This is a genomic window from Litorimonas cladophorae, from assembly GCF_014652455.1.
In the GTDB taxonomy this organism is placed as follows: domain Bacteria; phylum Pseudomonadota; class Alphaproteobacteria; order Caulobacterales; family Maricaulaceae; genus Litorimonas; species Litorimonas cladophorae.
The window spans coordinates 1-57,671 of sequence record NZ_BMYV01000004.1; the positions used below are offsets into that span (position 1 = coordinate 1).

The window sequence follows — 57,671 nt, forward strand, 5'->3', positions numbered from 1 at the left end:
TCGTACCAATCGCCATGGAAGAGAAGCTCCGCTTCGCGATCCGCGAAGGTGGCCGTACAGTTGGCGCCGGCGTTGTTGCAAAGATTATCGAATAGGCTGAAATATAACATATTGAACGGGCGCTCTGTGCTGAGGGTCCGTTCAAATATCCGGATCGAACGGAAACGGGCATAGCTCAGTTGGTAGAGCACTGGATTCCAAATCCAGGTGTCGGGGGTTCGAGTCCTCCTGCCCGTGCCAGTCGACATCCAGTTCTAGGCCTTGTAAATGGGCCGCGGACACACAAAATAACGCGTTGCTGCTAAATTTTGGTGGTGCGCGTTTTGGCCGTTAAAATCTAGAAATAGATTAGGTCGCAGAAATTTAGGAATGTAATGCCTAAGAGTAAGAACAAGCGGAAGAATGCGGGCAAAAAGCCCGCGGCAGCACCTGTTGTTGCAACGTCTCCGGCTGGATCTGAGTCAGTTGCGCCTAAAGTTGGTCCTATCAAATATGTGGGTCAGGTACGTCAGGAAGCTCGCCGGGTTGTTTGGCCGGGTTGGCCAGAGGTCTGGAAGACAACAATCCTTGTGATGCTACTCTTTGTCTTGATGGGTGTCTTTTTCTTCATTGTCGATTGGGCCTTGGCTAACATCGTTCAACTTGTTCTCGGTCTCGGAGATTAACGCATGGCAGCCAAATGGTATATCGTTCAGGCTTACTCGAATTTTGAGAAGCGCGTGAAGGAGACTTTAGAGCGTGATGCGGCTGAAAAAGGTCTGGATCACCTCTTCGAGGAGATACTCGTGCCAACCGAAACCGTTGTTGAGGTCCGTAAGGGCCGAAAAATGGAATCCGAACGCAAGTTTTTCCCAGGTTACGTGTTGGTGAAGGTCGATCTGACGGATGAAGCCTATCATTTGGTGAAAAATACACCAAAGGTCACGGGCTTTCTTGGCTCAACCACGAAGCCTATGCCTGTTTCTGAGAAAGAAGTTGAGCGCATCGTGGGTCAGATCCAAGAGGGTGTTGATAGTCCGCGCCCAATGATCAGCTTCGATATTGGCGAGATCGTCAAAGTCGTCGATGGCCCTTTCCAGAGCTTCAATGGTACTGTTGAAAGTGTCGATGAAGAGAGCGCGCGCTTGAAGGTTCTAATTAACATTTTTGGTCAGGGCACGCCTGTCGAACTGAATTACACGCAAGTTGAAAAGTCGTAATTAGCCGGATTTCCTGAAAGGAAAATTGGCATCAAAGGCAACGGTCTTGGTTGTTTTTGTAAAAGAATATAGAATTTCTCCTTCGGGAGATTGAGAGCCGAAACGACGAAGATTGTCGTTTCGGGTGTTGATATTCTCCTTCGGGGAAAATCAGCGATGTGGGAGACGCCGCTAAGTCCAGCGGTTGTCGGACCACAAACCACGAAGGTAGAGGCAATTTCGCAGCTACCGCCGACACTTTAAGGAGTGGATTATGGCAAAGAAGATCAGTGGCTATATTAAGCTGACGATCCCAGCGGGTTCCGCGAACCCGTCTCCGCCGCTTGGGCCTGCATTGGGTCAACGAGGCGTGAATATTATGGAATTCGCAAAGGCGTTTAACGCAAAGACTGACGATTTGGAAAAAGGCGTTCCCACGCCAACCGTCATTACAGTCTTTTCCGACAAGTCTTTCACATTCATCACGAAATCGGCGCCTGCGTCTTATTACCTGAAAAAAGCTGCGGGCAAAAAGCAGGGTTCCAATAACCCTGGTTCCGAAGTTGGTGGCACGGTCACAATGGACCAGTGTCGCGAAATCGCTGAAGCAAAAATGGCTGATTTGTCCGCAAATGACGTCGAAGCTGGCGCACTCATCATCGCGGGCTCTGCTCGTTCGATGGGCTTTGAAGTGACGGGAGCTTAGACATGGCTGGTAAACGTTATAAGGCCGCCGCAGCTGCTGTTGACATCAATGTTGACATGACTGTCGCTGACGCCGTTGCTGTTATTAAGAAAAACGCCACAGCGAAATTTGACGAAACAATCGAAATCGCAATGAACTTGGGTGTTGATCCACGTCATGCTGACCAAATGGTCCGTGGTGTTTGTAATCTTCCAAACGGCACTGGCCGTTCTGTTCGTGTTGCTGTTTTTGCAAAAGACGCAAAGGCTGATGAAGCCCGCGCAGCTGGTGCAGATATTGTTGGTGCAGAAGATTTGGTCGAAATGATCCAAAATGGTGAAATGAATTTTGATCGCGTTATCGCATCACCTGACATGATGCCACTTGTTGGTCGTGTTGCCCGCGTCTTGGGTCCAAAAGGCATGATGCCAAACCCAAAAGTCGGAACAGTTACGCCGAATATCGCGAAAGCTGTTGAAGATGCCAAAGGCGGCGCTGTTGAATTCCGTGTTGAAAAAGCTGGCGTGATTCACGCAGGCGTTGGCAAAGCGTCCTTTACGGAAGCTAAGCTTGCTGAAAACGTTACGGCATTCCTCGGTGCCATCCAGAAGGCGCGTCCAACAGGTGCCAAGGGCACATTCGTGAAGAAGATCTGTTTGACGTCCACTATGGGCCCATCCGTTCGTATCAACACATCAGAAGTCCCGTCCTAGTTTTAGGCTACGGTATTTGATTTTAAGAATTTGGCGCAGGTTTTTGATCTGCGCCGACTACCGTCATCTGATTGATCTTCGATTGGTTTGATGACGGTCTGTCCAAGACCACCGGTGCGGATCAAAAGATCCACTTAATTTCCTGTGTAGACGGAGTGAGACCGAATTTCATGCGAGGCAACACTCCCTTTCGGAGAGGGGTTGTCTTCAAAGGATTTGGTTCGAGTTCTGGGACAGACACCTGCTTGCGGATTGTCTGGCAACAGATAGCCGCAGGTATTCTCAAGGGTTCCCGCATGGTGTGGGAGCTCACAACAAGGAGACCGCAAATGGACCGTTCTCAAAAAGAGATTGCTGTTAAAGAACTCACAGAGATCTTCGACGGCGCCGGATCCGTGGTGATGGCCGATTATTCGGGCATGACTGTTGCGGAAATGACGGAATTGCGTGCCAAGCTTCGTGAGCGTGGCGCAACGATCCGTGTTGTGAAAAACCGTTTGGCGAAAATCGCTATGAAAGGGAAACCTTTCGAAGCGGCTGCTGAGAAATTCACCGGACCTGTGGCAATTGCCTGGGCCGAGGACATGATCAGCGCGCCGAAAGTGACAGTTGAATATTCCAAAGACTCGACAGTGTTCGATATCATTGGTGGATTCATGGGTGAAGAAATCTTTGACGTCTCTGGCGTTGATGCTTTGTCCAAACTGCCATCCCGCGAGGAGCTTATCTCCATGTCGGCCCAACTTCTGTTGGCACCGGTTACGAGCATTGCTTCCGCCCTCACGTCGCAAGCTGGCAATATCGCTGGCAACATTGCAACGATCGAGGAAAAGGCTGCGGCTTAATTTCACAATTTCATTCTCGCAAACTCGACCTAAATCGCTCTCAAATTCGAGGGCAAAAACCTAAAGGAACTACATCATGGCTGATGTGAAAAAACTCGCAGAAGAACTCGTCAAGCTGACGATTTTGGAAGCAAAAGAACTAAACGACATCCTCAAAGATGAGTACGGCATCGAGCCAGCAGCTGCTGCTGTTGTTGCTGGTCCGGCTGCTGGCGGCGAAGCTGCTGCTGCAAAGACTGACTTTGACGTTGTCATGACATCTTTCGGCGGAAACAAAATCTCCGTCATTAAAGAAGTCCGTGCAATCACAGGTCTTGGCTTGAAAGAAGCTAAAGAGCTTGTCGAAGGCGCACCGAAAGCCGTCAAAGAAGGCGTGCCAGAGGCAGAAGCTAATGACATCAAAGAGAAACTTGAAGCAGCTGGCGCAACTGTCGAGCTCAAGTAGTCTTTTTGACGGGCCAGTCTTCTGGTCCCCAAAAACAAAGGGCGGCACGGGTTTTCCTGTGTCGCCCATTGCCGCATTTATTTGAGGCACGCATTTTCTGAGTTGGATTTGACATCCAATGATGTGGTTAAAATTCAGAAGAGACGACCTGCTGGGGCAGGCTAACCCCCACGAAATTTAGGGCTGACTTTTACGGGCGTGCACACCCGGATCAGATACGCCCACCAACGCAAAGGTTGCTTTGATGTCGCTTACATTCACTGGCAAGAAACGTATTCGCAAGAGCTTCGGCCGAATTCCCGAAGTTGTACGGATGCCGAACCTCATTGAGGTTCAGAAATCCTCATACAATCAATTCCTACAAAAGAGTATTCCGCACGAAGATCGTGGATCCGACGAAGGTATGAACGGTGTTTTTAACTCCGTCTTCCCCGTTCGTGATTTTTCTGATCGCGCAGTTTTGGAATATGTCTCTTTTGTTTTCGAAAAACCGAAATTTGACGAAGAAGAATGTCAACAACGTGACATTACCTACGCCGCCCCGTTGAAAGTCAAAATGCGTCTTGTCGTATTTGATGTCGACGATGATACAGGTGCGCGCTCTGTCAAAGACATTAAAGAGCAAGACGTTTATATGGGCGATATCCCGCTCATGACCGCAAAAGGTACGTTCATCGTGAACGGCACAGAGCGTGTGATCGTCTCGCAAATGCATCGTTCACCAGGTGTGTTCTTCTCCCATGATAAGGGTAAAGGCCATTCTTCTGGCAAGTTCCTGTTCTCCGCGCGCATCATTCCATATCGCGGTAGCTGGCTCGACTTTGAATTTGACGCCAAAGATATTCTTTATGCGCGGATTGACCGCCGCCGGAAATTGCCTGCGACGACAGTGCTCTATGCGCTTGGCATGACACGCGAAGAAATCCTCGAGCAGTATTACGAGAGCATCTCTTTCAAGCGTGACAAGAAGAAAGATGGCTGGACACGTCCATTCAATGCTGACGAATATCGTGGTGCGAAACTTTTGCGTGACTTGGTTGATGCCAAGACTGGCGAAGTTGTGGCACCTGCGGGTCGTAAATTGACGAAACGTGGCGCCAAGAAATTGGCTGATGATGGTGTGAAATCTGTTCTTATCTCCAATGAAGAAATGTCCGAGCGTTTTGTGGCTGGCGATATCGTCAACACCGAAACGGGCCAAATCTATTCTGAAGCGGGTGACGAGCTGTCCTTGGAAATCATGGACCAGATCAACGAAGCTGGCATCACTGAGCTATCCGTTCTGAACATCGATCACGTCAATGTCGGTCCATATATCCGGAACACATTGGCCGCCGATAAAAACGACAGCCGCGAAGGCGCATTGGTCGACATCTATCGCGTAATGCGTCCGGGTGAGCCGCCAACAGCTGAAGCTGCTGAAGATCTCTTCAATTCGCTCTTCTTTGATGGCGAGCGTTATGACCTCTCCGCCGTTGGCCGCGTGAAGATGAACCTTCGCATGGACATGCAAGACGTCGGTGATGAAATCCGCGTTCTTCGTAAAGAAGACATCTTGGCCGTTGTTGAGACGTTGACGAAATTGAAAGATGGCATTGGCTCCATCGACGATATCGATAACCTGGGTAACCGTCGTGTGCGGTCTGTTGGTGAGCTGATGCAAAACCAATATCGCATCGGTCTGCTGCGTATGGAACGTGCGATCAAAGAGCGTATGCAATCTGTCGATATCGAAACAGTTATGCCGCATGATTTGATCAATGCGAAACCAGCCGCTGCGGTTGTCCGCGAATTCTTCGGCTCCTCGCAGCTGTCGCAATTTATGGACCAAACGAACCCGCTTTCAGAGATTACGCATAAGCGTCGCCTCTCAGCGCTTGGACCTGGTGGTTTGACACGTGAACGCGCAGGCTTTGAAGTCCGCGATGTTCACCCAACCCATTATGGTCGTATCTGTCCGATTGAAACGCCAGAGGGACCAAACATTGGTCTAATTAACTCACTCGCCACACATGCGCGGGTGAACAAATATGGTTTCATCGAAAGCCCATATCGCAAAATCAACAAGGGTAAGTTGACCAGCGAAGTCGTCTATCTCTCCGCTATGGAAGAAGCGCGCTATTCCGTGGCTCAGGCGAACGCCAAAGTCACAGACAAGAACGAACTCGCAGAAGATTTCGTGACCTGTCGTGTAAATGGCGATGTGACACCGATTGCTCGCGAAGACGTGGACTTCATCGACGTTTCGCCGAAACAGCTTGTTTCTGTCGCTGCGGCGCTCATCCCGTTCCTCGAGAATGATGATGCGAACCGTGCGTTGATGGGATCAAACATGATGCGCCAAGCGGTGCCTCTCTTGAAGGCCGAAGCGCCTCTCGTGGGTACTGGCATGGAAAGCGTTGTGGCTCTGGATTCAGGTGCGACAGTCGCGGCGAAACGCAAGGGTGTTGTCGAACAAGTCGACGCCAAACGTATCGTTGTCCGTGCGACGGAAGAAACGGATTTGTCCGTTTCAGGTGTCGACATCTACAACTTGCTGAAATTCCAACGTTCGAACCAGTCGACCTGTATCAACCAGCGTCCACTCGTCAAAGTTGGCGATATCGTGAATGCTGGCGACATTATTGCTGATGGCCCGTCAACGGATCTTGGCGAATTGGCTTTGGGTAAAAACGTGCTCGTCGCGTTTATGCCGTGGAATGGCTATAACTTCGAAGACTCGATCTTGATCTCCGAGCGCATCGTGCGCGACGATGTCTATACATCGCTTCACATCGAAGAATTCTCCATCATGGCCCGCGATACGAAGCTTGGACCTGAAGAGATCACGCGCGACATTCCAAATGTTGGCGAAGAAACGCTCCGTAACCTGGACGAAGCCGGCATTGTTGCCGTTGGTGCCGAAGTTCATGCGGGCGATATTCTCGTCGGTAAAGTCACGCCAAAAGGCGAAAGCCCGATGACACCGGAAGAGAAACTCCTCCGGGCTATCTTTGGCGAGAAGGCCTCTGACGTGCGCGATACATCCCTCAAGCTCTCACCGGGCGCGTCGGGTACTGTTGTCGAAGTCCGTGTCTTCAACCGTCATGGTGTCGATAAAGATGAGCGCGCGATGCAAATCGAACGCGAAGAAATCGAAAGCCTCGGTAAAGACCGCGATGACGAGCTGAAAATCCTTGAGCGTTCGATCTATAACTCGGTTCAAAAGACACTCTTGGGCAAGAACGCTGTTTCTGGTCCACGTGGTTTCAAAAAAGGCCCCGTTACCGAAGAAACGCTGAACGATGTTCCGCGTTCTGATTGGTGGCGTATTGGTGTTGACGACGAGGAGGCCATTGGCCAACTTGAAGCCTTGAAAGAGCAATATGACTCCTCGAAACAGCGTCTTGACGCGCGCTTCGAAGATAAAGTCGACAAGCTCCAACGTGGTGATGAATTGCCACCGGGCGTCATGAAGATGGTCAAAGTCTTCGTAGCGGTTAAGCGTAAGCTTCAGCCGGGCGATAAGATGGCGGGTCGTCATGGTAACAAGGGTGTTATCTCCAAGATTAACCCTGTCGAAGACATGCCGTTCCTCGAAACTGGCCAAGCCGTTGATATCGTGTTGAACCCATTGGGTGTTCCATCGCGAATGAACGTCGGACAGATTCTCGAAACCCATATGGGTTGGGCTTGTGCAGGTATCGGTAAACTCATCGATGATGCGCTTGAGACTTATAAAATCGATCATGACATGGCGGCACTGCGCGAAGCGGTTCAGCATGGCTATGGCGAGGATGAAGTTCTGCCGCGTAAAAACGAAGAAATCATCGAACTTGCGGGCAATGTCACCGGCGGTGTGCCGATTGCGACACCTGTCTTTGACGGCGCACGTGAGCCAGATATTGTGAAACTTCTAGAGCGCGCGGGCCTAAATGGTTCGGGTCAGATGGTATTGCACGACGGTCGTACGGGTGAGAAATTCACGCGTCCTGTAACGGTCGGCTATAAGTATCTGCTCAAGCTTCACCATTTGGTTGATGACAAAATCCATGCCCGTTCAATCGGACCGTACTCCCTCGTTACCCAGCAACCGCTCGGTGGTAAGGCGCAGTTCGGTGGACAGCGCTTTGGTGAGATGGAAGTCTGGGCGCTTGAAGCTTATGGCGCGGCTTACACCTTGCAGGAAATGTTGACTGTCAAATCTGATGACGTGGCCGGCCGGACGAAAGTCTATGAGTCAATCGTCCGCGGTGATGACGGGTTTGAGGCTGGTATCCCAGAATCATTCAACGTTCTCGTCAAAGAGATCCGCTCGCTCGGCCTCAACGTCGAACTGACGAATGGATGATTGGTCTGATGATGCAGCGGTCATCGCTGCGCTCGATGAGCGCGGTGTTGATCGTTCTGCACCAATGGACGTAGAGTTTTACGGGTATGCCAAGGATATAGATCATGGAAGACGCATCTGCCAACATTTGGCTAATGCTAGTTTTCCCGGAGTTAAACTTGAAGGTGATGAGGGAACTCTGAGCTTTTTTGTAAAAACCCCGATGATTGTAGATTTGGAAAATGTTGTGTTGGTTCAAAAATCTTTGAACGAACACCTCGCGGCCTTCGAGGCCAAATGCGATGGTTGGGGTGTCATGACAGGACCCAAACCTAGCGTGGTAAAGCGGCTTTCAAGTCTCTTTGCGAAGAAAGGAAAATGACATGAACCAAGAGGTCATGAACATCTTTAACCCTGCGCAAGAAGGTCCAACCTTTGACCGCATTAAAATCTCTCTCGCCAGCCCGGAGAAAATCCTGAGCTGGTCCTTTGGCGAAATCAAAAAGCCAGAGACCATTAACTATCGCACGTTTAAGCCTGAAAAAGACGGCCTATTCTGCGCGCGTATCTTTGGCCCCGTCAAAGATTACGAATGTCTCTGCGGCAAATACAAACGCATGAAGTATAAAGGCGTTGTCTGCGAGAAATGCGGCGTCGAAGTCACTGTCACACGCGTCCGTCGTGAGCGCATGGGCCATATCGAGCTGGCTGCACCAGTTGCACATATCTGGTTCTTGAAGTCTTTGCCGTCTCGTATTTCGACAATGCTCAATATGACATTGAAAGAAGTTGAGCGCGTTCTCTACTTTGAATCATATATCGTCACAGAGCCTGGCTTGACCTCTCTTGGTGAGCGTCAAATCCTGTCCGAAGAAGAATATGTCGATGCACAAGCCGAATTCGGCGAAGACAGCTTTACGGCTGGCATCGGTGCTGAGGCGGTTCGCGACATGTTGCAAAACCTCGACCTCGAAGCAGAGATCGAGCGCACACGTTTCGACATGACAGAGACAGGCTCCGAGCTGAAATTGAAGAAGCTTTCCAAGCGTCTGAAATTGCTGGAAGCCTTCGTCACATCTGGCAACCGTCCAGAGTGGATGGTTCTCACCATCGTGCCTGTGATCCCGCCAGAGCTTCGCCCACTTGTCCCTCTGGATGGTGGCCGTTTTGCGACATCCGATCTGAACGATCTTTATCGCCGTGTGATCAACCGTAACAACCGTTTGAAGCGCCTGATCGAGCTTCGTGCCCCGGACATCATCATCCGTAACGAGAAGCGTATGCTTCAAGAATCCGTTGATGCCTTGTTTGATAACGGGCGTCGTGGTCGCGTCATCACGGGTGCGAATAAGCGTCCATTGAAGTCCATGTCCGACATGCTCAAAGGTAAGCAAGGTCGCTTCCGTCAAAACTTGCTCGGTAAGCGCGTTGATTATTCTGGTCGTTCCGTGATCGTGGTTGGTCCAGAGCTGAAACTCCACGAATGTGGTCTACCAAAGAAAATGGCGCTCGAGCTGTTTAAGCCATTCATCTATGCGCGTCTTGACGCCAAAGGCCTGTCTGGAACTGTTAAACAGTCTAAGAAATTGGTCGAAAAAGAGCGTCCAGAAGTTTGGGATATCCTCGACGAAGTTATTCGTGAACATCCAGTACTGCTTAACCGCGCGCCAACGCTCCATAGACTTGGTATCCAAGCTTTCGAACCTAAGCTGACAGAAGGTAAGGCGATCCGCCTTCACCCGCTCGTTTGTGCGGCGTTTAATGCTGACTTTGATGGCGACCAAATGGCCGTTCACGTGCCGTTGTCTATCGAAGCGCAACTCGAAGCGCGTGTCTTGATGATGTCGACGAACAACATTCTATCGCCTGCCAACGGCAAGCCGATTATTGTTCCATCGCAAGATATCGTCTTGGGTCTGTATTACATGTCCCTGATGCGTGACGGCGAAAAAGGTGAGGGCATGATGTTCGCATCTATGGCCGAACTTGAAATGGCCCTCGACGGCGGACACGTTGCTTTGCATGCCAAAGTCAAAGGTCGTTTCCCTGTGACGCAGCCTGATGGCACAACAACATATGAAGTTGCTGAAACATCTCCGGGTCGTTTGAAGCTGGCTGAATTCCTACCAAAGCATCACCTGATCCCTTACTCCGTCGTGAACAAAATTCTGACGAAGAAAGAAATCGGCAAGTTGATCGACATCGTCTATCGCCATGCTGGTCAGAAGGCGACTGTGATCTTTGCTGATAAGATGATGGGCCTCGGTTTCAAAGAAGCGGCGAAAGCCGGTATCTCCTTCGGTAAAGATGACATGATCATCCCCGACGCGAAATACACATTGGTTGCAGAAACATCTGCGGCTGTTTCGGCCTTTGAACAGCAATATGCTGACGGTCTCATCACAAAAGGCGAGAAGTACAACAAGGTTGTCGACGCTTGGTCCAAATGTACGGACAAAGTGGCGGACGCCATGATGGACGAAGCTGCGAAACCGCGTAAGACGATCAACTCGGTCTTCATGATGGCGGATTCTGGCGCTCGTGGTTCGAAAAACCAGATGAAACAGCTTGCGGGTATGCGCGGTCTTATGGCCAAACCATCCGGCGAGATTATCGAAACTCCGATTACGGCCAACTTTAAAGAAGGCCTGACCGTGATGGATTACTTTAACAGTACCCATGGTGCGCGGAAGGGTCTGGCTGATACCGCTCTTAAAACCGCTAACTCAGGTTACCTTACACGTCGTCTTGTTGACGTTGCGCAGGATTGTATCGTTACAGAGCAAGATTGTGGCACTGAAAACGGTATCGAACTGAAGCCAGTTGTCGACGGCGGTGACGTTGTTGTCTCCCTTGGCGAACGTTGCTTGGGCCGGACAACATCTGAGGATCTGCATGATCCGCGGACGGGTGAGCTGATGTATCCTGCCAACACATATGTTGACGAAGATATCGCGGCGGCCTTTGACGAATGTGGCGCACAAAACCTGCGTACACGTTCACCCCTGACTTGTGACACTGTCACTGGGATTTGTGCGACATGTTATGGTCGTGATCTGGCCCGTGGTACCAAAGTCAATATGGGTGAAGCTGTCGGTGTTATCGCGGCGCAATCCATTGGTGAACCTGGTACGCAGCTGACGATGCGGACGTTCCATATTGGTGGTACGGCTTCGGTTTCCGATAAATCGGTTATTGAATCCTCCAACGAAGGTACAATCCAGTACAATGATGACGACGTTATCAAGACAGCCACGAACTTCATTGCCAAAGCGCGTAAGATGGAGTTCCAGATTGTCGATAAAGACGGCAAAGAGCTGGAAACCTATAAGGTTGATTACGGTACACGCTTGACGCTGAAAAATGGCGCCAAAGTGGGCCGCGGTGATCGTCTGGCCGAATGGGATCCATATGCCACGCCAATCATCACGGAATTGGGCGGCACAGTACGCTTGCTCGATATCGTTGACGGTGTGTCCGCCAAAGAAGAAACCGATGAAGAGACTGGTATCTCCTCTAAGGTGATCGTTGACTGGCGTGCGTCTTCTAAATCCGGTGATATCCAGCCTGTTGCGGTTATCGAAGGTGAAGATGGTGAGCCGCTCAAACTGCCAAACGGCAACATTGCGCGCTATATGCTCGCAGTGGGCGCGATCCTCTCCGTCGAAGACGGTGCGAAGGTCAAGCCTGGTGCCATTTTGGCGCGTATTGCCAAAGGCGGCGCGACACAGCGTGACATTACCGGTGGTTTGCCGCGGGTTGCTGAATTGTTCGAAGCCCGTCGTCCGAAAGATGATGCGGTGATCGCCGATATCGACGGTAAGATCGAATTTACGCGTGACTATAAGAACAAGCGTAAAATCCAGATCACGCCAGAGAATGAAGATTTGGAGCCATCCTCCTTCCTCATCGCCAAAGGCAAGCATATGCTCGTCTCTGATGGTGATTTCGTGAAGAAGGGCGACTACCTCATCGATGGCAACCCAGCGCCGCATGATATTCTTGCGATTATGGGTGTCGAAGCTCTGGCTGAATACCTCGTGGACGAAGTCCAAGGCGTGTATCGTCTGCAAGGCGTGCCGATCAACGATAAGCATATCGAAGTGATCGTCCGTCAAATGTTGCAGAAGGTCGAAGTCTCCGATGTCGGTGACACAACGCTTCTTCGTAATGAGCAAATGGACAAAGTTGAGTTCAACAAAGTCAATGCGGCTCTCTTGGCCAAAGATAAGAATGCAACACCAGCTGTTGGCGTACCTGTCTTGCTCGGTATCACAAAAGCCTCGCTCCAGACGCGCTCCTTCATCTCTGCGGCGTCCTTCCAAGAAACCACACGCGTCCTTACGGAAGCCTCGGTTCTGGGCAAGGAAGACATGCTCGAAGGTCTGAAAGAGAACGTCATCGTGGGTCGTTTGATCCCAGCGGGTACAGGCTCGAACCTGCGGAAATATCAGAAGCTCGCAAACGATCGCGATCAGAAGTTCCTCGAAGATCGTGCCGCTGCGGCGCCGGCAATCGAAGAATTCCCGGCCGATATCGCCGACGATTAAAACACTGTTTCATCTGCCTTCGGGCAGAGCTGAACACAAAAAAGCCGCCTCTTGCAATTTGCAGGAGGCGGTTTTTTTATTGGGCATTACCATTTGACTGTCCCCACCCGGAAAACAAATTCGGGTAGGGCGCTTACGAGGGTGCGCGAGCCTCTATCATCGCAGCGTCATTGTTGGCAGCGCGTTCGCTAGCGCGGCGGGCGTCCGCCTCTGTCGCCGCCTTTGCCTCGTTTCTGCCCGCTCTCTTGGCCGCCTTGTTTGGCGCGGCCTCTCGGCGCTTCAAAGGCAATCAGCATTTCGCCGCGGGTCAGTTGACCGTCGCCATTTTTATCCAATCGAACAAATTCACGATCTAATTGGCTTGTAAATTCGGCCTTGGAAATCACGCCGTTGAAGTCCCTATCAAAGCTCATAAAATTTGGCATCGCATCTGTGGAACCCAGGGTCTCAACACTCCAGCGCGAGAATTGAATGGCGCTTGGGTTTTGAGTGAATGAGGCCCATTCGGCGTCAGCCCCCTTGGCAACTTCATTCGGTGTAACGACCTTATCGCGGTCCTCATCCATCTGACTGAATAGGGCCGCAACAGGATGCATGAAAGTCCCCGATGTTTTGATCGCTCGGTCTTGTCCGCCGCGCTCTTGACGATCAGGCGGTGGACCTCTGCGGTCTGATTTTGTGGCACAGGCCGATAGAGACATCACAGCGACCAAAGCGAGGGCCAATGTGATGCGGGGCGTCGGGTGTTGAAAAGATGTCATCGTCAAATCCTAAAGGGGCGACACAGGCATTGCGTCCCACACGTCGAAAATGCTGGCGCCTCACGTTGATTTCTCTGCAAGTCAATTGAGTAGAAAGGCCCAGGCAAACGGAAAATCCCGCTATGGTCGCGCCATAAATTGCTATCCTCAAGCCCTCAAATGACAAAATGGATACCGAACAATATGTAATGAAAGGGTGAGCCATCGTCCATGAAACGTCCATGATGAGATGTGAATGCGTGGATATTCCTTATCCGCTAAGAGCGTGTTGGACGTCCTTGAACATTTCCGCAACGGGCGCTCTTTTGGACATCTCTAGCCGTCCAAGGGCGGTTCTGAGATCTAATTCCATGTGAATCACACCTCCATTTGACGAAGACGGGACTGCGCCCATCGTTGTGAATAATGATCTGGCGCTCTTATTCTCGAACAGAACATCCAGATGGACGGTCTCATACCCTGAGGTCAGCGCATCGTGGAACAGACAGGACATCATCGCGCGCGCGACACCCAGGCCCTGATAGTCATCCAATACCGCCAAGGCGAAATCTCCCGTCGTCTCTGGGGCTGGGTCCGTCCGGATGATGTGGGCCGCAGCGATAGGCGGGTATGAGGGCAGGCTTGCATCCACTGCGCCCCAAGCCAAATGGTCGTCCGTGTCAAAATTTGTAAGTCTCTGCAGAACAGACGGTGGGGCTTGCTTGAAGCCCGAGAAAAATCGCAAATATCTTGATCGATCGGAAAGATCTTTGATGCCAGCCTCAATGAGTGGCGCATCTTCTGAAGTCAGTCGCCGCAAACAAAGTTTGCGACCATCCTTCATAACTGTGTGGATTGCCTCCATTTGGGGAGCATAGGACGAGGGCGCGCAAAACTTCCAGTCATTTTTGAAGGCCCTTATCCTTAAGATAAGACCGTTCTCATCGATTGATTTTCCAAGACCTCACGCACCCCCTTCGGCGACTGCGCGTTAAAGCAGAAACCTGATGGAAAAAATCTTTCAGCTACGTAGCATTCGGAAATTCAAGTTCAAACCGGGTTCCTGTCTGATCCGATGAAACCGCGACAGTCCCCTCATGGGCTTTGGCAATTTCCTTCACGATGAATAGACCTAACCCTAACCCTTGCAAAGACTCGCTTTCCTGTGGCCGCTTAAACGGTTCAAAAAGCCCCGACATAAGGTCACTAGAAATAGGTGTTCCGTGGTTGGTAACGCTCATGACAAATTTATTATCAATTTGTTCGGCCTTTACCCGAATGGGCGTGTCTTGTGATCCATGTGTCACAGCGTTGGCCAGCAAGTTTGATAAGGCCTGATCAATACGCGCGGCATCACATCGGACTTGCGCGTTGCAATCATAATCTAACTCAATTTTCCTTCCGGGATGACCCAGACTGATTTCGTCAATGACTTGCTGAAATCCCTCTTCCAAACTTGGCGAGTTTTGGGGTTCTATCGATATGCCGCCGCCCAGACGCGCACTCGCGAAATCCATTGTTTGATCAATTAACGTCGACATCCGTTGCACGCTATTTTCTATCGCTGCATACATTTTAGCGGTTTTTGGCGTGTGAGGTTCACGCCCCGCTATCCGTGCGGCCGCCCCGATTGAAGCCAGCGGATTTCTCAAATCGTGGCTCAAAATCGCAACAAATTGTTCTCTTAGTTGCCCCTCTTCTTCTTTTGTTTGCAGCGCCCGGGCTGTTGTTTTGGCTTCTGTAATATCGCGCGCGCTACAGACAAATATATCGCCTTCTGGGACCGCGACCCATGACAACCACTTGTACTCCCCGTTCTTACAGCGATAGCGGTTTTCAAAATGCAAAGCCGCCAGACCATCTTTCAGGGATGCAAATACTGAATTTGTCTTCTCTATATCATCGGGATGAATGAATTCAGAGAAGACCATATTTTTAATTTCGGCATCTTTCCACCCTAGCAAAGTTTGCCAAGCGGGATTTGTCTCAAAAAACACGCCTTCTTGATTCACCAAACCCAGTAAATCGGGCGAGAGACGCCAAGTTCTACTCTGTGAATTTTCAGTAAGTGGCATATCAATATCGCTAAAGGCTTTTAAAACACATATATTATGGCTGCGGCTATTAATAGGGGGACGCCAAGCGTTTCCAAATCCAATGTATTTCAAAAGCCTGCTTGATCGCCTCAGCGACGTCGACGCCACTGAGAGAGGCATTCTAGCCTTATTTCCGATTTGTGAGAGGACTTCTTTGCTCGCGTGAGGTGTATCACCTAACCAACGCTATGCCCGGCCCAGCTCACGCCCCGAAGGCAACATGAAACCCAGTCATCGGTTCGCCTGCGATGTATTCGTGAACTTTAATCCCGCCTTTCATCCGTCGCAATCCCCCATCAAACTGTACCTTCAAGAAATCTAATCCTCGCTTTCGATTTTACCCCTATTTTTAAATGGTTCCGATGACATGGACAGGCAATCGATCGTGGTTTGTTGGTCATTGGACGGTGGGGTTGAGCATTCAGGGTACGAACCTGAACTGTGCCGGGCCTTTTGAAGCGAGCGCACGACATTGCGTGTCCGGGTCTGGAAGGCAGGCTCCGACGTGTAACTATGACCAGCCGTTACCGTTTCATCAAAAACTGCTGCCGCGTGGCCAAGCAATTAAGCAAAAGCTTAAATGCGGGGTATTTGCGTAAAACAACTTTTCTATTTTGGTATTCCATCGCGGATATCGACCACGCGGACAGTCCTAATCGCAGGATGTTATCGCCTTTGCTGGTTCTCTTTGAAAAAATGAGGGCAGTGGGACGAAGCGGCTGCGCCCCTCTCTTTCGTTCCCAATCATATGGACTTGCCATGACACGCCCCTCTCATTTTCTAAATAATACATCTCTCAAAGGGAACGCCACGCCCCAAACCCAATCCCTGCAAGACCAATTACTGGAAACGCGTTTGCGCATTGAACAGGCGAAGCTCGCGAAATTGGAATCCGATATCCCAGACCCCACACCCAAATATACGCGGTATGAAGACATGCCACCGCCCACACCGGAGGACGAGGCGCGGTTTGAAGCCCAGTTTAGAGAGCTGATCGCAGCATTAGATAGTGAAGAGATAGAGCAACGATTAAATCGATTTAGGACACCCGAGAATATTGCCCTTAGGCAGCAGCTGAAAGAGCTGGGCGTCCTCTAATTTTTCACATGATTTAGAATTTGCCTTTGCATTCGGAAAGACTCAGGAACACAGTCCCAACAGATAGTGTTGATAAAATTCAGGAGTTCCGTAATGAAACACAATGTTAAGCCCAGCCTCGCCCTTACCGCTGCGCTTCTTCTCTCGGCCAGTGTTGTTACGGGTTGCGCGACCACGCCATTGACGATGGCCGATGTGCCAGCGGTGCATGATCGGACGCTGACGCTGGATACGCATATCGACATTCCGCTGACCTATATCAAAGAGATCGACCCGTCAGGCCCGACCGCCTTGCAGGTTGATTTACCGAAGCTGGACGCGGGACAACTCGATAGTGGTTTCTGGATTGTCTACACACCGCAAGGTGAATTGACGACGGCGGGCATCGCCGCGGCGCAAGCGATTTCGGAAACCCGTTTGGATGCGATCTGTAAGCTGACACAAAATTTCCCCGAGAGTTTTGGTCTCGCCAAAACGGCCGATGATGTCCGCCGCATCACCGATGAGGGCCGTCATGCCGTTTTGATCGGGATGGAAAACGCCTATCCCTTGGGCCTGACGGGATATGAGGAAGAGCTGAAAATCTATACGGAAATTGGCGTCCGCTATGTTGGACTAACCCATTTTGGGCATAATCAGTTCGGTGATAGTTCCAACCCACATCCGACCCGCGACAACGGTCCGAAATGGGGCGGTCTCTCGCCTGATGGACGCAAGCTGGTCGATATTCTCAACAAAAACGGGATTATGGTCGATGTCTCCCATGCGGGGAAAGCGACGATGATGCAGGCCGCTGATCTCTCCCGCGCGCCGATCATTGCCTCACATTCTGGCGTGAAAGCCGTTGCTGACACGGCGCGGAATTTGGATGATGAGCAGCTGCGTAAAATCGCGGAGGTCAACGGTGTCGCGCAAATGGTGGCATTGGGGTCCTATGTGAAACTGCCAACAGCCAAACAGGCAGCAGCACGCGAAGCCTTAGACAAAGAATTTGGGGATCGCAGCGGGTGGTGGCCCTCAAAGCAGGCACGATATGACGAGCGTCGCAAAAAGATCGCCGCTATGGCACCAGAGGCGACCGTGGCGGATTTTGTCGACCACATTGACCATGCGGTAAAGGTCGCGGGTATTGACCATGTCGGCATCGCGTCGGATTTCGATGGCGGCGGCGGCATTGACGGCTGGAAGGATGCGTCAGAAACTCAAAACGTCACAGCCGAGTTGGTTAAACGCGGATATTCCGAAGCTGATATTGCCAAAATCTGGGGCGGAAACTTGCTCCGCGTGATGGAAGCGGTTGAGGTCGTCGCCGAACAATAAGGCGCGCCCTCTCAGTTGAGCCCATAAAAAAGGCGCCTCAGATGAGGCGCCTTTTCTCGTTCTATTGGGTGCTGACTAGCACTTGTAATACATGTCGAATTCAACCGGATGCGGATGCATCGCGAGGCGGTGAACTTCTTCCATCTTCAACTCGATATACGCGTCGATTTGATCATCATCAAAGACGTTGCCCGCCTTTAAGAAATCACGGTCGCCGTCGAGGGACTCAAGTGCTTCGCGCAATGAACCACAGACCTGCGGGATGTTTGCCGCTTCAGCTGGGGACAGTTCGTACAAGTCCATGTCCATTGGATCGCCAGGGTGGATCTTGTTCTTGATACCGTCGAGGCCAGCCATAAGCAGGGCCGTATATGTGAGGTATGGGTTGCCCGCTGGGTCCGGATAACGGACTTCTAGGCGCTTGCCATTTGGTGAGGCTGTCCATGGAATACGGATGGAAGCAGACCGGTTACGGCTGGAATAGGCCAGCATAACAGGGGCTTCGAAACCTGGGACCAAACGCTTGTAAGAGTTAGTCGACGCATTGGAGAAGGCGTTGATGGCTTTGGAATGTTTGATGATGCCACCGATATAGTGGAGACACTGCTCGGACAGACCCGCATATTGGTCACCTGCGAAGAGCGGCTTTTTGTCTTTCCAGATCGACATATGAACGTGCATGCCTGTGCCATTGTCCTCAAACATAGGCTTGGGCATGAATGTCGCTGTCTTGCCATAGGCATGGGCCACATTGTGCACGATGTATTTATAAAGCTGCATGTTGTCGCCCATCTGAAGAAGGGTGTCGAACTGCATACCTAGCTCATGCTGAGCAGGGGCAACTTCATGGTGATGCTTTTCTGGGCGAAGGCCGAGCTCATCCATGATGGAGAGCATTTCGCCGCGCATGTCTTGGGACGCATCGACGGGTGGGACAGGGAAGTAACCGCCCTTTGTGCCAGGACGATGGCCCATATTGCCGCCAGCATATTCCGTGCCGTTGTTTTGCGGCATTTCGGCTGAGTCGATATAATAGCCCGTCTTATTTTGGGCTGTGTCAAAGCGCACATCGTCAAAGACGAAAAATTCGGCTTCGGGACCGAAATAGACGTCATCACCGACGTTAGCCGAACGCATATAGGCTTCAGCCGCTTTCGCTGTGCCACGTGGGTCACGGTTATAGGCTTCAGCTGTATCTGGCTCGAGGATGTCGCAGAACACGGCGAGCGTATCTTGCTGGAAGAAGGGGTCCATCTTGGCCGTAGCTGCATCTGGGAGCAGGACCATGTCAGACTCGTTAATGTCTTTCCAACCTGCGATGGACGACCCATCAAACATAGTGCCGTCCTGGAACAGGTCTTCATCGACCAGGTCAGAATGGAAGGTCACATGCTGCATTTTACCCTTTGTGTCGGTGAAACGCAGATCGACGAATTTGATGTCTTCGTCCTTAATTTTTTTGAGAAGCTGAGTAGTAGCGTCTGACATATCGATTTTCCCTATGTGCAGTGTTGGTCAGATGTTTTCGATTAAAGTGCCGTGTCGCCAGTTTCGCCCGTACGGATACGGATGGCTTGTTCGATTGTAGACACAAAGATTTTGCCGTCGCCGATTTTTCCGGTCTTGGCAGCTGTTTGGATGGCTTCGAGTGCAGCTTCGACTTGCTCGTCTGCGACGACGAGTTCGAGCTTTAACTTTGGTAGGAAGTCGACAACATATTCAGCGCCACGGTAAAGCTCTGTGTGACCTTTCTGGCGTCCAAAGCCTTTGGCTTCGACGACCGTCATGCCTTGCAGGCCGACGCCTTGAAGGGCTTCTTTTACTTCATCCAATTTGAATGGCTTAATAATGGCTTCAATCTTTTTCATGGCAAACTCCGCTTTGTTGCATGGCGCGATGTAAAATTTAGATGCCTATGCCACTCCAGAGAGTCGAGAGAGACAGAGGTGAGTCTAAGGCGAACTCTTAAAAAGCTGTGAATATGCACATATTTTGGTCATCGGCTTTGACTTGCGATGCAAAACTAGGCAATTTTTCTTCGGGGTTTCCTGAAAGGATATCGCGGCCTCATTTGATTTAACGTTGAAGAACCGTCCTAACAGGTTAAACACCGCAAATGCTGTCGCAGATTTTCATACAGCATGTGTTCGCGTCTGCAGTTCATATGTGAAAAAATGCAATCGCTATAGGAGAGACATTTTGTCAAATTCGCGTCGTCTATGACGCGCCAACCCGTCAAAAACCGGCTGTTCGCGACTGCAGTTCACCCGGCGGAGATCACCATGAAAAAGCTTACCCCGCGACCGCCGAAAAAGGCCTTTATAACCGATGAGCAAGCGCTCCGGTTTCACTCTGAACCGACCCCAGGAAAACTCGCGCTTCAACCGACAAAACCTATGGCGACGCAGCGGGACCTTTCACTGGCTTACAGTCCAGGCGTCGCGGTTCCAGTCGAGGCGATCGCCAAAGACCCGGATACGGTTTATGACTACACATCCAAAGGGAATATGGTTGCCGTTATCTCAAACGGCACCGCTATTTTGGGCCTTGGAAACTTGGGGGCGATGGCCTCTAAGCCCGTCATGGAGGGCAAAGCTGTGCTGTTCAAACGCTTCGCTGATATTGATAGTTTCGATATAGAGGTCGAAGAGGAAGATGCAGAGGCTTTTATCGAATGCGTGAAGCGTTTCGGGAATACGTTTGGCGGGATCAATCTCGAAGATATTGGGTCCCCAGAATGTTTCATCATTGAGTCGCAATTGCGCGACCTGCTGGACATACCCGTTTTTCATGATGACCAACATGGCACAGCGATTATCGCGACGGCTGGATTGATTAACGCTTGCCATCTTACAGGACGGAAGTTTGAAGACATTAAACTTGTCTTGTCGGGCGCCGGTGCTGCGGGACTATCCGTTCTAAATCTCGTCAAACATCTTGGCGTCAAAGATGAAAACGCGATCGTGCTTGATAGTAGAGGCGTCATCTACAAAGGCCGCAAAGAGTATATGGACCAATGGAAAGCGCCCCACGCTGTCGATACAGAAATGCGCACATTGGAAGAGGCTATGGTTGACGCAGATGTCTTTTTTGGACTGTCCGCAGCTGGGATCGTTTCACAGGACATGGTGAAATCTATGGCGCCCAATCCCATCATTTTTGCAATGGCCAATCCAGACCCAGAAATATTGCCAGAAGACATTAAAGCAGTTCGGGACGATGCGATCATCGCGACAGGCCGATCCGACTATCCAAATCAGGTCAATAATGTTCTTGGTTTCCCTTATATTTTCCGAGGCGCACTCGATGTTCGAGCTCGAAATGTGAATGAGGAAATGAAGCTGGCTTGTGCCCACGCTTTGGCGGATTTGGCGCGCCAAGACGTCCCTGAGGAGGTTGCCGCAGCGTATCACGGCAATCGGCCGAAATATGGTCCGGAATATATTATTCCCGCGCCTTTCGACCCCCGCCTAATTTCGGAAATCCCGCCTTATGTTGCTCAGGCGGCGATGGATACGGGGGTCGCCCGCAAGCCTATCGAGGACATGGTCGCCTATAAGAAATCCCTAGCACGCAGACAAGATCCAACGGCGGCCATACTTCAAGGCATTACGGCCGCTGTCCAAGAGGAACCAAAGACAATCGTTTTTGCCGAAGGCGAAGAACCTGCCGTTATTCGTGCAGCGCAAAGCTTCCAACAGCGCGGTCTAGGCAAGGCTATTCTGATTGGCCGGGAGAAGCCAATCTATGACAACATGAAATTGTTGGGGGTTGAAAATCCGGAAAGCCTTACCGTTTTGAATGCGCGCCTCTTTGATAGAAACGCAGAATTTACGGAATATCTGTATTCAAAATTGCAACGCAGAGGGTTCCTGCGCCGCGACGCACAGCGTTTGGTGAACAATGACCGGAACGTCTTTTCGGCCTTGCTGCTCCAACACGGATTGGCTGATGGCATGGTTTCGGGTGTCACGCGATCATATGATGTCGTTCTCCGCGACGTTCGCCTTGTTCTAGATCATCGTCCAGAAGAGCGGACGATGGGCGTGTCTGTCGTGGTGAATAAGGGGAAAACGTTGTTCATTGCAGACACCAATGTGACCGAGCTTCCCGATGCATGGGACCTCGCAAATATTGCGGAGTCGACGGCGAACTTTGCGCGTGAATTTGGTTTTGAGCCACGTGTGGCTTTCTTGTCTTATTCAACCTTCGGAAACCCAATTGGGGAGCGGATGCAAAAAGTGCGGGAGGCGGTCGAGATCCTGGATGAGCGCGACGTTGATTTTGAATATGAGGGTGATATCGCCGCCGATGTCGCGCTGGATCCGCTACACATGCTAACTTACCCATTCTCCCGTCTGACCGACTCTGCGAATGTTTTAGTTATGCCCGCAATTCATAGTGCGTCCATCGCAACAAAGTTATTGAATTCCGTGGGCGGTGCGACCGTTTTGGGGCCCTTCTTGACGGGTCTAGAGAAACCTGTGCAAATTTGTGCTTTGGGCGCTACGGCCTCTGAAATTGTACGTATGGCGACACTTGCCGCCTTCGCCCCGTCACATCGAGATATTGGCTAGGTTGCACTGAGTAGAATGGCGTCGCCCTCCAAAACAAATGTTCTAGAGGGTTCGGTCACCCTGCATATTTTGCGTATGCTGGGGCCATTCTCGATTGCCGTCATCGCCCTAATTTCGACAGGAATAATTGATACTATCTACCTCGGGCGGCTAAAAGATGCCGCTCGTCCCGATCTTGCGATTATGGCGCTGGCGGCGCTGGGGTTCGCGTTCCCAATTAGCTTCATCGCCAACAGCGCAAATATCGGTCTTGGGGCAGGAACCATGAGTGCTGTCTCACGTGCCTTGGGGCAGGGCGACGAGCCCAAAGCGCGCCGACATGCAGCCGCCGCGATCTTTATGGGGTTGGCGGTTATGTCAATCTTAGTGACCTTGATGCTCTTGGTCGCGCCGTTTCTACTGCCGTTCGCTGGCGCGAGCGAGGAGGTCGCGAAAATGGCTTTCTCCTACCTCATTATCGTTATGCCTGGCCTCGTTCTCGTAAGTGTTGCGTCGATGAGCAACAATATTTTGCGGGCTGGTGGTGAGGCGATTCTGCCCTCCTCAATCATGATCCTAGGGGCGCTCATCAATATTGGATTAAACCCTTTCTTGATTTTCGGCTGGGGTCCGTTTCCCCGCATGGAATTGGAGGGAGCGGCCCTTTCGACTTTGATTGGTAATGCGGTTGGCGCTGGATATGGTTTCTATTTAGTCCTGATGCACCGCAAAGCCGTCGATTTCGCTGGTATGACCTTGAGTTCTCTAAAGCATGCATGGTCAATCATCGGGCAAGTGGGCGTGACTGCCGCTGGAACAAATATCATCGTCCCTGTTTCCACATTTTTCGCTGTTTCGATAATCGGGAATGTTTTGGGCGAGGTGGATGTGGCAGCCTTTACCGTTGCCAGCCGTGCCGAACTTATTTCTGTCGGGCTACTTTATGCCCTATCCGCGTGTATCGGCGCCGTGACCGGCCGAAATGGTGGTGCAGGTCGAACAGATCGTGTGCGGGAAGCCTTTAAAGTCAGTTATCTAATTTGTGTGATCTGGGGTACGGTAATGGCGATCTTCTTGGCCCTTTTCGCGCGACAGATCGCTGGCGTATTCACATCGGATGAGTTGCTGATCGCTAAGATCATTCCCTATTTTTATATCGTTCCCGTGAGCGTATTTGCATATGGTTTTGTTTTCGTATCGGCTGCTGGGTTGAATGCATTGGGCCGTCCACTCTACGGGCTGCTTTATACCGTCACGCGATCAGCCATCTTATACTTAGGCTTCATCGCGGCGGGTGTATATCTGGCAGGATTATTAGGCGCGTTCATCGGTGTTGCCGCCGCAAATCTGATCTCGGGTTTCATTGCGATATATTGGACCATGAAGAAAGCACCTATGACCGCCAAAGAGAGTTGACGAGGGGCATTTCTGGCGCTAACTCGCGCGCTCATACCTGTGCGGGTGTGGCGGAATTGGTAGACGCGCTAGATTTAGGTTCTAGTATCTTAGGATGTGAAGGTTCAAGTCCTTTCACCCGCACCACTTTTATCTCGACATCGGGCGTGTAAACCCTTGTAATTGTTCAGTTTTCCTGTGGGAGTCTGTAGCTTATTTTGCTGTTTTACGCGTCCTGCAGTACAAACTGTAGCACAATGTGCGGTACAAAGGAGGACTTTGGTGTGAAAACCATAAGCCGCCCGAACCAGTATCTCCAACAACGTTGAGAGGTTTAGTACTATATTCTCCGCGTCCCAACGATTCTCACCGAGAAAAGAGGACGCCGAAGTAATTTCTGGTCACTTGAGATTAACAGCGTCAGCACGGCGAGCATGCGTTAGGTTAGCAAAGGGTAGTGGCGGGGTGTTCGTCGATTTCATCTTGCTCAGACCATAGCATTCGGGTCGGAAATTTCCGCTTGAAATCAATGAGAAAGTTCTAGGGTTGGGGGATTTTGAAGTTCGCGGAAAATGGGCGAGTGTGGCAGGGCTTGGGTGAAAGGCGTAGATGGCAAGACAAACGGGGGCGGTGCCATCACCATGCTAACGCATTGTCTGCCCTTTGGTTTTGAAACTCACCACCAATCCGCATGGGGTTAACGATATGGCGTACCCCCAGAGGGCTTTAAGAACTGGAGTGTCACATATTGACGAAATTGTCGAAACCTTCATTAGCCCTGTATGAGCTGAATGCCACGCTATCGTTATTATCGGACCCTTGCATGTTCGGGTTTTCTTTCTTGACAGTTTTATGACAGTTCATGTAACAATAGTGACACATTGAGGTTAGGCTCTCGATGCGTAAGCCAACGGCGCGCGTTTGCAGTCTTTATATACGTTGGTGATGTTCAATTGGAGCTCACCATGAAAACTGTTTTTATTACCACGTTCATTTCGGTCGCATTTGTGACTGGCTCAGCATACGCGTCCGAGGTTTTTTCCGACACCTCTATCACGTCAGGCCTTTCTGGTGTGGATGTTAAAGCTGAGCGAAACTTACGTCTTTGCCTTAATGCAGATACAGAAATTGCGTCTAGCAGCTCCATTCGTGCCTGCACTAAAGCCTATCAAGCTTCGATCCCATCCTATGACTTACGGTCTGAAATTTTAACGCGCCGTGGATTACTACAATTCTCAAACGGCAAGTTTGATAAGGCGGCCCGTGATTTCACGAAAGCCTCTAGTTTGTCGCCTGACAATAATCTTGCAAATTTGGGGACTGGATTCGCCGCGTTGATGAAGAATGATATTTTGAGCGCCAAGTTTAAATTCCAGAATTGCGACGACCAAGGAGAGCTTGCCCCGCTTGCAGCTTATGGCTTGGCTTTAGCTTTTGAGCAGAACGGCGAAACAAGTGCTGCCGCGCAAGCTTACCAGCGGGCGCTCAAATTGAAACCTGGCTGGACTGCGGCGCAGGAGAATTTAGCCAATTTGAATTCAACAATCTAAACCCCAATGCTTAATCGAAAAATATGAAGCGTTCCGCTCTACGGGGCGCTTTTTGACTTTTCGGGGACTGTTATATTTTTGTCATTGAAATTTCAAAAAAATGAAATGCTAGCGTTATGAGTCTGTCACAAAAAATCGCCATAGCCCCCTCGAATGCGGTCGAGGTTAGATCAGGATTCATCCCGATGTCTGCGCCAGAAATTTTAATGGTGAGGCTCATATGTCTATTTCCTTTCGCGGCTTATTGCTTGCGACAGCTACAAGTTTTGCTTTGGTCGCGTGCGGCGGCGGGAGCACCGCGTCGCCCGGCAGTACAGGTCCGGTAACAGTTAATCCTCCGGGTGGCGGGACAACGACGCCGCAGGCAGACTTTGATTTAGTGCCAAATGATAATTGCCCAACGGGGACGACGTTAGAAACAATCACGAATGCGACAGGGACAGTAGAAGCCTGTACGATAACCGGAACGGTCACAGAGAACCTCACATTGACAGCCGAAAACGGGTATGCTCTCGATGGCGCAGTTTTCGTTGGTGAAGACGGCGGTGCGAATGTTGCTTTGACTATACCCGCTGGTGTTACGGTCTTTGGTAAAGCGGGTGAAGACTACCTCGTCGTATCGCGCGGTTCTCGACTGAATGCACTCGGAACGGCCTCAGAACCGATTGTCATGACATCTATCGAGGACGTTCAAGGCACCGTGAACGCTGACACGGATCGCGGACTTTGGGGCGGCCTGGTCATCAATGGTTTTGCTCCGATCAACGACTGTATTGATGCGACGGCGACTGGCGGAACGGCAGGCTGCGAAAAATCAGGCGAGGGTTCTTCAGGCCTATTCGGTGGCGATAGCGCGACAGATAACTCCGGCACACTTCAATTCATGCAGGTTAAATATGCTGGAAACCTTATCAATGATGAAGACGAACTAAACGGTATAGCTTTTCAAGGTGTTGGGTCCGGGACAACATGTGACCATATTCAAGTTCATAATAATGCAGATGACGGTGTCGAATTCTTTGGAGGCACTGTTCAGTGTAATTATCTCGTTCTTACAGGTATTGGAGATGATAGTCTCGACTGGACGGATGGTTGGCAAGGCGGCGCACAATATGTGCTCGTTCGTCAAGCTTCTGATGCCGGTGATCGCGGCATTGAGGGCGATAACCGGAGTTCCAATAATGAGCTAACCCCACGCTCCAACCCAACTGTCGCCAATTTCACCTTTCTTGGTGGTGCTTCGGGCGACACAGGTATTGTGAACCGAGCAGGCACGGATGGTCGCATTGTCAATGGTATCATAACTGGCTTTCAAGACGCCGGCGTGGATATTGATGATGGATCCATCGCTCGTGCTGAAAACGGATCCCTAACTTACGCCTCTCTTTTCCTCGACAATGCTGATAACATCGAGAGCGGTGATAGCGACGAGACCTTTGATACAGAGGCTTACGTCGGAAGCTCTCCAAATGTGACACAAGGAAACAACTCTCTCTCAAATGAATTCTTCCCTGGCGCAGCCGAGCTGGGCGTTACCGCTGAGGACCTGTCTGATGACATGAATTTTGACAATGTCACTTACATTGGCGCGTTTGGACCAACGGAAACACCCGATAGTAACTGGGCGTCCGGTTGGACATTTGGTGTCACCGAAAGTCCGACAGATTGTCCAGTGGGGACAATCTCTACAGGTGACGTCGTTGGGGGCAAGGGTATCTGTTCATTGACGGGTACACTCACCACGAACGTTCGCCTAAATAGCAATTTTGTCTACCAACTCGAAGGTGCAGTTTTTGTCGGTGAAGACGTGGGTGGTGACGCAACGGCTCCAAATGCCGATGCGGCAACAGCTATCCTAACGATAGATGCGGGCACTACGATCTTTGGTGCCGCAGGCGAAGATTATCTCGTTATTTCACGAGGGTCGCAAATTCGCTCAAACGGCACAGCCTCTGCACCCGTCAACATGACATCTCGGAATGAAGTGTTTGGAACAGCAAATTTGGCGACTGACCGCGCACTTTGGGGCGGCTTAATTATTAATGGTCGCGCACCGATCAATGACTGTATAGATGCCACCGCGACCGGCGGAACAGCAGAGTGTGAGAAGTCAGGTGAGGGTTCATCTGGCTTGTTCGGCGGAAACGCATCTGACGATAATTCCGGCAATCTTTTCTACACGCGCGTTTCCTTTGCCGGAAATCTCATAAATGACGAAGACGAGTTGAACGGTATTGCCTTCCAAGGCGTTGGGAATGCCACGCAAGTCGACTTTATCCAAGTGCACAATAATGCGGATGATGGCGTCGAGTTCTTTGGCGGCACTGTGAATGTAAAACACGTTGTTCTGACGGGCAATGGTGACGATAGCATGGACTGGACAGATGGTTGGACCGGGAACGCTCAATTCGTCTTGATAGATCAATCTGACGACGCAGGTGACCGCGGGATTGAAGGTGACAACCGCTCTTCCAATAATACGCTTCTACCGCGATCCAACCCAACTGTGTCAAACTTCACTTTTGTCGGCGGTATTTCCGGCGATACGGGCATGGTTATCCGTGCAGGTACGGCGGGGCGCTTTCTGAACGGTCTTATAACTGGTTTCCAAGATGCTGGCGTTGACATCGACTCGGATGAAACCGCGGCGCAAGCAACATCTGGAAATGTGACATTCGACTCCATGCTAGTTCTTATCAACGCTGAAAATTTAGAAATGGATGATGATGCGGGCGACACCGCAACAGTCACAGCGTTCAATGCCGGTGCCAATAATTTAACAGTCGGAACGACATCCGTGGGTGACGGGCAATATGTGCCTGCCGCTACAGATACGCAAACCCCTGCGACTGATCCATCGACCATAGATCCTTTCTTTGATGTAGCCGATTATGTCGGCGCCGTCCGAGACGCGAATGATACTTGGTATCAAGGATGGACCATCTTGGTCGACCAATAAGTTACTGCGGCTGGCGTCAGTCGGCGGCTTCCCTAACCACTGGATACATCCAGTGCAGGGCTGGTGATTTCTAACCTCGTCACCAGCCCGCCTTTTTTTACGCTAGATGGGACTCCTCTTTCCATGTCAAAATCAAACGAAATTCGTCCGATTAATCGGTCTCTTCTTTGCGCGACCGCCTTGTCTTCTTGTTTTTGGTCGCCAACCGTTTCGGCCCAGGTGGAGCAAACAGAGGATGTTGTTGTCGCAACAGCGACGAACATTCCCGATACGAAACGTGTGACATCTGAAATAACAAGTGTTCTGGATACTGGTGCGTTTGAAACGACGGGTGCCGGGGATATTGCGTCAGCGCTCACCCGTGTGACAGGCCTTTCGCTTAGCCAAGGTAAGTTTGTTGTCGTGCGAGGGTTGAACGAGCGGTATTCGTCCGCGACGTTAAATGGTTCGCCGCTGCCATCTCCTGAACCGCTCCGTCGGGTTGCGCCGCTTGATTTGTTTCCAACGTCTGTCTTGTCTGGTGTTGTTGTTTCAAAGACCTATTCTCCAGAATTCTCGGGAGAGTTTGGTGGCGGTGCTATAAACATGACTACCAAAGGACTGCCGGCTGAAGCCTTCTTCGAAATTTCCGCCTCGACGTCCTATAATTCCGAAACAACTTTCAAAGATGGCTTAGTTTATGACGGCTCAGAATCCGATTGGACGGGATTTGGCGGAAGTTTACGTGATCTTCCGCAATTGGACGCCGATGGCGTTCCTCGTGAGAACTTTGAAAGTTTCTCGACATTGGTCGTTGATCAAAATGACTCATTGCCTCTGAACGGAAGCTTGCGTCTATCTGGCGGCAATCGGTGGGATTTGGAAAACGGCATGTCTATCGGCGTATTGGCCACTGCTGGATATGAAAACAGTTGGGAGACCCGTGAAGGCGAAGATAACACAGCCAACATTGGAGCAAATAACTCGCTCGTCATTCTGGATCAGGGCCGCCGTCGTTCAACGGAAAATCAAATATCACTAAATGGTCTATTGGGTATTGGGATAGAATTTAATGAAAACCACAATGTTCAATTTATCGGGTTAGCGACCCGCCAATCTTCAGCAGAAGCGCGCGTCCTTACGGGCGTGGACCGAGAAGACCGTATCTTCCGTCAAGACTTTACCGAATGGTTTGAGCGTGAGGTTTATATGGGTCAGCTTTTAGGAGAACACTATTTCTCAGGGTTAAATGATGCTGAAGTAAATTGGCGATTAGCTTATGCGGAAGCGGGCCGGGACGCGCCCTATGAGCGCCGGGTGAATTATGAAGACTTTGAAGATGGGAATGGATTCCGATTCCAATTCAATCGCCCCGGAACAAACAACGATATTCGGTTTTCAGAATTGGATGACACGACATTCGATGCTGGTCTCGACTTTGTCTTCCCTGTTTCACTAGGTACAATGGAAACTGAATTTAAGATCGGCGGGTCCTATCTGGATAAATCTCGTGACAGTCAACAAACGGACTTCCGATACTTTGGTTCATTACCGGAAGAACTTCGTTTCTCCCGGATTGATACAATTTTCTCGGACGCAGTTGTCGATGCGGGAATTCTAGAGATCCGACGCGGCGGCACAACGGGTTTCCCGGATGTCTCAGAAGCGGCGCTTGACGTTCTTGGCGCATACGCAGCTATAGAAGTTGAAGTTAATCCGAAGCTGCGTCTCTCTGGCGGATTGAGATTCGAAGCCTCCACACAAGAGACAGCAATTGCCCAAGCAACGATCGCGGATAGTCGTTTCCAGTTTGAAGATTTGGCTGAGAATTTCATTCTTCCGGCGGCAACATTAACTTATACTTTTGCCGATAATTTACAGCTTCGTTTGGCGGCATCCAAAACAATTAACAGACCACAGTTCCGCGAACTTACACCGTCTATATTTGTCAATACAGACACAGATGACCGCTTTGTCGGGAACCCCTTTTTAAAAAATTCGGAAAGCAATAACTTTGATGCGCGCGTCGAGTATTACTTCGGACGAAAACAATTTGTTACCTTGGGGGGCTTTTACAAAGATTTCACTGACCCTATTGAAGAGTTCATATTCAACGGTCTGGGCGAAAGTAACGCGACTAGTTTCTTAAACGCACCAAGCGCTGAACTTTTTGGGGTTGAGGCGGAGTTTGAGAAGGTCATTCCATTCGACAAGCTGGGTCTGAAAAGCGACAAGTTCGCGTCGAAGGAATTTATCATTCGCGCCAACTATACTTATACGGATAGCTCTGTCAGCGCCAATGGGGATGTATCCATCACGCCGCCATCCGTGAACCCTGCGCAAGGGGTTTCCCCGCTGGTTCTCTCAGCAGAGGGCCTCTATGGCGATGGCCGTAAACTCCAAGGCCAGAGTGATCATCTGGCAAATTTGCAGTTAGGCATCGAAGACTATGATGCGAACTGGGAGGCGACTTTCTTGATGAATTATTCGTCTGATCGTATCCGCGCTGTGGAGGACAGATCAAACGGATTGCCGTCAATTATCGAGAGCTTGCCTTTAACCGTCGATTTTGTGTTCAACAAGGCGTTCGCTGTACGCGGCGGCGACTATAGAGTCGGTTTCAAAGTTCAAAATATCTTCAATGATGGATATGAGGCGAGCCAATCATTGGGCGATACCAAAATTGTCGTAGATAGTTATGACCCAGGAACAACCGTGTCTGTCAATTTGAAACGTGAGTTTTAGGGGCATTGCTTTGCACGGAGTTTGGCCGCGCATCTTCTTTTGCGACCGTGGTCGGGGCACAGAGCTCGCCAAGGCTGAGCAGGGCGATGTATGTGGCGATAGCCATATACGCAGCCGCTTTTAAGCCACAACAGCTTAATAAAACCAGTCAGGCGGGCTTGCGCTTAGCTCGGCCCGATAATCCGTTCATCGGCTTCCCAAAAATCAACTCACTTAAACCTTCAATAGGCCGCATACGGTGCGCTTCAATAAAGACCTATTTCACGTGGGGTCTTTTATGGTTAACTTATCGGTATTTGCTTCGCAATTACCTGCCAGTCAGCTTAGCATAGCCATTTTTAGTATTTCACGCTCCTCAATTGCGCGGAACTGGCTGGCTTACCGAGCTAACACAATATAGTTTGGTTCCATCGTAAAGTGACTTGGGCTGACACCCAGCTGATGTTAACTACGACTTCTGACCGTGACTTGCGCAACGGCTCCCGATTGAAACTCATCTGTATATCGAACATGACCGCCGATAAAACAGCTCTTGGCTCCCAAGTTTACCAAAGAGTTTTTCTACTAAGACGGGCGCACATCTGTGTGAGAGCAGGGGTGTTATGTATCCTCAATATGCCCGAATACTGCCATGCAAAATTAGACGAGTGAGACGCCAATCTTTCCACTATATGACATTTTCATGTGGAACACCAAAACGTGAGATATTTGGGGAAACATTTTTCCTACAACTGCGTAGTAAAACCAAAATAACGAAGGTTTTAAATGTTCAGTGCTTCAGACACATTCGCGACGCTGTGCGCGACAGCTTTTATGCTCGCCGGATGCGCTGGGATTCCGGTTGCTGAAAAACCGCGTGAAAATGTAACGCCGCTGGTTAAGCAGAATCTACCGAAGCAGTTCTTCAATGCTGAGGGAGCGGCACTTCCGATGTCATCATCTTGGTGGCAAGGATTTGAAGACCCCGACCTTTCGCGCTTGATTGAAATCGCTTTGAAGGAGAATCGCCAATTGGATGTGGCTCAAGCCAATATCGATATTGCGCGTGCAAATGTTGCCCGACAGCGGCTTGAAGCAAGTTACGAGACACAAGGTAGCTTGGGCGCAAACGTGGGGCGTTCGGCCGCACCCGACAGAGATATAGCCGCCACGCTCTCAAGTGGGTTGGCTGCGAGTTGGGAGTTTGATGCTTTTGGAAGGATTGCATCAGCTATAGAGGCGTCAGAGTTGGGCGCAGAAGCTGCGGAGCAAGCTCGCCGTGATGTTGCTGTCATTGTTAGTAGCCAGACAGCATTGGCCTATGCGGATTTGCGCGGCGCACAACGCAGGCTTTCAGTGGCTCAAGAGAATGCTGACACACAAGCCCAATCGTTAGAGTTGTTGCAAGCCCTGTTAGAGAATGGCCGCGCCACTGCCTTGGATATAAACCGCGCAGAGGCCCAATATAGAACCACCTTGGCCGACATACCCCGCTTTCAAGCGATTATTGATAGCTCTGTAAGTCGGCTGGCCGTTCTAACAGGCGGCTCCGCGTTAGAGCCGGGCGCGGAGATTTTGAATCTTAGACAACAAGCCCGCCCCATTCCTGAACTCACATCCAGTTTTGATATCGGATCGCCCGAAAGTCTTTTGAGGAGGCGGCCAGATGTTCGGTTTGCTGAAATCGAAATCGGACGGCTTTTGGCCCTCAGCGATGTGGAGCGCGCAAGGTTGTTCCCTGTTGTTAGTTTTAACGCCAACATATTGTCGCTTTTCGGGAACGGGAATCGGTTGGATCAACTGTCGAGTTTTGGGTTTGGTTTCGGCCCAGCTATTATCTGGGAAGGCCCGGACTTACGGCGAGTCAGAGCGGATATAGTTATTGCAGATGCGGAAACTGAACGGGCTTACCAACAATATGAACAGACTGTTTTACAGGTTTTCTCTGACGTTGAGATATCGCTCTCAAACCTGCGAAATGAGGCCCGTCGCCAGCAAGACCTTAGCCAGGCCGTAGAAGCGGCCCGCGGCGCATTAGAACTGGCGCAAGTTCGATTTGAAGAAGGCTTTGATGACTTCCTTGATGTTCTCGATGCCCAGCGCACACTCTTGGCGGCGGAAGATAGGCTGGCGGAGAACACACTGCAGACAACTCGATTGACGATAGCCGCGTATCAAGAACTCGGCGGCGTTTAGACATGGCGCGCCCAATTAACCTTTATATCACGCTGACTTTGAAGAAGTTTTTATAATGACCTATCGATTTCTGACTATGTTGGCTTTGGCGTTTGCTGCTCTGGGGCTGTCTGCTTTGGCATCTGCGCAGAGCGGACCTTCCAGTGTTTTCGTTGAGACCGTTAAAGAGAGAGATTTTGCCGTCCGTGTTGAAGCACTTGGAACCCTAGAGCCAAATGAGGTTGTCGACCTGACGCTAAATACCGCCGACCGTGTTCAGTCCTTATATTTTGATGATGGGCAACGCGTGCGGAAAGGAAAGACGCTTCTGTCCCTAGCGCAACGTGAACAAATCGCATTGACCGAAGAAGCCGAAGCCAATGTCGACGAAGCGCGCAGGCAGTTGGAACGCGTGGAGCGTCTCACTGAGCGCAATGCGGTTTCGCAGGCTGAGCTAGACGAATCCCGTCGCGCTATGAACTCTGCCAGTGCGCGTTTGCGGGCTGTTCAGTCGCGCCAAAAAGATCGAGTTTTGGTCGCGCCATTTGATGGCATCCTGGGGTTTCGTCAGGTCAGCGTTGGAACATTCATTCGCCCCGGCGACACGGTTGCACGTCTGATCGACGACAGTGAGATGAACTTAGAATTCACGGTCCCGTCAATTTTTCTACGGTCACTAAAGCCAGGCACGCAAATCACTTCACGCACAGACGATTTGCCTGATATGGTGTTTAATGGTGTCATTGCGACAATTGATAACGCGATTGATCCGGTTACTCGGTCTATAAGTGTTCGCGCGACTATACCAAATCCCGACCGGATTTTGATGTCGGGTATGTTTATGGAAATTGTCTTAATAGCGGACCCGCGTCGGAGCCTGTCTATTCCTGAAGAGGCTATCCAGCCCGTTGGACCGCGGACGTTCGTTTTCAAAGTTGTCGACACCACGACACCACCCTCTGTGCAGCGCGTAGAAGTTAAGCTGGGTCCAATGCAGGGCGGATATGTTGAAGTTTTGTCTGGCTTGGAAATTCGGGACCGCGTTGTAACCGAAGGCGTCATTAGAATTCGCGACGGTTCCGAAATTAAAATAGAAGATAAGTCGATACTTTCACCGACGAAATCTGGTGAACTCCGTCTGTCTGAAAAAACACGTGCCGGAACAGAAATGTCCGACGCGCTTCAGAGCCCGTAACCATGATTTTATCCGACATCTCAGTAAAGCGTCCCGTTTTTGCATCGGTCATCTCTCTTGTTCTGATTATCTTTGGCGTCATTGCATTCGATCGCCTGTCTTTGCGGGAATACCCGGATATTGATGCGCCAATTGTATCTATCGATACACGCTATCCCGGTGCGTCTGCATCGGTTGTCGAAACGCGAATTACACAGATTATTGAAGACCGTATTGCGGGCGTCGAAGGTATCCGTTTTATCAATTCTACGAGTTCGGACGGACGTTCTCGAATCAGCATCGAATTTGGAATTGATCAAGATATTGACGCATCGGCAAATGACATCCGTGATCGCATATCCGGCGTTTTAGATAATCTTCCTGAAGAAGCTGATCCGCCAGAAGTTGAGAAAGCGGATAGCAATGATGATGTTATAATTTGGCTGAACCTTGCCAGTGATAATATGAACGTGCCAGAGCTTTCCGACTACGCAGAACGCTACCTCGTAGACAGATTTTCTGCTTTGGATGGCGTTGCGCGTGTCCGAGTTGGCGGAGCCCGCAATTATGCCTTACGTGTTTGGATTGATCGCCGTAAATTGGCGGCGCGAAATTTAACGGCCGCAGATATTGAGCAGGCTTTACGATCTGAAAATATCGAAGCTCCAGCGGGCACGCTCGAGTCTGGACAGCGCATCTATACGTTGCGCCTTAATCGCACATTTAGAACTGCCGAAGATTTTCAGCAGCTGGTCATCGCGCAAGGCGACGACGGGTATCTCATCCGCTTGGCGGATGTTGCGCGAGTCGAACGTGGAACGGAAGAAGATCGAAATATGTTTCGTGGGAACGGTGTTCCTATGGTCGGACTTGGGATTATCAAGCAATCCACAGCGAACACAGTAGATGTTGCGAAGGCGGCCCGTGACCTTGCTGACCGCCTGAATGAGACGTTGCCGGATGGTATTATTATAGCGCGGAGCTTTGACAGTTCTGTATTTATCTCGGCGTCTATTCGTGAGGTTTACACGACCTTGGCTATCGCTGTTGGTCTTGTAACGCTCGTCATTTTCCTCTTTCTTGGAAGTCTGCGGGCGACAATTATCCCGGCTATTACAGTGCCAATTTCGATTACTGCGACCTTCATTATCCTGCTCGCGCTCGGTTTATCGATCAATCTTCTAACACTCTTGGCATTAGTTCTCGCAATTGGCCTCGTTGTGGATGACGCGATTGTGGTGCTGGAAAATATCGTCAGACGTATTACCGATTTAGGCGAAACGCCCTTGATCGCTGCCTATCGCGGAACGAGGCAAGTTGGTTTTGCCGTGGTGGCCACCACTCTCGTCCTTGTTGCGGTTTTCGTTCCGATTACATTCTTGCAAGGCGACATCGGACGATTGTTCCGAGAGTTCGCTCTGACGATGACGGCGGCCGTGATCTTCTCTAGCTTGCTGGCTCTGACACTCACGCCAATGTTGGCCTCCAAGTTGATTAAGATGAAAAGCCGAGACACGGAAAGCAAATGGACGGCGCTTCCAAGAGCTGTTGATAGCGTATTTGCGAAGGTTCTGAGGGGATATGGCTGGATCATTGATCGCCTGATCAAGCGTCCGATTGCGGTTGGTCTTATCCTCATGGGCCTGTTGGGTGGGGCGGTTTATGGGTTTAACAATATCCAGCAAGAGTACGTTCCAACTGAGGATCGTGGCGGTTTCTTTGTCGCTGTGCGTGGGCCTGAGGGTGCGACCTATAGCTACATGGAACGCTATATGGATGAAATTGAGCGTCGCTTGATGCCATATACAGAAAGCGAAAATGGCAAAGAGCCGGAAATGACACGTTTGCTTATTCGCGCACCGGGATTCGGCGGAAATTCTTATAATAGCGGTTTTGTTATCGTCGTCCTTAATGACTGGGCAGTGCGTCGTCCTGCTGATGAAATCATTGCAGAAGTCAACGGAAAGCTGACTGACCTACCGGGTATTCGAGCGTTTGCGCGTATGCGCCAGGGCTTGGGCGGCGGTACGGGGAAGCCTGTGCAATTCGTTATCGGCGGTCCGTCTTATGAAACATTGGTAGAGTGGCGAGACACATTCGTGGAAGAATTGGAGGCCAATAACCCGGGCCTCGTCGATATAGACTGGGATTATAAGGAAACCCAGCCTCAGTACCGCATTGATATCAACTATAAGAGAGCTGCTGATCTGGGCGTGAGCGTGGATGATATTGGTCGCACGCTTCAGACAATGTTGGGGTCTCGCCGTGTCACAACCTACATTGATAAGGGCGAGGAGTATGACATCATACTGGAAGGGCTTCGCAATGAGCAAAACAACGCGAATGATGTGTCCAATATTTATGTGCGCTCAAATAGATCAGGTCAGCTCATTCCGCTCTCTAATTTAGTTACAATCGCACCGAGCGCTGATAGCGCATCATTAAATCGGTATAACCGCGTTCGATCGATCACGATTGAAGCCGGGCTTGCTGAAGATGCAGCCTTAGGCGATGTTCTGGACGCGATGCAGAAAACAGCGCGCGAAGTCTTACCGCAAGAAGCCTCTATCGACTTTAAAGGCCAGTCATTGGATTTCCAAACATCGGGCAGTTCCATTATGTTTGTTTTTGCGACAGGTCTGGTTATCGTGTTCTTGGTCTTAGCCGCTCAATTTGAGAGCTACCGTCATCCAATAATCATTATCTTATGTGTTCCCGCGACTGTGGCGGGCGGGTTATTAGGGCTCTGGCTTACAGGCAACTCTTTGAATATCTACACGCAGATTGGGTTAATCATGTTGATTGGGCTCGCGGCAAAGAACGGAATTTTAATTGTAGAATTCGCAAACCAACTTCGCGACGAAGGCGTCGAGTTCTATGAGGCTATTAAGCAATCTGCCATGACCCGTTTCCGCCCCATCGTAATGACCGGTCTAACAACCGCAGCAGGCGCTATCCCCTTACTGACGTCCAGCGGTGCAGGGGCTGAAACGCGGGCTGCGATGGGTGTGGTGATTTTGTTTGGAGTGATCGCAGCAGCGCTTGTCTGTGTCTTATTTGTACCGACCGCCTATGCATTAATTGCCCGAGGGACGGGCTCACCAACGGATGTCGAAAAACGGCTCGAGAGGGAATCCCGACACACGCCGAGGAAAGAGAGCGTCGCCACAGTAAAAATAGAGCCCAAAGTTCAACCAGCCGAGTAACACTGGGCAGAGTAGAGATTTTTAGGCAAATTTTGTTTCAAGTTGACCGACTATCGATCATTGTAGTCGTAATCGTTATCCGTCAGGCGCATTAACCAATATGTGCGTTTGCGAGGTGGCACTTGGTTTTATTGAAAGTGCGTCCCGAACGATGTGTGACGTGCAGAAAATGAAAATTCAGCAAAACGTACCTAGAGATTGATAGTTTGACGGTCGCGCGACAGCGGCAGGATGCGCCACGCGTTGGCGCAAACCTTTAGGCTCTAGCGCCTGCAAGACATGGTTTTCCGCGTTATAGGGAGCGGGGCTATCTTCTTTTGCATTCGGTCGACGAAGGCGTTCAAGGTCCGCAATTTAAGGCCGTCAAGCAGTTATCAAATTACAGCTTCCAACATAGCTTCGAGAACTGGCTTTCCGAACGAAGGCATCAATTTCGGCTTGCGTGATACCTCATTGGATCATCGACACCCTTGTCCGAAATATGGCGACGGCGGTCTACTAAGTTCTAAAAAACTACTTTATGTGGCATTTATGTCACGCAAGCTGCCAAAGATACAAACGATTGTAATTTTACTTGCAAACGATTGGATTTTGAGTCACTGCATGCTCGGAATTGCCTGTGAGTGAGTCACTCTGACGATCTTTTGGGCCAATAAAAACAAGATTTATAGCAAGTCACGGCCACACAGGGGATATATGATGTTAATTCGTACCAGCCAAAAACTACTCGCAACGGCAGCAGCTACCGCGCTTCTGACCTCACCAGCATTTGCCCAAGACGCAGCAGAAGAAGACGTCATCATTGTAACGGGTGTCGCGAAGGCAACAACGGCCTTTGATTCTTCTTCATCTGTTTCAGCTTTAGATGAGAGCACAATTCAAAACCTCGCTCCGCGTTCGATCAACGAACTCTTCCGTAGTCTTCCTGGTGTCAAAGCCGAAGACACTGGCGGTGACGCAAACGCGAATATCAAGGTTCGTGGTCTTCCAATCGCGTCTGGTGGCTCACGTTATTTCTCTATTCAAGAGAATGGCTTCCCGACGCTTCTGATTGGTGACACCGCTTTTGCAACAGCAGATAGCTGGGTGCGCGTGGATACGACAATCGGTTCCGTTCAATCAATTCGTGGCGGTTCTGCTGCAACGCAAGCGCCAAATGCTGCAGGCGGTATTGTCAACTTGATCTCCAAAAAACCCACAGAGCAAGGCGGTTCTGTCGCGGCGACTATTGGTCTTGATTATGATGCATATCGTCTGGATGCAGAGTATGGCGGCGTATTCGGTGAGGGCGGATATTACCATGTTGGTGGTTTTGCCCGCACAGGCGAGGGCGTCCGTGACGTTCGCACAACCCAAGAAGAAGGCTTTCAAATCAAAGCGACTGTCGGAAAAGACTTCGATCGTGGTAGCGTTGCTGTCCATCTGAAACACTTGGATGACCGCGTACCGACTTATTTGCCTTTGCCAGCTCGCGTTCAAGCGGACGGAAATATCGGTACAATCGGTTTAGATTTGGGCGACGGAACAAATTCCCTCGGTCTCACAGATTTTACGGCTCGCTCGAACGGTCAGTTTGAAGAGAATGAAGAAGGCTTCAAAGCGGATATGACATCTATTGCGCTTCACGGTGATTTTGAGATCACAGAGAACGTGAAACTTGATGGTAAGGTTCGTTACGCTGATATTTCCGGTAACTTCTATTCACCGTTCCCGTTCAGTATCGCAACTAATGCAGATGGGAACGAAAATATCGACTTCGCGCTGTTCAATACAAGCTCGGAGATGGATAACCTTTTCGGTGATCTGAATGTTCAGGGCAGTTTCGACCGCATCAGCGTTAAAGCCGGCGTAGAGTATGCCAACCAAGACAGTGAACAAAATTGGAACTTCAACCAAGCTCGGGCGACCCTCGTTAATGGTGCTCTCGTTACAAACAGCGCCACTGATCCGTTCACAAACCCTGTCGATGGTTCGTATATTGATGGTTTCCGTCTTGGTAACCCAGCCTTTGGCAACTGTTGTACTCGTGAGTATGATTTCGAGATCGAGCAGTTCGCACCATATATCTCAGCAAACATCGATTTGGATAACCTCTCCATCGAAGCCAGCTTCCGTCGCAATAACAATGCGATCACAGGTCAATTCACCGAAGCGTCTATTGTAGGGCCACAGGACGGCAATGGTGACGGCACCATCGCAACTAACGAAGTCGGGGCTCAAGTTATTGACCGTTCTGCACTTCAGTCCGTTGATTATGATGCCGATTACAATGCATTCTCATTTGGTGCGAATTATCGTGTTAATGACACGGTTGCTATCTTTGCGAACTATTCGGAAGGCGCTTCTGTAACAGCTCCAGATCGCTCAACGGGTCTATTGGTGGCATCGTCAACGGCGGGCACTTTGACAGGAACAAATGATCAGTTTTTGAACTTTGTCGACGCCTTTGAAGTTGGGGCTAAATTCCAACTTGGTCTCGGTGATTTCAGCATTGTCTACTTCGACGCACAAGTTGCCGAAGGTGGGCAACTGGAAGCATCTACGCAGAATGTGATCCAAAACTCCTTCGACACGAACGGTATTGAAATTGAAGGCGACTTTAATTTCGAAAATGGCTTTGGTCTTCGTGGTAACGCAACCTTCACAGACTCGAAAATTGCAGGTCCTGATAACAACGCTAACATCGGTAACACAGCCCGTCGTCAAGCGCCGTATATCTTGAATGTAAATCCATATTATGAGGCCGATAACTATAACGTTGGTATCAACGTATTTAGCACGGGCAAAGCCCCTGTTCAGGACAGCAATCAATTTGATTTGCCTGCCTTCACGACCGTTGGTGCATACATCAATTACGACATTCGCGAGAATATGGAAATCAGCTTAAACGCAAATAACCTGTTTGATTCTGTCGGGTTCTCCGAAGGTGAAGAAGGCGCGCCAGCAATTGGTGACTTCGTTCGCTTCCGCCCAATCAATGGCCGTACAGTTTCCGCAACATTGCGGTACAATTTCTAAGATTGACCCTTCGATCTTGATTAAACTGGGCCTGTCTTCGGATGGGCCCTTTTTTTTCGTCTAGTTTTTGCGTTCATAATACTTGGCTTGTATGACGAAAGTCAGTGACGCGTGTTTGGGTTGAATTATGGCGAAGAAAATTACCATGGCCGAACTGGCTCGGTTGGCGAAGGTGGATATTTCGACCGTGTCACGCGCGCTGAATGATAGCCCGCTGGTGAAAGCTGATACTAAAGAACACGTCCTTAAAATCGCCGCGGAAACAGGCTATGTTGTCAATGCATCAGCACGAAATCTGCGCCGTCAATCCGCGCAGGCGATAGGTATCGTTATTCCGCTCGCACCTGGGTCGGGGCAAACGATTTCTGACCCGTTCTTTCTGGAGATGGTGGGCGCTGTGTCACATGCAGCCTCCTCTCGAGGCTATGATTTGATTGTCTCTGTGCCCCAAAAAGAAACCGAAATTGCAGAACGTCGCCTTCTTATGACTGGACGCGCCGACGGGCTGATCGTGATTGGACAGGCTGGCCGGGGGGAGCGCTTAAATGAGCTCAACATGTCTCAAAGCAACATCATTGTTTGGGGTGGCCGCGATGACGCGCATACTTACTCCGTAGTCGGGAGTGATAATATCGAAGGTGGACGATTAGCGACGGATCACTTGTTAGGGCATGGCCGGAAACGTATCTTGTTTCTTGGCGACGTCGGGCTTCCAGAAGTCGGATTGCGTTATCAAGGTTACCTGAACGCGCACCATGCGCATAACGTTCCCGTCGACCCATCTTTGAAACTAAAGCTGAACTTTGGGGGCGAGACCGCATTTGAGGGTGTGAAAGATTTTGTCGCGAAGGGCCCCAACTTTGACGCTATATTTGCAGCATCGGATGTCTTGGCGATGTCAGCCATCCACGCGCTACGGTCACTTGGTAAATCAGTACCTCAAGATATCTCTATCGTGGGATATGATGATGTCGGTCAGGCCGCTATGTCGACCCCCCCGCTAACAACTATTAATCAGAATATAGCGCAGGGCGGAGAAATGATGGTTGATATGCTACTTCGCAAGATTGACGGAAAGCCAGTGAAGAGCGCCTATACAACCACGAAGCTCGTGGTTAGGCAATCTTGTGGAGTTACAACTTAGGCTCCGTGTTATTGTTTGATCGAACTAAGTCGATGGTTTGAACTGGGGCGAAAGTGAGTTGAAGGTCAGGGGTTGCACACTCGGTGATGGGGGCGACTAGTTTCATAACTCTCGCGTCAAAGTCAGTTTCAATCACACTCGCGCCAAACATGTTAGGCAATCCGTCCAGGATAGAGGTGTCTTCTCGATAGGTCTTCCAAGGACCGCGTAGGTCAGGTGATTTGTATAGGCGCAGAGTTTTCGAAACTTCGCTGTCATCTTGGCCTTCATAGACTCGGTCACAGGCGGAGATGAGGCAATAATAAGTCTCATTCAAATCATCAAAATAGATTTTGGGAACTTCTGCCTGCGTAATGCTATCACCGTCCGGCAAGGTCATGGGTGGGTGCAGTGTTTCAATTTCGAAGCCTGATCCGGTTTCGATGAGCGTGGCATGCGCCACTGCGCCAACTTTTGGGCTAATCTTTGCAGACCAAAAACACTGAATGCGATTGTCTTTGTCGATGAAAGTATAGGGATCTCTCCATGCCAAGATAGGTCCGCCGTCTTCACCATTTTTATGTCCAAGTTGGTCTTTAGGACCAAGGTAATATCCAGCTTCTAAAATCGCGTCGTAATCCCTTCGTGGACATGAAAGTGCGGTTGCTTGAATGTTATCATATTCAGTTCCATCCAGTGATGTTGCAATGCCAATGCTTTGTAAAAAGGGGTGATCTTGGTCGACTTCACGTAAGCCAGTGAAGCCCATGAGTTTGCGGCCGTCCCCGAGTTTTAAGGCAGAACCACTCCATACATTGCGGCTATAATATGAGGACGTATCTGCAGACGGTGTCAGAACAGAACCGAGGTCTGTCCAGCTTACCCCATTGTCACGGCTTTCAAAGTGGCGGAAGTGGAATGGATAATCGTTTCTGTGTTCAGGTCGTATGTCTGTGCCGTCTGTCGCCCGTCTGCTCAAGGCCAAAGCATAGAGATGAATTGTTCCAGCATCCGCATAGGTCCAGCTATCCCATAACCAGAGATCAGGGTGTGAAATGCCGTTTGTAAACATCTGCGAAGCGGGTTGCGGAGTGGGCGGTTTGAAAAATGTAGTGCTCACGTCAAACTCTACAGGTTATATTCAGTGACGTTGGCTTGCTGAAGCGCGGTCGCCGCTGGGTCTTTCAGATGATTATAGATCATTCCGATAAAGAGGAGGCCTGCCATGATTGTCGCAAGAATGAAGCCGTAACGCATATCGCCGCCAAAGCTATCCGCGACAAACCCCATGAGAGGGGCGATTGCAGCAGCAGAAACGGCGGTGAAGAATAAGATAAGGCCTGCAACAGCACCGTGTTGTGTTTTCGGGAAACAGCTAATCCCTTTTGAGTTCAGCGTTGGATACATCATCGACATGAACAGCCCTGAAAGCGGCATTAGGAATGCAGCGACCGTTTGGCCAAAGAATGCACTAGCTGCGAAACAAATAAAGATGACGCCAGAAAAGAGCATCATGACAGTCGTCCAACTGAAATGTTTCAGTATCCAAATGCCGAGGAAACGTCCGAGTGCGCGGAAGACAAAGAACACCATAACGGCATAGGTCGCCATCCATGTTGCTATCTGTCCGCCCGTGTAGCCGTCTAAGTATGAAGGTAACCAAACGAAAATTGAGACTTCAGCCGCCACATACAGGGCAATCGCCATTGAAAATCCCATGGCGTATTTATTGCCCATAAGGGCGAAGGATTTACCGAGGTTGATTGGCTCATCGGTACTTTTCTTTGTCTCTGGATATTCCGTAAACACAGCCCAAATGATCATGATAAGACAGAGGGCGGCGGCTATCAGGTATAGATACGTCCAAGATATACCGCGCGAATGCATGGATATGACGAGTAGGGGGCCAACAATTGCGCCTATGCCGAAAAAGCCTTCTAGCGCATTCATCGTCCGCGTGTGTTCTTCGGTCGAAGTCGTGATGTCGCTTATCAAAGCGAGTGCAGCCGTTTTAAAAATGCCAATCGCTAGGCCACTCACAAATAACAGGGTGAAATATAGTTGAAAGGTTGTTCCAGTGAAAAATGCTGCGCTGGCCAAGCCATAAAGTGCAAGACCTGCAATGATTGTTTTCTTACGACCAAATTTGTCTGCGAAAAACCCGAAGAGAATGCCGGAAAGAGCAATCGCCGTCATGGTGGCCCAATGAAATGCGCTCGCTTGAGTGTTGGAGAGATTCATATCTCCCTTAGCAATTTTGATTATCTCACCAACGGCATCCGTTGTCATGGCGAACATAAAAAACATAGCATAGGTCAATGCCGTAACAGCAAAATAGCGTGTTTTTGCCGGAGCTGTGCTCGATTTTTGTGCAACGTCCGTCATAGAAATCCCCTTTTTCGAGTGTTTGGTAACTGGAAATACAATCGATTGCAATTTATTTTGCGAAAGAACATAAAGAAGAATGTTTGGGGCGTGTTCGCCCGTCAAAGGCTAAGGTAAGACCTGACAATGATTTCTAATTCACAATCCTTTGACGTCGGTCCTATATTGGCAGCGATTGACGCCGGGGGCACAACTTTCAAATGTGCGCTCATTCGAGAAGGGGAGGGTGTCATTGCCAATCTTCGTGTGCCAACCGCAACACCCTCAGAAACCTTAGAGGCATGCAGTCGGTTTTTTCACGAACAGGCCGCCAAGGGGCTGACGGCGTCGGCAATGGGTATCGCATCATTTGGCCCAATTGATGTTGACGTAAATTCACCGACTTATGGAACGATATTGGATGGTCCTAAATTGGGTTGGGCCAAAACAAACCTTAAATCTTATTTCGAAGCGGCCCTATCTATCCCCGTTGCCGTCGACACTGATGTTAACGGGGCTCTGCTTGCTGAGATGATGTGGGGAGCCGCGCAAGGGACGCAGGTAGCTGCTTATATGACGATTGGAACAGGCATTGGCGCGGGCCTGTTTGCAAATGGGTCGCTTATTGGAAAGCCAAGTCACCCGGAGTTTGGTCATATTCGGCTAAAGCATCACGATGCGGATAAGGATTTCATGGGGGTCTGCTCAATCCATGGCGACTGCCTAGAGGGTTTAGCGTCCGCCACGGCCTTAACGAAAAGGTTCGGTGATCCAATCAAACTCTCCCAAGATCATATTGGCTGGGAAATTGAAGCCTTCTATCTAGCGCAGGCCTGCAACGTTCTAGCCCTGACATTACGGCCAGAAAAAATTATTCTTGGCGGGGGGCTTATGCTCGCCCCACATTTGCTTGGAAGCGTCAGGACGCAATACGCAAATCTAATTAACGGCTATCTAGATCAGTCTCCAGAAGACATTGATAAGTTGATCGTCACCCCTGGTCTTGGGGATGATGCCGGCCTCTATGGCGGAGCATATTTAGCAAAAAGTCTGATTGCGAATTAGAGCTGGGGTCAAATTGTCAAATCGAGACCGACCGGAAGCGTTTGTTGGAGTTTTAGCAAATTTGTTTTCGTATGTGATCGATCAAGACTAGTGCGCACCATGATTGGAATAGTGCAAACCTAAAACGATGCGCGGATAACGGGCTAACCCAGAGGTGTTCACTCATTCATTTATCTTGTCCGCGAAACGTCGCCCTATTTCGTAAGTGGGCGGCTCCAGCTGCCCCGCCAGCACTTATAAAACCAAAGGGAATAGTTCGCAGAAAGAGCTTTTTGCGGTCAGGTGTCACGCAGGTGACGGCTCTCAACTTCCTCGTCGAAATAGCCAAAAGCTGGCCGAAATTTATCAACTAAAGTTTCAACAAGTCGAGCTAGGATACGGCGAGGTTACGTTAGGAAAGAATAGGATAACAGCTGAGTGTTTGCAGTTTTTGTATGGCTCTGACCATAGCATTCTAGCCTGAAGTTTCGATATTATCTTTGGCCGTCACCCGAAATTAGTGACGAAAATCAATGGTGTTCCGAACATTTTTAAGCGGGTGGTGGACATAAATTTTTATGGCATTTTTATTAGTTCTACTCATAGTGCGCCCATGGGATTCGTAAAATGAATAAGCTATTTGAGGGGTTCTCAACGGGTGTCTTTGATATTTTCCCGACATCCAATCTTGCCATGGCCGGCGACACCGAATTGGCGCTTGAACCCCTCATTATGCGCCTTTTGTTCACCTTGGTAAAAGCCGAGGGTGAAGTCGTATCCAGAGATCACTTGCTCAACCGATTGTGGGACGCGCGCGCGGGGTCTGATGAGCAGTTAACCCTTGCCATATCGAAACTCAGGAGCGTGCTGAAGTCTGCCGACCCCGACACAGCCTATATCGACACAATTCCCAAGCGGGGCTACCGATTCACGCAAGCTGTAACGCCCATAGCGGCAAGCCAGCCGGCCAAGGATGAGCGGCCCTCGATCGCTGTGATGGCGTTTGCCGATATGAGCCCGATGGCGGAATATGAGTATTTCGGCGACGGGATGGCCGAAGAAATTCTGAACGCTTTGGCAAAAGTTTCAAATTTGCGTGTAGCGGCGAGGACCTCAAGCTTCTCTTTCAAAGGTCAAGACCAAGACCTTCGTACAGTTGGGGAAATGTTGGATGTTACCCATATCATAGAGGGGTCTGTCCGCGTTTTGGATCGTCGTCTTCGGATTACGGCGCAGCTTATCCGCAGTAGTGATGGCTTTCACATTTGGTCCGAAACCTATGACGGCGTGTTGGAAGATGTATTTGATTTGCAAGAATCAATCGCCCGTTCGATATTGAAAACGCTGATGATTAAGCTGGAGTTGACCGACCCGCGCTTGGCGCCCAATTTGACCTATAATGAAACCGCCTATGATTTGTTTCTGCAAGCGCGCTCTTTGAATGCGCGGCAACATGGCGAGGGCGTTTTGACAGCGGCGATTTCCATTCTCGAAAAAGCCATCGAAAAAGACCCTGACTTTGCGCTCGCCCATGCGGAATTGGCCCATTCACACTCTTTGGCGTCGACCTATATGGGAACGGATAATAAGGCCGAACTAGTCGACAAGGCGACGGCGCGCGCCGAAATCGCGGCAAAGCTAGACCCAAAACTCGGCTTCCCCGTCACCTTAATGGCCTTGGGGGCGTTCACCGATGGCGATATTGTCGGCGCGATAGATTTGGCCGAAGAGGCTTATAAGCTGGAGCCAGACCATTCCGAAGTTGTCATGCGGTTGGGGTATTTTTACTCGGCCATCGGCCGGAATAAACATGCCATTCCACTGCTTGAACGCGCCGTTGCTTTGGACCCGATCCAAGGTCGCAATCACCAAATTTTGGCCCTGGCGCTCTTGGCGAATGATGAGTTGGATCGCGCGGAAATCCACGCCAAGCGGGCCATCGATCTGCACCATTATTTTGCGTATGATACTTATGCCGCGATTTCATTTATGCGCGGCGACTATGAAGAGGCCGCGCAAAGAACGGTCAGCGGCCCGATAAAAAATATGTTTGGCGACGCTTTTGACCAAGGCGGCGGCATATTACCCATGGCTCGCATGGCGTTTGGGTCTGATCCAGCGCAGCGCAAAGTCATGGGCGAGATGATGTTCACACATCTCTATGATCCCACCCGTCCGCCTGGCATTCCACTATTGCAATCCTTGCTGAGGACGGGCTGTGCGGAAAAATTCTTTATTGCCATGGGCGATCGCCCGCCGCCGGGACGCCACGGCAGCCTGCTGAGTATGTGGGGCGGCAGCGCGCCCTGCGTAGAGGTACACACGCACCCCAAATTCATGGATTACGCCGAAAAAAATGGGCTAACAAAAGCTTGGCGCAAATATGGCTGGCCTGATCGCCTCCTGTAGTAACCTCAAAGCGGTTTAGCTTTTGTATGTCTTAGGTGCGAAAATTGTCCGTGAAATACGGGGTGTCTGCGTGGGTGGTCAGGCTCTGGTGCAAACCAGCGTTAAAAATGAGTTTTCGAGCCCTCCCGACGCTAATTGTCAGAAAGCCCCACGCAGCAGCGCCTTTTCGCATTACCGGCCGAACTGCCCAGTCAAGGGGCAAACAGCTCTCGATAAGCCACCCAACAAAGACAAGCGTTACCAAGTCCCGTCCAATGACAAGCGCCGCTTCTTTCCAGCCAAGCCAACGTGCACATGGCCGCCCGTTGAAAGAAGACAACTCTAAAATGACCCCAAAGCCAGCTAGCGCGGACGCATCCCTTGCAGTTTTTTATAAGTGATTGAAAAGATATGATCTTATGTCGCGGAATGTTACCGCGGGACAGGGACAGAACACAAGAAATTAGTCTCAAATCCTAAATCTATAGGTTTTCTATAGGTTTCCTACAGGTTTTTTGATTTTCACTGTGCTTCAACTGACTCGAAGATCAAGTGGGACATCTGGGAGATGTCAAAAGATATGTACTTTGAAATGTCGGCGTATTCGGCTTTTCGAACTGCGACCCCTTTTCGCAGATTGCTCTCCCCTGTCTCCAATTGATCTTCACCGATTGCTGACATCAAACTGGGGCAATCACTTACGAAACGGGGCGCAGTGATGCTGGCTATGACCGGGTAAATCTCACCATAGCCAGCATCACATCTCCTCACACTTAAAATCGTTGTCGGGAGAGCACCATGACTACTGAAACTCAAATTCAAAACCCTATCCGTCGTTTTGAGGCCGTCAAACTTGCGCCGAAAACACTCAGAACGTGGCTTCTCAGTGTCACGTCCAGCGCAGTCTTGGCTGTCGCACTCGCCGCGCCCGCCGCGCCCGCCGCGGCGCAAAATAATGATGTGGACGCTTATGATGGAACGATTCCCGCAGGGTGCGCCACACCTGCGATTACGGCAACGCCGACGAATGGCCGTGACGGAAATACTGTAAGCGGCGACGCGCACTGTATTGGCTTTGTCGCCGAGAACAACGCGGTCAGCGGGAGTGGAAATACGCTGGGCGATGCCAGTTATAACAACGCGGTCAGCGGGAATCTAAATACGCTGAGCCGTGACAACACTAACAATGCCGTTAGCGGCCGGAGCAACAGCTTAGGCAATAATAGTGACGACAACCTAGTCAGCGGGGCAGGCAATACGTTAGGCGGACTAACCAGCTTCAACGCCGTCAGCGGTAACACCAATGTTTTGGGCGATTTCAGCTCTAACAACGCGGTCAGCGGTAGATATAATAATCAGGGCACGCGCGGTCAGTTCAATGCAGTCAGTGGATTAGCGAATAATTTGGGTGATAACACATCCCGAAACCTTGTCAGCGGCGGGAATAACTTCATCGGTGATGGGGATCTCGCCTCGCCGCGCAGAAATGATGATGCCAGTGGCAATGCGGTCAGCGGCACAGGCAACGCCATTGGCGCTACCCGCGCGGCGGGCGCGGATGGGTTTTTGGGTTCGGCTGATGATGTCATCACGGCATCAGGAAATGCAGGCGTAAATAATGCAGTCAGCGGGATGTATAACACACTGGGGTCCCAGGCTTCTAATAATAACATCAGCGGTTTAATGAACCAAACGGGATATTCTAGCTTCTCCAACCTCGTCAGTGGAAATCGGAATACGTTGGGTAATTTTTCGAGCGCTGGTAGCGTGAGAGGATCTGAAAATCGTGTTGGAGATAATACGCTTAATAATGTTGTTGGAGGACAACAAAACTTTTTGGGCGACGGAAACGGAATTACGGGCGGTATGGCACTGAATGGCCGTGCGCAGATCAGAAGTAACTCAAATAATTTGACTGGAATCAGAAACGCTATTGGCGCAACCCGAGATGCCGGCGCCGATGGTATTATTGGAACAATGGATGATGTTATAACCGGGTCCGGTTTGGCAGGTTTCGGGAACCGTGTGGATGGCGCCTATAATACTTTGGGCGACAGTGCGTCTGCCAACACAGTCAGCGGCGAGCGTAATTTTATCGGCAATGGCAATGCCTATAACTCCGGCGCATATGGCGGCGGCTATTCGAACGCCGTCAGCGGCACAAGTAACGCTATTGGCGCGGTCCGGGCGGCGGGGGCAGACGGGATTTTGGGCACGGCCGATGATGTCTTTACCGCCTCGGGCATAGCGGGCGATAACAACACTCTTAGCGGAGCTTATAATACGTTGGGTGCGGTTTCGTCTGGGAATGCAATTAGCGGCGAGCGCAATGCCCTAGGAAATAACAGCAGTTTCAACGCGGTCAGTGGCCGGTTTCACACATTGGGCGATACCACCTATCATAATACCGTTAGTGGGATTCGCCATACAATTGGGGACTCGTCGGGCTCTAATTCAGTCACCGGCTCTTCCAACACTTTGGGGAATTTGAACTCCGAAAATACGGTCAACGGTAGCAATAATACGCTTTCGTATTTCAGCAATCAAAACGAAGTTGGTGGACGCAACAATACACTAGGTGCGAACGCCTTCACCAATGAAGTCAGTGGCAGCGGGCATGTATTGGGCGAATTCAATTTATCCAACAGTGTGACCGGAAGCATAAATCGTCTCGGCGACGATAATTTCATGAACTCTGTAAGCGGCCGCAGAAATTCTCTGGGTGATGGGGCTAGTCATAATAACGTCAGCGGGTCTTATAACATTTTGGGCAATGGCGCAGGGGTTGGCCTCTCAACGACGAATGCGCGCGACAACCTCATTTCCGGGACGGGTAACACCCTTGGGGGCACACGGGCAGCCGGTGCCGATGGCGTGCTGGGCACGCGTGATGATGTCTTTACGCCGGTCGGATATGCCGGAAATTACAACATTATTGGTGGACAAAATAACATCGTCGGTGCGGAGAGTTCAGGGAACCTCATCAACGGCTACCGGAACGCGCTCGGTGATAATGGCTATCACAACTCCGTCACGGGTGAAGTCAATACTATAGGGAACGTCAGCAGAGCCAACGGCGTGAGCGGTCAGAATAATACGCTAGGTGATGACGTTATTTTCAACGCAATCGATGGCTGGGCTAACGCGTTGGGTGATGATTCCATGTTAAATACGGTCAGTGGCGGTCAGAACAGTTTGGGAGTCTATTCTGAAGCCAATGTTGTTGGTGGCCGGAATAACACACTGGGAGACTTTACATATAGCAGCACCGTGAATGGCTCGCGTAACACGGCCGCCGGCGGGAACAGTGGGGACCGACAACTCAGCATCAGCATATCAGGATCAAGCAATCGCGTTAACGCATCTGGCGTCATGGGATCTTTCATTAACATTTTAGGATCCAGGAATACTGTGAATGGATCGGCATCAGGCTGGAACATCATCACAGGTCATAATGCCACCGTCGAAGGGACAGGGAACTTCGCGGCAGGCGGGAATACAACAAGCGGCGCGACCATCACAGGGGATGATAATATTGCGATTGGCGGTGGGGCTACGGTCACAGGCAGTAATGCTATCGCGTTCGGGACGAACAGCAGTGCCGCATTTGATAATTCCGTCGCGCTCGGTTCGGGTTCAGTGGCGAATCGCCTCAATTCAGTATCCGTTGGCGCAGTCGGCACGGAACGCCAAATCACAAATGTCGCGGCGGGCACGCAGAATTTTGATGCGGTGAATTTTCAACAACTCGGGGCCGTGCAAACGATGGTGACCGCAAATGGGACCGCCATAGGCGTGAACACAGCCAACATCGCAACGAATGCTGCTGGCGTGTCGACTAACAGAGGACTCATCAATACAAACGCGGCAGGTATCAGTGGCAACACAGGTTTGATTAATTCCAACACTGGGGACATTGCAATAAATGCAGCTGGCGTCGCGACCAATGCCGCGGGCCTCGCGACCGCCACAGGTTTGATCAACACAAATGCGAACGGCATCGCGATCAATACAGGCTTGATCGATACGAACACTGGGGACATTGCAATAAATGCAGCTGGTGTCGCGACCAATGCCGCGGGTCTGGTGACGGCCACAGGTTTGATCAACACAAATGCGAACGGCATCGNGGCCACAGGTTTGATCAACACAAATGCGAACGGCATCGCGATCAATACAGGTTTGATTAATACCAACACTGGGGACATTGCAATAAATGCAGCTGGTGTCGCGACCAATGCCGCGGGTCTGGTGACTGCCACAGGTCTCATCAACACGAATGCAAATGGTATCGCGACCAACACAGGCTTGATCGATACGAACACTGGGGACATTGCAATAAATGCAGCTGGCGTCGCGACCAATGCCGCGGGCCTCGCGACCGCCACAGGTTTGATCAACACAAATGCGAACGGCATCGCGACCAACACAGGCTTGATCGATACGAACACCGGGAACATCGGGATAAACGCGACAGGCGTCATGAATAATGCGGCGGGTCTGGTGACCGCGACGGGTTTGATCAACACGAATGCAAACGGTATCGCGACCAATACAGGCTTGATCGATACGAACATCGCAAGCATCAACGCGAACTCAGGATTGATCACTGCGAATGCAGGCGTGATCGCGACAAATACAACTAACATCGCGACCAACGCTGCCGCAACCTCTGAAAATGCGACCAATATTGCTACCAATGCGACAGGTATTGCGACGAATGCGACGGGTATTGCGACGAATGCCGCAGGGATTGCCACCAATGCGACGGGTATCGCGACGAATGCCGCAGGGATTGCTACCAATGCGGATAACATCACCACGGTCACAGGACGCGTCAGCACTGCGGAGGCTAACATTGCATCCAATGCTGCGGGGGTTTCTACAAACGCTACAGGGATTGCCACCAATGCGGATAACATCACCACGGTCACAGGACGCGTCAGCACTGCAGAGGCTAACATTGCGTCCAATACTGCAGGGGTTTCTACAAACGCCGCAAGTATAGCCACAAATGCGAGCGATATCACGGCGGTTACAGGGCGGATCGGCGCTGCGGAGGCGAACATCGCTACAAATACGGCAGGTGTTGCAACTAACGCCATGGGCATCGCCACGAACGCAAGTAGTATCACAGCCGTTACGACGCGGGTCACGACTGCAGAAACCAATATCCTGACCAACACGGGTAACATCGCGGCAAACGCATCCACAATCGGAAGCAATACGACAGCGATCTCAACCAATACGGCAGCGATCGCGACGGTCGGGGCAGATGTCTCATCTGTGACATCACGCGTAACCTCCGTCGAAACGGATGTGTCAGCCAATACGGCCGGGATTGCGACAAACGCCGCGAATATTGGTGACGTCACGCAAATCCAAAACTTGCTCGTGCCTGTCACAGGCAGTGCAGCACCAAGCTCGCCACCGACTGTCGTCGCTGGCATTAATCAGAATACGACGGATATTTCCGCTGTATCAACGCGTGTCACAGTCGCGGAAACGGGTATTGCTGAAACTCTGGCAATTACCAGCCGGAACAGAGACTCGATTTCCGTGAACTCTAATCGCATCAATCAAAATGCGTCGCGGGTGATGTCAAACTCTGTGTTGATTGCAACAAATGCGGCTGGAATTTCGGCCAACAAATCAGCGATTGATGGAAATACATTTGCCATCGGGCTCAATACTGAAGCGATCAACGGTCTGCGGGACGGGGCTGCTGCGATTGCGTCAATTCCTGACCTCTATTTAGGGTCTGACGAGCGCTGGAGCATTTCAGGTGGTTTCGCTCACTACAATGATGGATACGGCGGAACCGAAACCGGGTTCGGCGGCGGTTTACAAATTCGGAACAAGACATCGGACAAATGGTCTGTCGGTGTGTCCGGGGCCTTGTCTGGTGAGGCAACCGTCGTTCGGGTCCAAGGCCGGATTGGCGGATAGCAAATACATTCAAGCGAGGCGAGATAGGGAGTAAGAGACTTAAGGCTATTGTCTCCAGTCCCTATCTCCCCCAAGATTCAAACCACAAATTTGGCAGTGATTAGAGAGCCCATATGAATTTGATTTGTGTATCAGGACTCCCCCGGTCGGGTTCAACCTTGCTCTGCCAGCTTTTGGCGCAGCATCCCGAAGTTTACTCAACCGGACATTCTTCGCCTTTGGTCAGTGTGCTTGAAAATATTCGATCAACATTTAGCTCCAATGATTTCTCTTTGGCCCAATTAGATGTAGATTTTGATCTAGCTTATGGCCGAATGGGAAATGTCCTCCGCAGCGTTTTGGAGGGATGGTTTCAGGAAACTGATAAACAGCACGTTGTTGATAAAAACCGAGGGTGGCTTCGTATGGCAGAGATGCTGAACGAGCTTCATGACGACTGGCGTATTTTGGTCTGCGTACGGGACCTCACACAAATCTATGGCTCGATTGAGAAACAACATGCCAAAACACGTTTATTGAATTTCGCCGATGGCACAGACGCGCATGGTGCTATGGCCCGCGCCGATCAACTCTTTGGAAAAGGCGGCGTTGTTGGCGGTCCATTGAACTTTATTTCTGATATTCAAGATATTCAGGACCCCAGAATCCATGAACGCATTCAATATGTGCCGTTCGAATATTTAATGCAAAAACCCGCAGAGGCCGTCGAAGAAATGTTTGGATGGTTGGGGCTCTCGCCTCATAAAATCAATCCGAACAAGCTTACTACTCGCCCCCATGAGAGTGATAGTTATTACCGTTTCAAATATCGTCATGAAACGCGTGAAGCCATTACTGCGCCAGCAAGACATATTATTCCACCGCGTGTGGAAGAGGGGCTTCGGAAAAATTACAAATGGTATTTCGATCAGTTTTATCCAAGCTAAAAGCCTGAGCCTTGCCCATTTGCAACAGAGGCGAAATTGTAGTTTCTCTAGGTCAGGTATTGCGTTGATGTTTAACGCTTTGAACAGTATCTGCGATTGCGAGGTAGCGGTTGCGGTCTTATCCACCGCGCACCCATAGATTTTCAACGTGCCGAAAATCGAAATTTAGAGACCAGCTGATAATGCGTGAATGACGCCGCGTATCTCTGCTAGGCCTTTGAGTCGCCCCACCCGAGAATATCCAGGGTTGTTGGCTTTCCCGATATCGCCCATCATTTGATGGCCGTGGTCTGGGCGGATGAAAATGTCGGCGTCTGTCTGGCCTGAGCTTCGACGCTTCTGTTCTTCCAAAAGCAAATTGCGGATGACGCTGACCATATCAATATCACTATCGAGGTGGTTGGCTTCATAAAAGGAGCGCTGCTCATTCGCGTCGCGACTAACACCGCGCAGATGGGAAAAATGAATGCGGGACCCAAAGTCTTTTGCCATTCTAGGCAAATCATTATCTGGCCGACTGCCATAAGTGCCGACACATAAGGTGATGCCATTGGCGGGGCTGGGCGCGAGCTCAAACAACGTGTTCAAATCCTCGGCTGTACAAATAATGCGCGGCAGGCCAAACATATCACGCGGCGGATCGTCGGGGTGAATAGCTAGCTTTACACTGTGCGCCTCCGCGAGTGGTAAAACCACATCGAGGAACCGTAGCAAATTAGCGCGCAACTGCTCGCTGGTAATTGCTTGATATTGCGCGAGTTGCTGACGAAAACTTTCGAGGTCATAACTGTCTGTCATTTTCCCGGGTAGGCCGGCGATAATATTATTCGTAAGCTGGGTCTTCTCCTCTGGGGTCATGTTATCAAAAACGGCTCGTGCTGTTGCCAATTCTGTCGAGGTGTAGTCAGCCTCTGCATTTTCACGTTTCAAAATATAGAGATCAAAGGCCGCGAATTTATCCTGATCAAAGCGAAGCGCATAGGCGCCGCTGGGGAGTTGGAATTTCAAATCCGTCCGCGTCCAATCGATAATAGGCATGAAATTATAACAAATGGTTTTCACGCCGCAGCGGGCCAAATTGACCATCGAGTCGGCCCAAGCTTGAATAAATGTTTCGCAACCTGTTTTTCCCAACTTAATGTCTTCATGGACAGGGATGCTCTCGACCACAGTCCAATGCAGTGGCCTCATATCTTCGGGAGTTGTCTCGATTAGATCTTTGTAGGCTTGAATATCCTCTATTGTCCAAATTTCACCAGCAGGCACGGTATGGAGCGCACTGACGATATCCGTCGCGCCAGTCTGTCGAATTTCGGCCAAGCTGACGGGATCGCTCGGGCCAAACCATCTCCAAGACTCACGCATAGCTCTTCTCTTTCTGTTCTTCGGATTGCAGGAACGCGCTCAGCGCTACTTTGATTCCCAAGGTTTGAACGCTCTTCGCATGTTGCACGACACTCTGCATAAAATCGGTCTGGTCAAAAAAAGTAAACTGCCCAGCGGATGCAATATCTAAGTAGGCGGCCACACGTTGCCCCATATCGTCAGTGGCTATTTTGGCAAACATGTCCCTCTTTGGATCATTCAACACATCTGCTTCAAGCGCGGTTTGAATGAAGATGACCCAAGCTCCGAGACAAAACGCAAAATATGGAACCTTCGCGTTTGTGTTCATTGCGATATCTATCGTCGGGAACCAGCGTTGCTGAATTTTTTGCGAGCTATCCGTGCCGACTTGCAGGTTTGCATAGGGAAGGTTTGCATTTTGAAACCTGTCAATCACCGCTTCAATATAGTCCTCCCCGCTATAACCGTCGGGAACCTTGGCATGAGGCAGTACAGTCTCCAAAAGCGCCTGTCGCACAAATTTTAATACCTCAGTCCGCTGGAGCGCTTCGTGGACAAAGATATCTCCGCTCAAATATCCGAGGGTTGACGCAATCGTATGGGCAGCATTTAGGTAGCGTAACTTCATCTGCTCAAACGGGATAATGTCGTCGACGAAGACAGCGCCAACTTCATCAAAATTGGGCCTGTCGCCGAGGAAGCCATCTTCAATAACCCATTGCATGAAAGGTTCTGCTGATACGGGCCAAGCCTCGTCTTGACCGGTTTCGCGGCGCACCTGCGCCCGTAAGTCATCGTCAGTTGCCGGGCAAACGCGGTCGACCATTGATGAGATAAACCCAACATGTGTTTTCGTCCAATCGAGGGACTGGGGGCTATGCTTCTGCAAAAGGCGGGATACACCGTCTTTCAAATGATCCCCGCCTTTTGAGATATTATCGCAGCACATGATGGTGAGTTTTGAACGATCGCTGTTATCTTTAGCGCGTTGAATGAGTCCCCGAGCTAGAAATCCATAAATTGTCTTTGGGATATCCAATGATGCTAATTCGGACTGTAAATCAGGATGGTCAAAATCAACACGACCCGAAGAGAGGCAGTACCCTTTCTCGGTAATGGTCGAGCTTATGAGTTGGGTTGAAGGGTGCGCGACCGAGGCGATGACAGCATTTGGGTTCTCGGGCGCTACAACAATGTCTTTGATCGCGCCGATGATACGGTATTCTGTGGACTCCCCAAGGGTCGTGAGCGTGTAGAGATAGTCCTGTGGCTCTAATGCATTTCGGATGGATGGTGACCGCAAAGAAACGCCTGTTATACCCCAGTTCGTTTCGCCCGTATTTAATAGATCATCGCAATACACGGCCTGATGGGCTCGGTGAAAATTGCCAATGCCAAAGTGGACGATACCAGATGTCACAGCTTCTCGATCATATTCAAAACTGCGAATATGATCTGGCAAGTTTTTGGCTAGCAGCTGGCTCATCTTGGTTTCTCTACTCTCTGCATCGTAGAATCTAGTTTGCGGTATGTGACCACAAAAGACAATTCACGTCCAAACCAATTTTATAAAACGGTCTAGTCAATTGGCATAGACAATCCTTGACGATCATTCTAGCGTCTTTAAGCAATCAAAGGCGGCGGGCTAAAGGTTATATAAATTTCCTACCCGCGCGCTTAGAGATTATGGGGGAACAGGATATGATGGATAAAGTCACTTCGGGCATAGCATCCGAAATTAGCTTTCGGCAGAAACTTTCTCGTACGCTCGCGCTCTTTCTACCGGGCATATTTCTTCTCGGTTTCAACCTCGGC

Annotated in this window: 35 protein-coding genes and 2 tRNA genes (1 of these 37 running past the window's edge); 28 read left to right on the forward strand and 9 right to left on the reverse strand. The window is 50.4% G+C overall.

Going from position 1 to position 57,671, the window contains the following annotated elements:
• The 11 genes from IE073_RS13785 to rpoC form a co-directional block, all read left to right on the forward strand.
• Nucleotides 1-95, forward strand: a 95-nt coding sequence (locus IE073_RS13785; RefSeq protein WP_189579638.1) for an EF-Tu C-terminal domain-related protein, incomplete at its 5' end; no start/stop codon positions are given.
• 69 nt (nt 96-164) lie between these two features.
• A tRNA-Trp gene (locus tag IE073_RS13790) sits at nt 165-240 on the forward strand.
• 134 nt (nt 241-374) lie between these two features.
• Nucleotides 375-665, forward strand: coding sequence for a preprotein translocase subunit SecE (secE, locus tag IE073_RS13795; RefSeq protein ID WP_189587130.1), 291 nt, complete (start codon nt 375-377; stop codon nt 663-665).
• 3 nt (nt 666-668) lie between these two features.
• Nucleotides 669-1,199, forward strand: coding sequence for a transcription termination/antitermination protein NusG (gene nusG / locus IE073_RS13800; RefSeq protein ID WP_189587131.1), 531 nt, complete (start codon nt 669-671; stop codon nt 1,197-1,199).
• A gap of 253 nt (nt 1,200-1,452) precedes the next feature.
• A complete protein-coding gene (rplK, locus tag IE073_RS13805) occupies nt 1,453-1,884 on the forward strand; it encodes a 50S ribosomal protein L11 (RefSeq protein ID WP_189587132.1) in 432 nt (143 codons plus the stop codon).
• Between the two features lie 2 nt (nt 1,885-1,886).
• Nucleotides 1,887-2,576 carry a 50S ribosomal protein L1 gene (gene rplA / locus IE073_RS13810; RefSeq protein WP_189587133.1) on the forward strand — a complete coding sequence of 230 codons (690 nt, stop codon included), beginning with the start codon at nt 1,887-1,889 and terminating at the stop codon, nt 2,574-2,576.
• Nucleotides 2,577-2,905: 329 nt separating this feature from the next.
• Nucleotides 2,906-3,421: a 50S ribosomal protein L10 gene (gene rplJ, locus IE073_RS13815; protein WP_189587134.1), complete on the forward strand. Its 516-nt coding sequence runs from the start codon at nt 2,906-2,908 to the stop codon at nt 3,419-3,421.
• 76 nt (nt 3,422-3,497) lie between these two features.
• The gene (gene rplL, locus IE073_RS13820; RefSeq protein WP_189587135.1) at nt 3,498-3,866 is read left to right on the forward strand and encodes a 50S ribosomal protein L7/L12; all 369 of its coding nucleotides are present in this window, start codon (nt 3,498-3,500) and stop codon (nt 3,864-3,866) included.
• Nucleotides 3,867-4,110: 244 nt separating this feature from the next.
• On the forward strand, nt 4,111-8,196 hold the full coding sequence (rpoB, locus tag IE073_RS13825; protein ID WP_189587136.1) for a DNA-directed RNA polymerase subunit beta: 4,086 nt from the start codon (nt 4,111-4,113) through the stop codon (nt 8,194-8,196).
• Nucleotides 8,189-8,557, forward strand: coding sequence for a ribonuclease E inhibitor RraB (locus tag IE073_RS13830; protein WP_189587137.1), 369 nt, complete (start codon nt 8,189-8,191; stop codon nt 8,555-8,557). Before rpoB ends, IE073_RS13830 begins: the two co-directional genes overlap by 8 nt.
• 1 nt (nt 8,558) lies before the next feature.
• Entirely contained in the window at nt 8,559-12,725 is a 4,167-nt protein-coding gene (rpoC, locus tag IE073_RS13835; RefSeq protein WP_189587138.1) for a DNA-directed RNA polymerase subunit beta', read from the forward strand.
• Between the two features lie 188 nt (nt 12,726-12,913).
• On the opposite strand, the gene IE073_RS13840 is transcribed toward rpoC, so the two are convergent.
• From IE073_RS13840 to IE073_RS13850, 3 genes are all read right to left on the reverse strand, one after another.
• Nucleotides 12,914-13,486: an EF-hand domain-containing protein gene (locus IE073_RS13840; protein WP_189587139.1), complete on the reverse strand. Its 573-nt coding sequence runs from the start codon at nt 13,484-13,486 to the stop codon at nt 12,914-12,916.
• A gap of 250 nt (nt 13,487-13,736) precedes the next feature.
• Entirely contained in the window at nt 13,737-14,330 is a 594-nt protein-coding gene (locus tag IE073_RS13845) for a GNAT family N-acetyltransferase (RefSeq protein ID WP_189587140.1), read from the reverse strand.
• 160 nt (nt 14,331-14,490) lie between these two features.
• Nucleotides 14,491-15,540 (reverse strand): PAS domain-containing sensor histidine kinase, encoded by a 1,050-nt coding sequence (locus IE073_RS13850; protein WP_189587141.1) that lies wholly within the window; start codon nt 15,538-15,540, stop codon nt 14,491-14,493.
• 780 nt (nt 15,541-16,320) lie between these two features.
• On the opposite strand from IE073_RS13850, the gene IE073_RS13855 reads away from it, so the two are divergent.
• Together IE073_RS13855 and IE073_RS13860 are read left to right on the forward strand one after the other, a co-directional pair.
• On the forward strand, nt 16,321-16,659 hold the full coding sequence (locus IE073_RS13855; protein ID WP_189587142.1) for a hypothetical protein: 339 nt from the start codon (nt 16,321-16,323) through the stop codon (nt 16,657-16,659).
• 93 nt (nt 16,660-16,752) lie between these two features.
• Nucleotides 16,753-17,979 (forward strand): dipeptidase, encoded by a 1,227-nt coding sequence (locus IE073_RS13860; RefSeq protein ID WP_189587143.1) that lies wholly within the window; start codon nt 16,753-16,755, stop codon nt 17,977-17,979.
• Between the two features lie 75 nt (nt 17,980-18,054).
• On the opposite strand, the gene glnA is transcribed toward IE073_RS13860, so the two are convergent.
• Both glnA and IE073_RS13870 read right to left on the reverse strand, forming a co-directional pair.
• On the reverse strand, nt 18,055-19,467 hold the full coding sequence (glnA, locus tag IE073_RS13865; protein ID WP_189587144.1) for a type I glutamate--ammonia ligase: 1,413 nt from the start codon (nt 19,465-19,467) through the stop codon (nt 18,055-18,057).
• Between the two features lie 41 nt (nt 19,468-19,508).
• Nucleotides 19,509-19,847: a P-II family nitrogen regulator gene (locus IE073_RS13870; RefSeq protein ID WP_189587145.1), complete on the reverse strand. Its 339-nt coding sequence runs from the start codon at nt 19,845-19,847 to the stop codon at nt 19,509-19,511.
• Nucleotides 19,848-20,261: 414 nt separating this feature from the next.
• Here IE073_RS13870 and IE073_RS13875 point away from each other — a divergent pair, with 414 nt between their 5' ends.
• From IE073_RS13875 to IE073_RS13925, 11 genes are all read left to right on the forward strand, one after another.
• On the forward strand, nt 20,262-22,556 hold the full coding sequence (locus tag IE073_RS13875; RefSeq protein ID WP_189587146.1) for an NADP-dependent malic enzyme: 2,295 nt from the start codon (nt 20,262-20,264) through the stop codon (nt 22,554-22,556).
• Nucleotides 22,557-22,571: 15 nt separating this feature from the next.
• Nucleotides 22,572-23,951 (forward strand): MATE family efflux transporter, encoded by a 1,380-nt coding sequence (locus IE073_RS13880; protein WP_189587147.1) that lies wholly within the window; start codon nt 22,572-22,574, stop codon nt 23,949-23,951.
• A 41-nt stretch (nt 23,952-23,992) separates the two neighbouring features.
• Nucleotides 23,993-24,077 (forward strand) — tRNA-Leu (locus IE073_RS13885).
• Between the two features lie 818 nt (nt 24,078-24,895).
• A complete protein-coding gene (locus IE073_RS13890) occupies nt 24,896-25,480 on the forward strand; it encodes a tetratricopeptide repeat protein (RefSeq protein ID WP_189587148.1) in 585 nt (194 codons plus the stop codon).
• A gap of 220 nt (nt 25,481-25,700) precedes the next feature.
• Entirely contained in the window at nt 25,701-28,439 is a 2,739-nt protein-coding gene (locus tag IE073_RS13895) for a beta strand repeat-containing protein (RefSeq protein WP_189587149.1), read from the forward strand.
• 123 nt (nt 28,440-28,562) lie between these two features.
• Nucleotides 28,563-31,163, forward strand: a complete 2,601-nt coding sequence (locus IE073_RS13900) for a TonB-dependent receptor domain-containing protein (RefSeq protein WP_189587150.1) — start codon at nt 28,563-28,565, stop codon at nt 31,161-31,163.
• An 813-nt stretch (nt 31,164-31,976) separates the two neighbouring features.
• Nucleotides 31,977-33,338 (forward strand): efflux transporter outer membrane subunit, encoded by a 1,362-nt coding sequence (locus tag IE073_RS13905; protein ID WP_233350112.1) that lies wholly within the window; start codon nt 31,977-31,979, stop codon nt 33,336-33,338.
• Between the two features lie 55 nt (nt 33,339-33,393).
• Nucleotides 33,394-34,512: an efflux RND transporter periplasmic adaptor subunit gene (locus IE073_RS13910; RefSeq protein ID WP_233350114.1), complete on the forward strand. Its 1,119-nt coding sequence runs from the start codon at nt 33,394-33,396 to the stop codon at nt 34,510-34,512.
• A gap of 2 nt (nt 34,513-34,514) precedes the next feature.
• Nucleotides 34,515-37,697 (forward strand): efflux RND transporter permease subunit, encoded by a 3,183-nt coding sequence (locus IE073_RS13915; RefSeq protein WP_189587152.1) that lies wholly within the window; start codon nt 34,515-34,517, stop codon nt 37,695-37,697.
• Between the two features lie 696 nt (nt 37,698-38,393).
• Nucleotides 38,394-40,715: a TonB-dependent receptor gene (locus tag IE073_RS13920; RefSeq protein WP_233350115.1), complete on the forward strand. Its 2,322-nt coding sequence runs from the start codon at nt 38,394-38,396 to the stop codon at nt 40,713-40,715.
• Between the two features lie 127 nt (nt 40,716-40,842).
• Entirely contained in the window at nt 40,843-41,859 is a 1,017-nt protein-coding gene (locus IE073_RS13925; RefSeq protein WP_233350116.1) for a LacI family DNA-binding transcriptional regulator, read from the forward strand.
• Here the strand turns inward: IE073_RS13925 and IE073_RS13930 are convergent.
• Nucleotides 41,849-42,958 (reverse strand): glycoside hydrolase family protein, encoded by a 1,110-nt coding sequence (locus IE073_RS13930; RefSeq protein WP_233350117.1) that lies wholly within the window; start codon nt 42,956-42,958, stop codon nt 41,849-41,851. The two genes, IE073_RS13925 and IE073_RS13930, sit on opposite strands and share 11 nt — an antisense overlap.
• An 8-nt stretch (nt 42,959-42,966) precedes the next feature.
• Nucleotides 42,967-44,223, reverse strand: coding sequence for an MFS transporter (locus tag IE073_RS13935; protein ID WP_189587154.1), 1,257 nt, complete (start codon nt 44,221-44,223; stop codon nt 42,967-42,969).
• 126 nt (nt 44,224-44,349) lie between these two features.
• Between IE073_RS13935 and IE073_RS13940 the strand changes: the two genes are divergently transcribed.
• The 3 genes from IE073_RS13940 (at nt 44,350) to IE073_RS13955 (ending at nt 54,509) form a co-directional block, all read left to right on the forward strand.
• On the forward strand, nt 44,350-45,267 hold the full coding sequence (locus IE073_RS13940; RefSeq protein ID WP_189587155.1) for an ROK family protein: 918 nt from the start codon (nt 44,350-44,352) through the stop codon (nt 45,265-45,267).
• A 606-nt stretch (nt 45,268-45,873) separates the two neighbouring features.
• Entirely contained in the window at nt 45,874-47,655 is a 1,782-nt protein-coding gene (locus IE073_RS13945) for a winged helix-turn-helix domain-containing protein (protein WP_189587156.1), read from the forward strand.
• A 6,041-nt stretch (nt 47,656-53,696) separates the two neighbouring features.
• Nucleotides 53,697-54,509 (forward strand): sulfotransferase, encoded by an 813-nt coding sequence (locus IE073_RS13955; RefSeq protein WP_189587158.1) that lies wholly within the window; start codon nt 53,697-53,699, stop codon nt 54,507-54,509.
• A 165-nt stretch (nt 54,510-54,674) separates the two neighbouring features.
• On the opposite strand, the gene uxuA is transcribed toward IE073_RS13955, so the two are convergent.
• Both uxuA and IE073_RS13965 read right to left on the reverse strand, forming a co-directional pair.
• Nucleotides 54,675-55,874: a mannonate dehydratase gene (uxuA, locus tag IE073_RS13960; protein ID WP_189587159.1), complete on the reverse strand. Its 1,200-nt coding sequence runs from the start codon at nt 55,872-55,874 to the stop codon at nt 54,675-54,677.
• Nucleotides 55,867-57,342, reverse strand: a complete 1,476-nt coding sequence (locus IE073_RS13965) for a mannitol dehydrogenase family protein (protein ID WP_189587160.1) — start codon at nt 57,340-57,342, stop codon at nt 55,867-55,869. Before IE073_RS13965 ends, uxuA begins: the two co-directional genes overlap by 8 nt.
• 215 nt (nt 57,343-57,557) lie before the next feature.
• On the opposite strand from IE073_RS13965, the gene IE073_RS13970 reads away from it, so the two are divergent.
• On the forward strand, nt 57,558-57,671 hold the start of the coding sequence (locus IE073_RS13970; protein ID WP_233350118.1) for an Nramp family divalent metal transporter. Its footprint extends 1,176 nt past the window's final position; the window shows 114 of its 1,290 coding nt (coding positions 1-114); its start codon is at nt 57,558-57,560; its stop codon lies beyond the right edge, outside the window.

Coding starts and splice junctions, on each gene's coding strand:
- IE073_RS13905 (WP_233350112.1), top strand. CDS start 31,977: ATGCTCGCCGGATGCGCTGGGATTCCGGTTGCTGAAAAACCGCGTGAA.
- rpoC (WP_189587138.1), top strand. CDS start 8,559: ATGAACCAAGAGGTCATGAACATCTTTAACCCTGCGCAAGAAGGTCCA.
- IE073_RS13845 (WP_189587140.1), bottom strand. CDS start 14,330: ATGGAGGCAATCCACACAGTTATGAAGGATGGTCGCAAACTTTGTTTG.
- rplK (WP_189587132.1), top strand. CDS start 1,453: ATGGCAAAGAAGATCAGTGGCTATATTAAGCTGACGATCCCAGCGGGT.
- IE073_RS13915 (WP_189587152.1), top strand. CDS start 34,515: ATGATTTTATCCGACATCTCAGTAAAGCGTCCCGTTTTTGCATCGGTC.
- rplA (WP_189587133.1), top strand. CDS start 1,887: ATGGCTGGTAAACGTTATAAGGCCGCCGCAGCTGCTGTTGACATCAAT.
- IE073_RS13935 (WP_189587154.1), bottom strand. CDS start 44,223: ATGACGGACGTTGCACAAAAATCGAGCACAGCTCCGGCAAAAACACGC.
- IE073_RS13840 (WP_189587139.1), bottom strand. CDS start 13,486: ATGACATCTTTTCAACACCCGACGCCCCGCATCACATTGGCCCTCGCT.
- glnA (WP_189587144.1), bottom strand. CDS start 19,467: ATGTCAGACGCTACTACTCAGCTTCTCAAAAAAATTAAGGACGAAGAC.
- IE073_RS13875 (WP_189587146.1), top strand. CDS start 20,262: ATGAAAAAGCTTACCCCGCGACCGCCGAAAAAGGCCTTTATAACCGAT.
- IE073_RS13945 (WP_189587156.1), top strand. CDS start 45,874: ATGAATAAGCTATTTGAGGGGTTCTCAACGGGTGTCTTTGATATTTTC.
- secE (WP_189587130.1), top strand. CDS start 375: ATGCCTAAGAGTAAGAACAAGCGGAAGAATGCGGGCAAAAAGCCCGCG.
- IE073_RS13830 (WP_189587137.1), top strand. CDS start 8,189: ATGGATGATTGGTCTGATGATGCAGCGGTCATCGCTGCGCTCGATGAG.
- rpoB (WP_189587136.1), top strand. CDS start 4,111: ATGTCGCTTACATTCACTGGCAAGAAACGTATTCGCAAGAGCTTCGGC.
- IE073_RS13910 (WP_233350114.1), top strand. CDS start 33,394: ATGACCTATCGATTTCTGACTATGTTGGCTTTGGCGTTTGCTGCTCTG.
- IE073_RS13900 (WP_189587150.1), top strand. CDS start 28,563: ATGTCAAAATCAAACGAAATTCGTCCGATTAATCGGTCTCTTCTTTGC.
- IE073_RS13920 (WP_233350115.1), top strand. CDS start 38,394: ATGATGTTAATTCGTACCAGCCAAAAACTACTCGCAACGGCAGCAGCT.
- IE073_RS13850 (WP_189587141.1), bottom strand. CDS start 15,540: ATGCCACTTACTGAAAATTCACAGAGTAGAACTTGGCGTCTCTCGCCC.
- IE073_RS13880 (WP_189587147.1), top strand. CDS start 22,572: ATGGCGTCGCCCTCCAAAACAAATGTTCTAGAGGGTTCGGTCACCCTG.
- IE073_RS13860 (WP_189587143.1), top strand. CDS start 16,753: ATGAAACACAATGTTAAGCCCAGCCTCGCCCTTACCGCTGCGCTTCTT.
- uxuA (WP_189587159.1), bottom strand. CDS start 55,874: ATGCGTGAGTCTTGGAGATGGTTTGGCCCGAGCGATCCCGTCAGCTTG.
- rplJ (WP_189587134.1), top strand. CDS start 2,906: ATGGACCGTTCTCAAAAAGAGATTGCTGTTAAAGAACTCACAGAGATC.
- IE073_RS13855 (WP_189587142.1), top strand. CDS start 16,321: ATGACACGCCCCTCTCATTTTCTAAATAATACATCTCTCAAAGGGAAC.
- rplL (WP_189587135.1), top strand. CDS start 3,498: ATGGCTGATGTGAAAAAACTCGCAGAAGAACTCGTCAAGCTGACGATT.
- IE073_RS13965 (WP_189587160.1), bottom strand. CDS start 57,342: ATGAGCCAGCTGCTAGCCAAAAACTTGCCAGATCATATTCGCAGTTTT.
- IE073_RS13895 (WP_189587149.1), top strand. CDS start 25,701: ATGTCTATTTCCTTTCGCGGCTTATTGCTTGCGACAGCTACAAGTTTT.
- IE073_RS13940 (WP_189587155.1), top strand. CDS start 44,350: ATGATTTCTAATTCACAATCCTTTGACGTCGGTCCTATATTGGCAGCG.
- nusG (WP_189587131.1), top strand. CDS start 669: ATGGCAGCCAAATGGTATATCGTTCAGGCTTACTCGAATTTTGAGAAG.
- IE073_RS13955 (WP_189587158.1), top strand. CDS start 53,697: ATGAATTTGATTTGTGTATCAGGACTCCCCCGGTCGGGTTCAACCTTG.
- IE073_RS13890 (WP_189587148.1), top strand. CDS start 24,896: ATGAAAACTGTTTTTATTACCACGTTCATTTCGGTCGCATTTGTGACT.
- IE073_RS13925 (WP_233350116.1), top strand. CDS start 40,843: ATGGCGAAGAAAATTACCATGGCCGAACTGGCTCGGTTGGCGAAGGTG.
- IE073_RS13870 (WP_189587145.1), bottom strand. CDS start 19,847: ATGAAAAAGATTGAAGCCATTATTAAGCCATTCAAATTGGATGAAGTA.